Genomic DNA, 57,671 nt, shown 5'->3' on the forward strand with positions numbered 1-57,671 from the left:
TTGGCTAAAATTTAACACGGAAAAGAGGCTTCGTTAAAATCCTGCTCTAATACATTATTTTGGCCTTTTATACATCAAAAAGTTTTGGTATAAAATGTTTCGGCAAGAGAAAAATTAATAAAATATTTACTGCGGGTAGAGTAGAATTAGGAATTTTAATTGTTCCGGCCCTTCAAAAGTAAAATTAACCTTTAGAAGTAGTAAAAATATTTATATTAAATTGGCAACTTTTGCTTCCGTTTTTACTTGGTAAAGTACCTCAATAAAAAGATTAACCGGCGCATAAATGACTTGCAAAGCTACTTAACCTTATTGTACCAAGTAAATAGATTACGGTAAATCCTCGAATCGAATATCCAATAAGTCAAATTTTTTAAAATCGCGATAGTCAAAATGCCACCATTCTTCGGAGTATACCTCAAAGCCATGCTTGGTCATAACTTGTTTTAACTTTTCCCGGTTCTTAATAGCCAAAGCGGGTAAATTAGAGTAGTTAACGTGCGCTTTTTTAGTAAAAGCATCGTAAGCGGTAGGCATTTGTAACTCCTGACCTGTTTTTAAGTTTACCAGGGTTAAGTCTACGGTGCAGCCCCGGTTATGCCGCGATCCTTCCCAAGGTTTGGCTAAGTAAACGGTGTCTTGTACTTTCTCGAAAAAATAAACGGTAGCCCGATAAGGCCGGTAAGCGTCAAAAATTTTTAAGCCTAAGCCTTGTTGGTTTAATTCGGTTTGTACCTTTTTTAAAGCTTGCGCAACCGGCCGGCGTAAAAAGGCCTTAGCCGAAGTATAAACAGGTTCCCCGATAAAATTATTAGCGGTAGCATAACGAATGTCTAATTGAATGTTCGGGATGATGGTAGCTAAATCTACTAATTGCAGGCTGCTATCTGTGGATACTTGTTTTTGGTAATGGGTTGGGTCATTAATAACTTTCAGACCGTATTTATTCCCTTTAAGTTCTTGCGCCCATGCTGACCAAGATAGAAGTACCTGTACGCCTAGCAGGAATAAATTACGGGAAAGTGAGGAACGCATATTTAGAAATAAATAAGAGAGTTAAGCTTTATTAAAAAACAATGCATAAAATAGAAATTATAGAATTAGCTGCATCCGGCATGGCTATAAAAGTAAAGTGCTACAAAGGAATTGGTGCATCATGCCTTATTTTTTAGCGTAGTATTTCTGAAAAAAAATTAGTAACCCGAGCAAGGTGACAAAACTTACCGAGGTAGCAGTAGTTACATAGCCCATGGTAGTAAATTGATTAATAGCTAAACCCAGATGAATAGCTAACACAACCAGCGCGAATAAAAAAATCATTTGATGAATTTTCATGTAACTTCCTTTAAATGCTTAATATTTAAATGTAAAACGCTTTAGATCGGGTAGATGTTTTTTAGTCCGCTTTAATTCGTGCTGATATACTACCTGGCCCAGGTTTATTAAGAAGGGATAGCAGATAGTTTCGTACTCGTATTTATCGTCGTTATAAATGTTGTCATCGTTTCCTAATACAATCGCACTAAGTAAAAACTCCACTTTATTTTCAAAATCTACGATGTAGGCATTGTCAATCATAAAACCGTAGGCATTCCCGATTTTATTAAAAATCCGAATGTGCGAAGGCATGGTTTTCTGGCGGTTACCAAACATAAAAAACTTAGCGTAGGTATCGTAATAAGTAGTGGTATCATAACGGGGAAAATCACTTTCGCCTGGTTTCATAGACATATACTTTAATACAAAATCATAATCATCCGGGTTTAAATGAAAACGTTGCTGCGCCGGAACTACTTCCGGGAAAATAACGGATTTTAAAACCTGGTGCAGCGTTTCTAAACTTATATAATTCCGGTCCGAAAAATCCATAGGTTGCTTTATTAGCTGATTATTTGCGTTGTAATAACCAATTCCTAGGTGGGTTTCTTTTAAAGTATTCGGATAAGTACGGGCATTAAACACGAGTGGCTGTTGGTACAGAATGTTGTCGCCTTGGTAAAAAGTAATGGGGTTGGTATAGCGGGTAGTTTCGCCGGCATCGCCTACTGATAAACGGTGCAACAATCGCACCTGGTTGTATCCTTTTTGGTGTAACCCCTCATTAAGCTGCTCCTGGCCTAAAAACTCGTACAAACGATTATAAGCATCATTGTCGCTTACCAGCAATATTTTTTTAATATAATGCGCAATAGTAGGTATTTTATTCGGAGCCGTGGAGTCTGCAACAACCGCCGTTTGTTTGGTATAAGCGCTGTCTATCCGGAGGGGGGTATTTTTATCTAAGCCGGCAATGCGCAGGTTATTTAATTTTTCTAAAGCTAATAAAGCGCCGGGTAATTTAACCGTACTAGCCGGGTAAAAGTATTCGTATGGGTTCAGGCGGTACGTATACGTTTTAAAATGCGGCCAGTTCTGCGCATCGCGGTTTATTTGGGTATAGATAATCTGAACGCGGTATTTGGCCGGATTGGTTAAGATAGTTTTAAAATACTCCGGATGTTTTTTGAGCAACTTAGGCAGCATCTTGTTTTTAAATAATTGCGCCTGAGCAGAAGATACCTTACCTAATGAGAATACACCCATGTTGATTATAATAACTAAAATTAGTTGCATGCGCTTAATTAACGGAGGTATACACATAGAGCGTTAGACTACTCATTTAAAATTAAGAGGGTAAGATAAAAATTTTAGCTGCAACAAATAAGGTAGAGATTAATAATTCTGACTAGCCTAATCTGCTTTGTAAGTTTTTGTTATAAATTACTGCACAAAAACTGCTTTTGTAACAAAGTTCTTATGGAAAAGAATAATCCTACTATTACCCGGGCCTGGTGTATTTACGATTGGGCCAACTCTGTTTATTCATTGGTAATAATTTCCACTATTTTTCCTATTTACTACGGAGCCGTATCGAAAGGGCCGGATGGCAGCAGTATGGTTGACTTTCTGGGCTGGCACCTAGATTCGTCGGTGCTTTTTTCGTATTGCATTTCGTTTTCTTATTTACTGGTGGCGTGTAGCAGCCCTATTCTAACTGCCATTGCCGATTATAGTGGGCACAAAAAATTATTTATGCGGTTATTTTGCTATTTGGGCTCTATTTCCTGCGTTTTATTATTCTTCTTTACCAAAGAAACTTTTACTACTTCGGTTATTTTATTTGTGCTGGCGGCCATGGGCTACAACGGCAGCATTGTATTTTACAATTCGTACCTGCCCGATATTGCTACCGAAGACCAATTTGATAAACTAAGTGCCCGGGGTTTTTCATTGGGTTACATTGGCAGTGTGCTGTTGTTAGTGTTTAATTTAGCCCTGGTTTTAAAACCGGCTTTTTTTGGCATTGATCCGCAGCATACTAGCTTGCCGCCGCGCATTTCATTTCTGCTTACCGGATTATGGTGGTTTGGCTTTGCTCAATACACTTTTTGGAAATTACCTAAGCGCCAGATTCCTGGCAAAAGAGAAGGTTCGTGGCTGTTTAACGGTTTCCGGGAACTAAAGAAAGTTTGGCAGCAAGTAAAAAAACTTTATTTGCTGAAGCGCTTTTTACTTGCTTTCTTTTTTTACAATATGGGCGTGCAAACGGTAATGTACGTAGCCACTGTTTTCGGCGATAAAGAATTAAAATTAAATTCAGATGCCTTAATTCAGACTATTCTGGTTTTGCAGTTGATCGCTATTCCGGGTGCTTATGGCTTTGCTCGGCTTTCGAAAGCCTACGGTAATTTCATGGCCTTAGCGGTAGCGGTTCTTATTTGGGTGGGCGTTTGCGTGGGAGCTTATTTTACTTACACCGAAAATCAGTTTTACCTTTTAGCGGCGTGTGTAGGTGTAGTAATGGGCGGAATTCAGTCACTTTCCCGGTCCACGTACAGCAAATTAATTCCAGCAGATACCCGCGATACCACTTCTTTTTTCAGTTTTTACGATGTTACGGATAAAATGGCGATTGTACTGGGCACCTTAGCCTACGGCAGTATTGCTCAAGTTACCGGTTCGATGCGCAATAGTGTACTGGCGCTAATGGGATTTTTCTTTTTAGGCTTGATTTTTTTAGTAACGATTAAAGGGAAACGAGCCGGAGTAAGTAAAGTTGCTGCTTGAGGTGAGTTGTATTTCTGTACTTATAATTAAAATTTGACTTTTTGCTATTGAAGTTGATTCCCTTATATAAATGTTTAGATTTTCTTTTTAGCCAGATAAAAGTGTAAGTAAGTATACTAGGCAGGATAAAACAGAAACTAGATAATTAAAAGATAAAGCACATACGTGCTACTTTTTCCGATATACTTCTTCCCCGTTTACGAACGTACTCACTACTTGCGTTCCTCGGATTTCTGGAGCGGGAATGAGCATAATGTCTTTATTAAGAATTACAAAATCGGCCGATTTCCCCGGTTCAATGCTGCCCCGGTTTTTTTCTTCAAAATTTGCGTAAGCGGCCCAAAGGGTAGTACCTCGTAAAGCTTGTTCCCGGCTTAAAGCATTATTCATCTGAAATCCCTGAGCGGGATAGTTCTTGGCATCTTGCCGGGCAACCGCCGAATGAAAGCCAAACAAAGGATTGATATGCTCCACCGGAAAATCGCTGCCTAAGGCAATAGTGCCATTTTGAGCCAGTAAATCTTTGTAAGCGTATGCATGCGGCAAGCGCTCTGCTCCCAAACGTTCCCCGGCCCAATACATATCCGAAGTAGCGTGGGTAGGTTGCACCGAAGGAATAATGCTGAATCGCCCAAATTTAACTACATCCCTCGGATTTACTACCTGCGCGTGTTCGATGCGCCACCGGCGGTTGTTTTTACTTTTTAGTACTTCGCCGTAAATATCGGTTAGCAATCGATTTGCTGAATCGCCAATGGCGTGGGTATTCATCTGAAAACCATGCTGGTAAATATCAGCGGCAAGTTTACGGTAATCTGCCGGTCTCCGAAGTAAAAATCCAGTCTCCTTTGGACGGTCATGGTAAGGATATAACAAGCAAGCCCCGCGGGAACCTAATGCTCCATCAGCGTACACTTTAAAACTACTTACATCTAAACGACTGGTATGGTACGGTCCGTTTTTAAAATAGTATTGCTGATTTACAACTGATGGGCTTAACATGGCATATAGCCGAATTTTTAACTTTTCGGCTTGCTGCAAGGAATCGTATAAATCAATAATCGGTTTTTCTAAACCAGCGTCTACCACGGTGGTAAGACCCACGGCGAAGCAGTTTTGTTGGGCTTGTAGTAAAGCGGCCACTTTTTCGGTCTGGGAAGGCTTCGGAATTTTAGAGCTGACCAACTCTACCGCATTATCCACCAAAATACCCGTTAAGTAATTATTTTTTTGTTCGATAATGCCGCCATTTATTTTGGTCTGGTTACTAATAACGGCTAAATTCAATGCTTTTTTATTGACCAGAGCCGCATGGCCGTCAATCCGTTCAATAAACACCGGTACATCCGGAAATAAAATATTTAAAGTGTCTTGGGTCGGAAAGTTTTTGTTTGGCCAGTCGTTTTGATCCCAACCCCGGCCTAATAGCCAAGCTGCATTCGGATATTTTTGCCGGTGCTCTACCAATTTTTTTACTACCTCGGCGAATGAAGTAGTACCCACTAAATCAGCTTGCTGTAAATTTAAAGCGTAACCAAAGAAATGAGCGTGGGCGTCGATAAAGCCAGGATAAACGGGTCGACCGTGAGCATCGGTTTCCTGTTGGGCGGTGTACTTCCCGCGAATGGCGTCCGTGGAACCTACCTCAACGAATTTTCCGTCCTTTACGGCAAAAGCCTGGGCTTCATCAAAATTTTGGTTAACGGTATAAACCCGGGCATTGTAAATAATTAAGTCAACTTTTGTTTTTGACTGGCAAAATAGAAGTACAAAAGAAAGCGCCGTTAAAACAGAAACTCTTATAGCTGAAATAAACTCTTTATTCATAACGTAAATGTTTCACCGATTCACCGGAATCCCGAAGCTCGACCATAGCGTCGATGCCAATGCTTAAATGTTTTTCCACGAAATTAGTAGTAACTTTTAAATCGCTTTCCGCAGTTTTTACCCCTTCCGGTGTCATGGGGTTATCTGATACTAATAAGAGCGCCCCGTGCGGAATATCGTTCATAAAACCCACCACAAAAATGGTGGCTGTTTCCATATCAATGCCCATTACTCGTACCGAACGCAGGTATTCTTTAAAATCTTCGTCGTGTTCCCACACGCGGCGGTTGGTGGTATAAACAGTGCCCGTCCAGTAATCCATTTCGTGTTTTTTAATCATCGAGGAAACCGAGCGTTGCAACCGGAAAGAGGGAAGAGCCGGTATTTCAGGCGGCAGGTAATCGTCGGAAGTACCTTCCCCGCGAATGGCCGCAATGGGCAAAATCAAATCGCCTAATTTAACTTTTTCTTTAATGCCGCCGCATTTTCCTAAAAATAAAGCGGCTTTTGGCCGTACCGCCGATAATAAATCCATAACGGTAGCCGCCATAGGGCTGCCCATCCCAAAATTGATGATAGTAATATTATTAGCCGTGGCGGTTTGCATGGGCTTGTTCATTCCCCGGATTTCGCAGTTAAACCGTTCCGAGAACATAGCCACGTAATTAATAAAATTAGTTAATAATATATATTCACCGAATTCGTTGAGGGCCATACCGGTGTACCGGGGTAGCCAGTTTCGAACAATATCTTCTTTCGATTTCATAGTTGATAGTTGTAAGTTGCAGGTTGCAAGTTACAGGTTATTCCGGTTGCAAAGTTAAAAGGTTGTACAGTTGGAAGGTTAGAAAGTTGTAAGGTTAAAAAGTTTGAAGAATGCTTTATAAGAACTAGATTGGGGTTTAAAATTGGGAAATGATAGTTGGTAAATGGTAAATGAAAAATGGAGACGCTGAACTTACCGGCTTTTCCGGTTAAGGTGAAACAAGCCGAGAACAAATTCTGGATTTTTGATGGTATACGCCGGAAATACTTGGTTCTTACGCCGGAAGAGTGGGTTAGGCAGCATTTTATTCATTACTTGGTGCAGTATTTACATTATCCAAAAGGGCTAATTTCCCCCGAACGCGGCATCACGTATAATTCTTTAGCGAAACGCACGGATATATGCGTGTACAATACGGCTGGTCAAGTGTGTATGTTAGTTGAATGCAAGGCTTCTTCGGTTAAAATTTCGGAAGTTACTATTCATCAGGCTACCACTTACAATCAAAATGTTCGGGCAAAGTACATTGTGCTTACCAACGGCCTGGAACATTATTGCTGGCAGGTTGATTTTGAAAAAGCAACGACAATTTCCCTGGCAGGCATTCCGTATTATCCAAATTTGTAAGTAGAAAAAGAGTAGACATTTAATTAAAAGTTGATTATAGAGTATATTCATAATTCTAAAATCAACCTTCTAACTTTCCAATCTTTCAACTTTTCCACCCAAACCTACGGCGCGGGTGCTGCTTTACCCGGGTGTAGCCAATAATATAAATTGTTGTCGAGCATGGCGTTCCGGAAGTACTGCACGTATGCTTCTAGTTCGCGGCCATAAATTTTCTTAATACTTTCTGGTTCTTTCTTCAACTTTGTATAACCATGCGTCTTATATCGGAATAAGTGCGCCTTTCCGTTCGGGTGAAGCTCGGTTATGTAATCGTTCCGGATGAATGAATAAATACCATCAATAAAAATTAAGGCTTTACCCGGAGAATTTGTATCGAAAACAGAGGTACCGAAGGGGAGTAATTTATCCGTTGGCACATTTAGATAATCTACCAGGGTGGGCAATATATCGGCGTGCTGGGTAATTTTATGCGGGTTAGCGTTCGTAAACTTTTTACCCGGCCGGAAAAATAATAAGGGTACTTTATGATAACCCAGCCGGTTTTTATAAGTTTTCTGATACACCTGTTGGGTATGGTCGGCGGTGAGTACGAATAAAGTATTAGCGTACCAAGGTTGTTGAGCAGCTGTTTTAAAAAATTGGCGTAAAGCAAAATCAGTGTACGCAATAGTTGGATGAATCTTTAATTTGCCTTTGGGGAATTTATTTTTGTAAGTAGTTGGTAGCGTGTAAGGATGGTGGGCGCTTAAAGTAAAAACTCCGGTTAAAAACGGTTGGGGTTGTTGGTTTAATTGTTGCGCCACGTATTGCAGATAAGGCTCGTCGAAGATTCCCCAATTTCCATCAAAATCCTTTTCTAAGCGCTCCTTGGGATATTCGTCGAGCCCATAATAATGAGTAAAACCGGCCAGTTTGGCAAAAGCATTAAAACTCATGGTACCGTTAGCCCCACCGTGGTAAAAGGAAGTATAATATCCTTGCGGTTGCAGCACATTACCAATCCCGTAAATCTCGTTTCCCTGGTAAGCCGAGGCCATAAACGGATTATCCATGAGCGAAGGTAAACCCGACAGGATAGAAGGCAGTGCTTCAATGGAACGCCGACCATTAGCATAATTTTCCCTTAAAAACAATCCTTGCGTGGCCAATGAATCAAAGAAGGGGGTATAACCCTGGCCGCCGTTTTCAATGCCGGTATATTCGGAGCCAAAACTTTCCAGGATGATAATAACAACATTGTCCCGGATGGGTTCTCCTTCCACCGACAAAACTTTATGCGGATCAAACCGCAGCGTTTGCAATAAATCCTGCTTTGTTTTAAAATAGCGCGCGCGCTCAATGGTTCTTTTATTTAAACTGCGCACAAAGGTGAAGGTGCTATTTAAAATCAGATTACCCAACACGGGCGGTTCATAGCCAAATGCAGTACTTACCCGAATAGGTTTGTATTGAATACCTCCCCGAATAAAAATAACAGTTAGAAGAATTAATAAAGCAACTTGCCAGACTTTACGACGATCTTTTTGCGGTTGGTACGAGAAGTTTTTAGGGTAAAGAAAATAAAGCGCCATAACCAGAAATCCTAAAACGAGCAAAATATACCAGTAATTCTGAGTAAGCTGATTCGCTTGTGCCAAAATATCCTGCGTGATGGTGGCAACTTCGTTAGTAGAGCGCCGACCAATAAACTTAAAATACTCGGTATCAACTAAGTTTAGTAAGATAAAGGGAGTGTTAACAATAAAATACAAGCCTTTCAAAAACTGCTGGTAGCCTTTCCGGTGCAAAAATGTGGGTGGAGCTAACGAAAAAAATATAAACGGAATGTTAATAACCAGGATAGCCGAAAAATCAAAGCGTAAGCCATAATAAAAAGCTGCAGCTAACTGATTCACCGGAATTTCGCTAAAAGTAGAACTATTAGCTAAATAAAAAGCTACTCGCAGCAATTGGTAGACTACCAGCAGCAAGAACAGCCGTTTTATAATAATTTTGAAAAAAGGATCAAACATTTAAGATGGATAGCTTGCAAAATAAAGCCTTTCCAACGGAGCTGGAAAGGCTTTATAAAAAAATAAAATTATCAGATATTTATTATACAGATTCTAACAGCGCATCGGTACTGCTTAAAGTTAAATTCCAGGCATCGGCCACACCTTTATACACCACTTCTCCGTTTACAACGTTTAATCCCCGGCGCAGCTCATCGTTTTCGGCACAGGCCTTTTGCCAACCTTTATTAGCCAGTTGTACAGCATAAGGTAAAGTAGCATTGGTTAAGGCCAGCGTAGAAGTGTAAGGTACCGCGCCCGGCATGTTAGCCACGCAATAATGAACTACATCATCAATAATATAAGTTGGATTTTCGTGCGTGGTAGGTTGGCAGGTTTCAATGCAACCGCCTTGGTCCACGGCAACGTCCACCAGAACTGTACCCGGTTTCATTTCTTTTAACATGTCGCGGGTGATCAGGTGAGGAGCTTTGGCTCCGGGAATTAATACGGCCCCAATAATTAAGTCAGCGGTTTTAATTGCTTCGCGTATATTGTATTCGTTGGAGTATTGCGTAATTACGTTGGCCGGCATAAAGTCCGAAAGTTCGCGTAAACGGGTCAGGTTAATATCCATAATCGTTACCTGAGCGCCTAAACCGGCCGCAATTTTGGCGGCCTGCGTACCCACAATGCCCCCACCTAAAATTAATACGTGCGCTGGCTTTACCCCAGGCACACCACCCAATAAGATACCACGACCTTTCAAAGGTTTTTCTAAGTATTTCGCCCCTTCCTGGGGCGCCATCCGGCCGGCAACTTCACTCATCGGAATCAATAAAGGCAGAGAACGGTCTTTCCGCTCCACCGTTTCGTAAGCCAGGCAGATAGCTTTGCGGGCTATCATGGCGTGGGTCAATTCTTCGGAAGAAGCAAAATGAAAATAAGTAAAAATTAATTGCCCTTCCTTAATTAAATTATATTCTGGGGTAATGGGCTCTTTTACCTTAATAATCATATCCGCGATAGCATATACTTCTTCGATGGAAGGCAAAATTTGAGCCCCGGCTTTCTGGTATTCAGCATCCGTAAAGCCGCTGCCCGTGCCGGCGCCACTTTGCACGTAAACAGTATGTTGGTGTTTTCGTAGCTCGGTTACACCGGCCGGAGTAAGTGCTACCCGGTTTTCGTTATTTTTGATTTCTTTCGGAACGCCTATTATCATGAGATTTATAAGTAGTTTATAGATGAAAACACACTGGTCAAATACAGTTCCAAAATTAATAAAACTTATCTGATAGCGTGTAGCTAAGGCATACTTTACTCAATAATATACCAGGAAAGCTTTATCATAAAGGCAATAGAGAAAAAATAATAACCGATTAAGTAATTTAAATGAGAAAATAAATAAAATAAAAAAAGGCAGCGATAATATCACTGCCATTAGTCAAAATAAAACTATGAAAAAACTATTTAAACGGAACAGCAGCGCTGCTCTCTTTTATGATGCTTATAGTATTTAAACTCTCCACTACTTTAGCCTTTAAAGTTAAAGTAGTTTCAGAGGATACAATATCGTTTGTTATAAAACTTACTCTCTCTGTTTGTTCTCCTAACAGCCGCTGGGTATAAGTTAGTTCCAAATTTTCTTCTTTTCCTGGAGCAATTTCTGACGTCGGAATTCTATAATTAATACAGTTACAAGGTGATTTTAGCCCTTGTATGATAAGCGGCTGTTTACCAGTGTTTTTAATAATAAAAGTAGCATTTGCTTTTTGCCCTAATTCAAGTTTGCCAAAATCATGGTTATTTTTAGCCAGAAACAGCCGCGGCGAATTAACTTTCTGGGCCGGCGTGTAAGTGGTTCTGACCGCAACCGAACCCGCTTCGGCAACAGTTCCTTGAATAAAAAGCGCTTGGGTAGGAGGAGCGGCATTGCTCGTTACCGTAATACTTTTATGAAAAGCCCCCGGACGCCCGGCACTGTTGTATACGGCTTTAACCATGCCGCTTTTACCCGGTAAAATAGGCTCTTTCGTCCAGTCCGGGGTAGTACATCCGCAGGAAGGCTGTACGTTAGAGATTACCACCGGCTGATTTCCGGTATTTTTAAACTTAAATTGGTAAGTAGCCTGCCCGCCTTCGGCAATAATGCCGAATTCATGGGTTTCTTTTTCAAACTTTAAAATGCCCTGCGCCCAGGAGAAATTTTGTATAAATAAAAGGCAAATGCCAAATAATAGTAACCTTATCACTTTCATATAGATACCTTAATACTGTATAAGTAAGATAAAAGAATAATTACAAATATAGCATTTTTCCTAAAAAAACATAAGTACGGATTTTAGCGTTTAACCAGAACCTTATAGTGAGTGCCAGAGTTTACACATTTGAAATACGCCTAAATTTTCCGTAATTTTGAATTGATAATTAAAATTCCCCCCTTAACTGGAACTATGATGCAACCTGTTGCCCTGGTACAAAAGCAAGCTCTCAACCGAGAGGAAATTCTTCGCGATTACCGTTTGGCTTACGAAAGCCGGCAAGCAAGTCTCACCGGCCGAAAAGAAGTATTCATGGGGAAGGCAAAATTTGGCATATTCGGGGACGGCAAAGAAGTAGCGCAGTTGGCCATGGCGAAGTATTTTCGTAAGGGCGACTTCCGTTCGGGCTATTACCGCGATCAAACTTTTATGTTTGCCATCGGCGAACTTACCTTACAGCAGTATTTTGCGCAATTATACGCTCATGCCGACGCAGAAGCAGAGCCGGCCACAGCAGGCCGCTGCATGAATGGTCATTTCAGTACCCGTTCTCTGGACGAAGATGGCAACTGGAAAAACCTGATGGAGATAAAAAACTCCAGTGCCGATATTTCTCCTACGGCCGCTCAAATGCCCCGTTTATTAGGTTTGGCCTATGCTTCTAAATTATACCGGCATAACCCGGAATTACACGAGTTTACTAATTTTTCTGCTCGGGGCAACGAAGTAGCTTTTGGTACCATTGGCAACGCCTCTACGGCTGAAGGTTTGTTTTTTGAAACCATTAACGCCGCGGGTGTTTTGCAGGTCCCTATGTTGGTTTCCGTCTGGGACGATGGTTATGGCATCTCCGTTCCCAACGAATACCAGATTACAAAAAGCAATATTTCGAAGGTGCTGGCAGGTTTTCAACGGGAAAACCCCGAGGAGCCCGGTTATGAGATTTTTACGGCGAAAGGCTGGGATTATGAGGGACTCTGTAATTTGTATGCGTATGCGGTAGCATTGTGCCGGGAACAACATGTGCCGGTATTAATCCATGTGGACGAAATGACCCAACCGCAAGGTCATTCCACTTCTGGTTCGCACGAACGATATAAATCAAAAGAACGCCTGGCTTGGGAAGAAGAAAATGATTGCCTCAAGTGCATGCGCGAATGGATTTTGGCCAACGAATACGCTACCACCGATATGCTCGATCACCTGGAAGCGGAAGGCAGAGAAACCGTACGACAAGCACGGTTGGCGGCTTGGAATGACTATATTGGCGGGGTAAAAGCGGACCACAACGAAGCATTAGCCTTACTGGAGCGAGTAGCCTTGGAAACAGATAATTCGCACGCGAACCAGATTTCCAGCATTGCGGAAGAACTGCGTAAAAACACTATACCCAATCGTTATGATGCGATAAAAGGTGTTAAAAAAGCCTTGCGTTATCTTCGTCAGGAGCGTTCTACGGGTAAACGGAATCTTTTGGGTTGGCTGGAACGGGTTATTGGTGAAAATGCAGAGCGCTACAATTCCTATTTAATAAGTCAATCGGAAGATTCGCCGTTGCTGGTAGAAGAAATAAAACCCGAATACGACGAGAACAGCCCCTTAGTAGATGCCCGGGAAGTATTGCGTGCTTGTTTTGCGGCCGCTCTTACCCGGGAACCGCGGTTATTTGCTATCGGCGAAGACGTTGGTAAAATAGGAGATGTGAACCAGGCTTTCGCTGGCCTTCAGGAAAAATTTGGCGAGTTGCGGGTAACCGATACTGGAATCCGGGAAAGTACGATTGTAGGGCAAGGAATTGGCGCAGCGCTGCGCGGATTACGACCCATTGCTGAAATACAGTACCTGGATTATTTGATTTACGCCCTTCAAACCTTATCCGATGATTTGGCCTGCCTACATTACCGGACAAAAGGTGGTCAGAAAGCACCGGTTATTATCCGGACCCGTGGTCACCGGTTAGAAGGAGTGTGGCATTCCGGTTCGCAAATCGGCATGGTGCTGAGTACCTTACGGGGCATGCATGTATTAGTACCCCGCAACATGACCCAAGCTGCTGGTTTTTATAATACTTTATTAAAATCAGACGATCCGGCTATACTAATAGAATGTTTAAACGGCTATCGCTTAAAAGAACGAATGCCGAGCAATATCGGTGAATTAACGGTTCCGTTGGGGTTACCGGAAATTTTACGGCAAGGGGAGCATATTACCGTTGTTACCTATGGTTCTATGTGCCGGGTAGTAATGGAAGCGGCGCAACAATTAGCCGAATTTAATATTTCGGTAGAAGTTATTGATGTGCAAACGTTACTGCCTTTTGACCTTACTAATGTAATCTTAGAATCGGTTAAGAAGACGAACAAAATAATTTTTGCGGATGAAGATGTGCCCGGAGGAGGCACCGGTTTTATGATGCAGCAGGTAATAGATGGTCAAGGTGCTTACCAGTGGTTAGATGCGCAACCTCGGTGTGTTTCGGCCCAGGATCATCGTCCTTCTTACTCCTCGGATGGGGATTACTTTTCTAAACCAAACGTGGAAGATATTTTTGATGCGGTGTACGAAATGATGCACGAGGCAGATCCGGCAAATTATCCGGCTATTTATTAAACATTTTAAGAATACCGTCCTTAGTTCTGGAACAAAAACTTAGGACGGTATTCTTTTCATGGCCAAGGCAACATCGGTAATAATAGGTGGTATTTGGATAAATAAATCCTGATCTTGTTTTTTCTCTAACTCTAATTCTTTTATTTTCTGACCTTTTTGCGTATCCCAGAAATAAACCCGATACTGACCAATTGCTAAGCCAGGAACAGTTACCGAAAAAGTTAAAGGTGTAGCTGACTTATCTAATACTTTTAATTTATTCAATTTAGCCAATTTGTCTTGCCGCAGCAGCCATACAATAGCTTGTTGATCATCGCCGCAGGCAAAACCAACAAAGGCGGGAGAAGAAATTTGGATTTCTTCATTCAGGTTTTTTCGATTAAACTGCGCCCAGTTAATATAACCAAGAAAGTTAGTAAGATTCTGTTGCGCTACCCGCATACCCGGAGTAAGTACGTGCGGGTGGCGGTTCGGCCAGCGCATGCCACCTCCCGCTGCTCCCGAAGCAAAATGTGCCCATTGAATGTGGCGAAAATATTCATCATCAAACGGCTCGGGTAAAGTCCGGTGTAAATCTTTGAAGGCATGAATGGGGCCGTGTTCGCTGTCAAAAAAAGGTTTGGGCTGTTGTAAATGTTGCAAAGCTTCCCGCACCAAGGCACCGGTACAAATAGCTGAAGCTACGGTATCTTTAGGATGATTAATAGTTTTGGCGTCGTAAAAATGGGTAGTGGCAAAGTCGAGTTGCGGGTGCCGGAAAATAACATCCGCTACGGCGGGATGCTCGTGTAAAACCGGCCCAAACAACGAAACGGTTTGTAAATGGGCGCGGCCGTACAAGCGCATTTCTACTTCCCGTAAATGCGTACTTATCTCACTTACAAATTGGTAAAATACATCCGTATTATTTTCGGCATGCGCCGGATGGATCTCATTCCATAAATCCCAGGCAAACAAAGCCCCACTACCGCCCCAGCGTTCTGCGGCAAAACTCAGGCGGTTTTTAATGGTCCGTAAAGTATCCGGGCACAACAACCATTGCGAACGCCGGGCACAAGGTCCGCCATTCAATTTATTGTAGGGGTGGTGTTTCCACCGGATCCACATCCAGAAGGTATCATACGGCGTAAGTAAAAGGCGTAACCCGTATTTTTCACAAAGAGCAAATAAATCATCCCAGAGTTTAACCATGTTCGGCTGAAACTTGCCGGCGGGTCTTTCAAAATACCGGTTTTCCGTTTGCGCATATTCCAGCATAAACCGCAAACAAGTAACTCCGTGTTCCGCCAGATAAGCTAAATGATTTTCTACGGCCGTCATATTTTTCCGGCGAAATAAACCAGCAAATTCCGGCCAGGTAATGGCATCGTTTTGTCCGATAGGAGTCCAGTTTTCGCCGTTTTCCGTTATAAAATAAGGCGCATCCGGCGCTACTTGAATCCAAGGTAGCGTTACCGGTTCTTCCGTTGAACTGGCTTGTACTTCTAATTCCAGCATCCTACTAATTTTTGAACAAAAGTTTATAGCCCAGTTCCCAAAAACCTAGATTCTGGAAACGGGTTTGCATTAAAAAATTTTTTGGGTAAAAAGGCGCAGAAAAAACCAATACATTCAAAAGGAACTACTCCTGAATAAACTGGTTAGGGTGTTTTTAGGGTAGCAAGTAAAAGAAGTATACTAATTTTACTATCAGGAAGTTAAAGTCCGGTTCTTATTGGATACTTTAGCTTGTACTGCTTCTTCCCAATTCTGGCCGGTTGCCGATAAATATTCCGACTTATTCCAGGTATGACTGCTTTTCGTATTAGATATGTCTGGTTCGCATAGGTATATTTCATGAGCAGGCCGCTCGCTTATTTTTAAACCGCAGGAGCGCAACATAGCTTCCACGCCGGCGTGGTTGGGAGCCCACCAGTTGGTTATATCACCCGCTAATCGCTGCTCGATAAAGGCCATTTTGGGCCACCCGTCTTGCCGCATTTTATCCCGGTCATTAAAATCTAAATCCGGAGGAACTTCTGCTACTTCTTCGCCAGGCATGGTGAGCGTTTGAAAAATCATTAACCGGTTTAATTTCTGGGAGAGAATATCCAAGGATAAAAGTGGGTACCGCAAATGATATAGTACTCCCATATACCAAATCAAATCAAACCTTTGTTCTAACCGGGCTACATCGTACACCTGCAATTGCCGGAATTCTATTTGGTTATCTAAACCAAATTGCTGCGCCACCCAAACGGCTTGCTTTAGATAATGCGGATCTATATCAATAGCGAGTACCTGGGCGCCGCGTTTTGCCAGTTCCAAGGTATAATATCCCGCATTGCAGCCCACATCCAGTACCTTCCAACCACTTAAATCAGTTGGAATAAAAGGGGCAATATCTTTCCATTTAAAAGCCGGGAAATCTCCTAAAGTGTGGTTAGGTGCCGTTTGGGTACCATCGGGTAAATGAATGTTATGAAACCAAGGTCCTAGTTGATCAATCTCCTGCTGTAATGTAGCCATGTATCTATTTGTTGAATGTAACCTTCCTTCACTTAAAGTGGAAGGCAATTTATAGGGAAGTTTAAAGTATAAAAGCTTTGAAACTAGTTTGTTATTACCTTTCTTCTAAATGACCACTGGCTTTAGCTAGTGGTTTGTATTCCCGAACGTATTGCTCTACTTCCAAGGCCCGATGGGCGGCGGTATGCTGATTTAGCACTTTTTGCCGAGCTCGCTCGCCGATGGCTTTTCGTTCGGTTTCCGAAATTTCCCGCAAAAAACGTAAGGTATCCTGAGCGGAATAAGAAACTAAGATTTCCGAATCAAAATCAAAAACAGAGTCTAAACCATCCCAGTAATCACTAATTATTGGGGTACCACAGGCAGCAGCTTCGAACAAGCGTACACTGGGCGAAAAGCCAGCTTTAATCATATCGGCCCGGGTTATATTTTGAGTAAAGCGCTGGCGGTTATAAAATTCCCGGTGCTCCGCTGGTGGTAGATGATGGATATATTGGGTATTCTCAGGCCACTGGATGGATAGGGGATATTGCGGACCAGCCACCACAAACTTACCTTCCGGCCATTGGCGGGCAGCATCCAACATTAACTTTTCCAGAGGTGGTTGCCGGTCGTCGCTGTAGGTTCCTAAATAACCTAAATCCCAATTCATTTCCTGTGGTTCCGGAAAGTATAAGTCCGGATCGAAAGAGCAGTATAGCGGTCTGGCTTTCGGCGAACCGTATTTTTGTTCGAGTAACTCCAGAGTTGGGCCACCGGTAAAAGACAAATATAAATCGTATTGCGGAATTAAATTAGGGTGCAGGTATTCGTAATCTTCCCGCTCCAGTTTGGCTAAAGTTACCGGAGTGTCAATATCGTAAAAAGCTTTCATGCCTTGCGCCGTATTCATTACCCATTGCCCAATCAAAACTCCTTCCGGAACATACGAACCCACCATCACCAAATCGGCCTCGCGTACCTGCTCGGTAAAACAGGCTTGTAAATCATCCCGGGAAATATAAAGCTGCGTATCGCAGTAACCCGGGTTTGGTAAATCCCGGCTGGAGGCGTACCAGGGCACGTCGCGTTCCAGGAACAAAATTTCATGGCCCCGGGCTGCTAATTCCCGCACCAATCCCCGGAAAGTAGTAGCGTGGCCGTTACCCCAGGAAGAAGTAATCGATAAACCCAGGATAACTATGTTCATGGATTCTTGCTTCATACCAACTCGCCGGCTTTTCTGGCAATTTTACTGTGCAGTAATTTTTCTAACTGGTCGGCCCGGTGGTTATATGTATGAGCTGCTAACACTTTGTTGTAAGCCGCCTTCCCGATAGCCGTGGCTTTTTCTTCCGTTAACCCGGCCATAATTTTACCCACTTCGTCGCCGTTTTTTGCTACTAAAATTTCGGTATCCGGCTCAAAGAAAAAATCAATGCCTTCCCAATAATCCGTAATGATACAGGCCGCTGCTCCAGCGGCTTCGAATACCCGGGTGGCCGGGGAAAAACCATAACGGGCCATACTTTCCCGACTAATATTTAATACCGCTTTCGGGGTGCAGTTAAACGCATTATGGTCTTGGGTAAATACATGGCCGATATATTTTACATTTGAGCTCATGGGTTTGTCGCCCCAACCGCTGCCACCAATAATAAAGGTATTCTGGGGAAGTTTGGCCGCGACTTCTAAAAAGAAATGTTCTACGCGGGCTTCCCGGTCCGGTAAGCGGTTACCCAAGAAAGCTAAATCGCAGGCAAATTTTGGATTGGGCTCTACCGGAAAATGCGTAGCGGTATCTAAAGCATTATAAACAGGAACGCATTGCTTAACGCCCAAGGCTTCATAAGCTTGAATGACCGGTTCGCCGCCGCCGTAAGTCAGTACCATATCGTACTGGGGAATGTGAGCCCGGAAGGCATCATCCGGATTGTTTTGGACGCGGTCTAAGGTAGCAGGCGCATCTACATCCCAGAAAATTACCATCCGCTCCGGGGTTTGCAATTTCAGCACTTCGGCTTCTAATAATCCATCAAATACACCCACGCCGCTTGCTTTTACCACAATATCCGCTTCCGTTGCTTGTTCCAGCATTTTAAAAACGGCCTCTTCGGTAGCGGCATACACCACAACTTTGGCCCAATCCGGGTCGGGAATATCGCGGTTTTCCTGCCGCTGATAAGCATCGGGTTCATAAAAAGTTACCTGGTGACCACGTTGGTGTAAAGCCCGCACAATGCCGCGGTAATACGTAGCTGCTCCATTCCAGTATGCTGAAACCAAACTGGAGCCAAAAAAAGCAATTTTTAATTTTTTGTTATTTTGCATAAACTGTTTCTTCGTTCTTATTCCCGTAAATTTTTGTAGCGGCAATGCCCAATTCTGCGCACACTTTTTCCAGTTCGTTCACCCGGTGGGCACAGGTATGGCGTTGTTGTATGGTATTTAAACCCTTGTTTACTAGTTCCGTTGCTTGGTTTTTATCCGTAAGTATGGTTTGCAAATGTTTCTTCATTTCTTCGCCGTTTTGAGCTACCAGAAAGTCCTCACCCGGAGTAAATAAATGTTCGGCATCTTCCCAGGGAGCCGTAATTAAGGGTATACCACAGCTCAAAGCTTCAAACGGACGGATAGTAGGAATGCCGGGTAAAGCTTCTACGTAAGGGCGGCGGGGTACGTGTACGGTTACTTTATATTTGGCAAATTCTTCGGGAGCTTTGTAATTTGGTAACCAGCCGCCGTATTCAATTCCTGCTTCTGCTAATGATTTTAGGGCGTGTTCGGGGTAGCGGACCCCGTATATTTTTGCTTTCAAACCCAGTTCTTTCACCGGATTAATTAAAAACTCGTGCAGCTCGGCGGTACGTTCTTCATCGCCCCAATTACCAATCCAAACCAGGTCGCCTTCTAGTTCTGTTTTAGTATGTGGATAGAAAACGGAGGTATCGGCTGCTTCGTGCCAGGTCCAGGCTTTTTGGGTCCATTGTTCCTGCAGGTAAATATTCCGGATAACTTCTCCAAAGGCCAGCACCCCATCGTAGTTGGTTAAATCATAAGCGGCCATGCTTTTCTTTTCGGTTACGGCCCGATGGTGCGTATCGTGAAAAAGCAATTTATAATGGTTGCGGGTGCGATGTTGCCCTATTTGCCGGACTAGTTCGTGCTCGTTCCACTCGTGTACCAATACCAAATCAGCATCCCTTAGCACAAAATCTAAATTAAGGGAAGGAGGAGCGTAAAAATTAGTTTTTAATCCGGGGTAATATTGTTGAAGCTCTTTTAATTTTTCCTGGCCATATTCCGAAACAAGATTTTGCAAACTCCAGCCATTTTCGGGTTCAAAAACTTCTACCTGATGTCCCCGTACTTTCAGTTCCTGCACAATGCCGCGTAAAAAATGAGCGTTGCCGTGGTTCCAGTCGGAAAGCAGGGAATGGTAAAAAAGCACTATTTTCATTATTAGATTAAATTAAAGTTCCTGTCTTAATGATTTTAAATAGTTACTGTTGCCGCGAGAAGTTGCTGGTATACCTGTTCATACTCAAACGCCATTTGTTTAGCACTAAACTGCAAGCCAACTTTTATCGCCCGGAAGCTGAAAATGTTACGAATAAATTCATCTGAAATCAGCTTGGTAAGGGTTGCTTTTAGTTGAGCTGCATTTTCCGGGTTTACGTAAGTAGCCGCGTGTTGCCAGATTTCTTTCTGACTCGGAATCTCTCCTAAAACCAAGGCACAACCGGATAACCCGGCTTCTAAGGCGGATAAACCAAAAGGTTCGTACCTGGCCGGCAAAGCAAAAATAGAAGCCCGGCTCAAGTAATCTGCAATTTGCTCCTGATTCAAGTAGCCCAAAAACTGGACATTCGGCAAATCAAGAATTTCTCCGGTTGCCGGGTGCCGGGCATCGCCGGCTACTAACACGGGCCAACTCAGTTCCGGTGCTATTTCCGTTAATAGCTTGATGTTTTTAGCCTCATCCCAAATCCTACCCATACTAAAAATAAAAGGCTCTTTGGAACTGTACCGGAACAAACTTATATCTCGACCGTTATGAATAACTAAATGGTTCTGAAAAGGACCGTACAGAGTTTCAGCTTCTTCGAGCATGGCCAGGGTAGGCGCCACGACTAAATTGGCAGCCTGTAAACTTTGCGTGACCCGCTTCTGGTATTCTTGCCAAGTATCCGGTGTTTTTTCTTTTTTTACTGCCTGCCACCAGGAAGGAACACAAGAATGTACTACCACTATTATAGGTTTTCCCCAGTCCAAATGCGCGTGAACCAGGTTATTCAGGTGAATAAGATCGGGCTGAAATTCCTGTTTTATTTGCATTAGCCAATTCGCAGCAGCATCTACTTCTTCCCAGGGATTATCCATCCACTCTAGTTTAAAAGTGCTCTCGTAGAGTTGTACATTTGAAAGAGAATTAATTTCCTGGTATTGATTAGCGGTAAGGGAAGCGCCCATAATAGCCAGGGCTACTTCGGCTCTTTCTGGCTCTAAAGCCCGAATTAATTCAATAGCGTACGTCCAGACTCCGCCCAGAGTATCTGCCGTCATTAAAATTTTTAGTGGTTTTGCTTCCTGGGGCATGAATTATTTTCCGTACATTTTATCCAGTACTTCGGCCACTTTTATAAATTCTTCGGCTTCGGCGTGGTATTTTTCGCCGGCAGCCAGGCGGTTGGCCCACACAACACCCGCTCTGCCCGACCAATCGTCGGGTGGGGAACAAAGAACTTCGGTTCGGGTACCGTAGTAACGCTCGGCGACAAAGTCATAAAACGAACCATTTCTATTTTTAAATGCAACACCCCCGTTAGTGCCGTAAAAATTGGCGCTAATAATAGCTTCCTGGCCAGCGGGTAAGTTCCAGGAACAAGTTAATTGTACATGGGGCCCGGTTTTTAAATTTATACTGGCAGTAGCATAATCTTCTACCTCTTCTTCTAAGGAGATAATACGTTTTCCTTTACTGAACAAACTACTGTTGACACTTGCTACGGCCGGAAAATTTAAACACCACATGGCTAAATCTACTAGGTGTACCCCTAAATCAATAACACAACCACCCCCCGATAATTTGGGGTCGTAGAACCAGGGTTTATCCGGCCCGTAGGCATTATGAAATACTAGTTCTACGCCATAAATCTCGCCCAGTTCTCCGGATTGAATGACCCGGTGCACTGCCTGCATGGCTTGCGTGTTGCGGTAAGATAAATCAACCCCTAATAACTTATCAGCAGCCCGGGCCGCTTCCACTACTTTTTGGATTTCTTTGCGATTGCGGCCTAATGGTTTTTGGCAGAAAACCGCTTTTCCGGCCTTCAAAGCCGTTATGGTTTGTTCGGCGTGTAAGGCGCTGGGGGTAGCAATTACAATTCCATCCACTTCTTCGGTCAGCATGTCGTCGAGAGATGCTACAGCTTGAGCATTTAGCGCAGTTTTTAATGCTTCTTCGGAGTTGGCTGGTACAGTATCGGAAACATACGTGATTTCAGCAACTTGGTGTTTAGCTATTGCTTCCAGTCGGTTGCGGCCGATCCAACCTACGCCTAAAAAACCTAGCTTAGGTATAGTAGAGTTTGGCTGAAGGGGAAAGATTGTATTTTTATCTAAAAGCGAATCTTGTTGCATGTTTTTACTATTATTGCTTTTCAAAAGCACTTGCCTTGATTAATGGCTAAAAGACATTCTTCCCGGAAAAATTTGCAGTAGTAAATATAGTCAACCACACCGGCCAGAAGCCGGACGATGCAAAAACACGAGCGAAGACGCTCGCGGTAGCTTCTAGAAGGCGGATTAAATCTTATTGCTAAAATCTAATCAGTGCTTTCATAAAGCCATCGGGCCGGTCTTGCAGCATCTGAAAAGCTTCGGCTATATTTTCAAAGGCAAAGGTATGGGTGTATAAAGCTTGCGGATTTATTTGTTGAGCTAGTACGGCTTTCACGGCTTCCTGCATGCCTCGCAGGTAAATTTTAGGGTCGCGTTCGTGGGCATTGATTACGTCGAGACCTCGCCAATTCCAAAGCTGCACATTCACCGAACGCATACCATCCTGATGGTAGCCAGCAATTATTAACTTACCACGTTCGGCCGTTAATTCACCGGACAGATTCAAAGGCCATTCTTTCCCGGTGCACTCAATCACGCGCGGGCAAAATACACCTCCTGTTAAGTCTTTTACCTTTTCAATTATTTGCCAGTGATTATCCAGTTTAACAATTTCATCGGCGCCGCATTCCCGAGCAACTTTCAGAGAATAATCCCGTTGCGAAAGAGCAATTACCCGGGCACCCGCATTTTTAGCCAATTGAATCAATAAGGCTCCTAAAAAGCCAATACCAATTATAGCAACGGTTTGCCCAGGCTGAATATCGGAACGTTTAAAAATATTAATGGCACAACCTAAAGGCTCGCCGGGAAAAGGTAAGTCATTAAAAGCAGTAGGAAGTTTTACCAAAGATTCTGCCTCGGCTAAGTCGTACTCGGCGTAGGCATTATACGTTATGGCTGCCACACGCTCACCCACTTTAATGGTGGTTACCTCTTCGCCAATAGCATCTACCATTCCCCAACCTTCGTGCCCGGGATTACCGGCGGCAATTGGGTAGGAGAACCACTCGCGACCTTGCCAAACCGGAATATTAGAGGCACATAGGCCACAACCTTGCATTTTAATGCGCACCTGGGTTGGTCCGGGTTCTGGTAAGTTAACATCGGTAATTTCTACCTTTTGGGGTGTAACAATAACGGCTGCCCGCATAGTAGAAACTTTATTCTGGGTTAAAGTAGGTAAGTCAACTAATTCTGAATTCATTAAGCAATGGCAACTTTAGAAACTTCATTTTTTTCCTGGATGGAGAAATCGACCGGTAATTCGATACCGCGGGTTTCGCACAGCCATTTATACAACTTCAAAACTCCTTCTTGTACCGAATTTTTCGGACACCAGCCGGTGGCTTTTTTGAATTTCCGGATATCCGATACGTAATAATGCTGGTCGCCGGGCCGCCAATCACCGAATTGCAGCGGTATTTTCTGGCCTTGGAAATCCCCGATAATTTCTAATAATTCTAACAAGCTGGTGGTATTTTCGGGACCACCGCCAATATTAAAGGCTTGGCCGGAAATTTTCGGCATGTGTTGCTGGGCTAGTAGAAAGGCATCCACTAAATCTTCTACAAACAAAACATCGCGCACTTGCTTACCGTCGCCGTAAATGCTGATGGGTTTGTTTTCAATGGCTCGGATGGCAAAGTGAGCTACCCAGCCCTGGTCTTCGTTGCCGTATTGGTGCGGACCATAAATGCAACTCATCCGAAAAACTACGGCCGGTAAGTTGTACGTACGGGCATAATCAATAACATATTGATCGGCGGCTCCTTTGGAACAACCGTAGGGACTATGAAAATCTAAAGGACGGGCTTCCCCGATACCGTGCTTTAGGATGGATTTATCCGAAGGATTATAACGGGAACCATCGGCAATAAACAATAAGTCTTCGAGGCCACCGTATACTTTATTCGTGGAAGTAAATACCAAAGGAGGCGGATTATCCTGGGCCCGGATAGCTTCCAGGATATTTACTATGCCGCGGGCATTAATTTCAAAATCGTTAATGGGTAAATCCAGCGAAGTGGTTACGGCTACCTGGGCGGCAAAATGAAAAACCTGGTCGGCATTTTTCATGAGCCTTTTAACCGTAAGCAAATCGCGAATATCGGCCACGTGAATTTCCAACCGCTCTTCGTAATTATCGTGCAGCCATTGTAAATTTCTTTCTACCCCGGTACGCGATAAATTATCCAGGATTAAAACCCGTTTGCCTTCCTGGAGTAAGCGTTTAGCTAAGTTGGTACCCACAAAACCGGCGCCTCCGGTAATTAATGAATATTTTTCGGCCGGATTAAAGCTGGTTTTGCGTTTGATGCAAGTAAGTTTGTTTAAACCGTTACTCCCATTTTCCGCCCACAAGCGGTACAATAGTTTAGGACTACCATCCGCTCTTTTCAAACCGAAAAAATATTCCCGTTCATCCACGTGAAAACCACTTATAGAAGTAGCTTCTATATCCAGATCGTGGAGGCAGTTCCAATAAACTTTAGCAGCACTAGTATTTAAAATATTCCGGAACTCCTGTAATTGTTGGAATTCGTCGTGTTGCCACGTAGAAAAACCAGCGGCCGTTATCCAGATTTGGGCAACTGAATTATTTTGATTTAATACAGTTTTTACTTTGGCAATATTTTCTTCCCAGCCTTCCCCGTTTAAATCAAACACCCCCGGAAAACCGTGAATGCCCACCGCATCTATATAATGCATTACCCCACGATCGAACAGCAGTTGCAGCCAGTTAGGATCAATGGGCCGCATACCACCTAATACTGTTTTTTTGCCGAGTTGATGTGCCAATTGGGCGGCAGCACTTACCATTTGAGTAAACGCTTGCCAGTTATGGTCTAAAGTATAATCGTATTGCAGGGTATTATTAGGCTCGTCCCAGAGTTCTACCCATTCAAAGTGCTCACCTAAATCTTGAATGAATGTAGCCAAGAAATCGGCAAAATCTTTCGGATTAGTTAAAGGGGCAGAAGTACGCGGCGTAACTCCTAAAGCCGGGGGAGTTGCGTGCAAACAAGGCAAAACGTTTACTTCTTTGGCTAAACGGGGGAGCAGCCATTGGTACCATTCTTGACTTGCCGGGGTAGAATAATCATTCCAGGAAATACCGGTACGCAACTCGGTTACTCCTAATTCTTTCAAATCTGCCAGGGCTTTTTCAACCCGCGCCTGTTCACCGGGGCGGAACCATTCCACTAACCCGATTAAGGGTTGAAATTTATTCTCAGTATTTTTAGATAGTATATCCATTAACATCTATTCTTCCGTTTTAATTAGAATAATTGCGGTGACCAGATTTATACCGTTAAGCCCCGGGCAGCTAATTCCGCGCTCGCTTCGTTTACCCGGTCGTGGGCAATTTGTCCTTCGAGCCACTCCGCCAATTCTAATAAACCACTGTTGAATTCTACCTGCGGATAAAAACCTAATACCTCTTTCGCTAAGGAAATATCAGAATAACAATGCCGAATATCGCCTACCCGGTACTTGCCGGTAATTTGGGCTTTCAGCTGATCTTTGCCTAAAACCTGGGCCAAGCGGGCCGCAATTTCTGAAATGGCATAATTATTACCGCTTCCCACGTTAAATACTTTACCGTCGGCTTCCGGAGTTTCTAAGGCTAATCGGCAAGCCAAAGCCACATCCCGCACGTGCACAAAATCGCGTTGCTGCTGACCATCCTCAAAAATCATGGGGGGATTATCGTTCAGGAACCGGGACGCAAAAATGGCTAAAACCCCAGTATAAGGGTTAGATAAAGCCTGGCGGGTACCGTACACATTAAAGAAGCGCATGGCTACCGTTGGTATATTATAAGCACGACCCACAATTAAACTCATGCGTTCCTGGTCGTATTTAGACAAGGCATACACCGAAGAAAGGCAAGGAGTTTTCGTTTCGGGAGTTGGTATGGGAGTTAATTCTTCGCCGTTTTCGTTCAGCACTTCCCATTGGCCATTTTTCAATTGTTCCAGCGGACGCTCCATCGCAGTTACTAATTCGCCGGCCGCATTTCTATACATCCCTTCGCCGTAAATACTCATGCTCGAAGCTACAATAAGTTTTTCGACTGGCTTTTGGGATAAGCATTCGAGTAAAACAGCCGTGCCCGTATTGTTTACATCGGTATATTCCCGGATTTCGTACATGCTTTGGCCCACGCCAACCATTGCCGCGAGGTGAAATACAGCACTCACGCCTTCCAAGGCTTCCAGTACTACTTTCTTGTCCCGCACATCCCCGACCATTAATTCAACTTCCGGATTTAAATACTCGGGGCGTTGGCAATCTTTGCCGTGAACTTGCTCCGAAAGATTATCCAATGCTCTTACTTCGTACCCAAAATTTAATAATTCATCGGCTAGGTGCGATCCGATAAAACCGGCACCTCCTGTAATTAATACTTTCTTCGTCATAGGTTATGGTTGGTATTTTATAGATTTTAAATTTTAGAGCATTGTTTTAATTATTCCGGAACAGAGGGGAATTTTCCCGGCAAGTATTAAACTGTATCCTACTTAAAAGCCGTACTGCCGTCTTGCTACCACCACTTGAACGGCTAGATTTAATTAAACTCAATCCCCTAAAACGCACTGTTTTAACTTTAAACATCGGGGATTTTCGAGATTTTTTTGCAAAAGAAAAACGGCTGCCGGCTTTAATACCGGGTTTAAAAATTCTTTTACTGATTAAGGTATGTGAGATAAAATTCTTCAATAAGCTAATGGTATAGTTATATTCCTTTATTCGGATTTATTGTCCTAAAACGTATTATAAAATAAATGGTTTGTAGATGATGCTGCTGTTTATAACCTTTATTTTAAGGCAAGTAGTAAAATTAAATTAATAATTATTTCTAAATACTATACAAAAGCCGTTAGTAAGTACTTACTAACGGCTTTATTTTCAAGGTTAAGAATTAAATGAATAATATAGAAATCCGTATTAATCCTATTTGTTTATCCGTATTTATTTGGCAACTTTTTAAGAAAGTTAAATAGAAAACTTTACTTACAATTTATTCAATTAATACTTAAAATTCATAATGCAATTGGAAAATGGTCGCCATAAACGGCCTTTATTAGGTTGCTATTAAATCATTACCAAATATTATAAATTACAATAGTATTACATGGCTTCCATTAAGTCCTGGTAATAGTCTAAGCCTAAATGCGTGATTAAATCTTCGCCCATCATGTGACGCAAAGTATTTTGCAGTTTAATTAATTGCTTGAAAATATCGTGTTCCGGACGCAGGTCCGGAAGAGTTTGCGGCGATTTAAAGTAAAAAGATAACCATTCCTGAATGCCCGACATACCCGCTCTTTTCGCCAAGTCGCTGAATAAAGCTAAATCTAATACAATAGGAGCGGCCAGAATGGAATCACGGCACAAGAAGTTTATCTTGATTTGCATGGCGTAACCCAGCCAGCCAAAAATATCAATGTTATCCCAGCTTTCTTTATTGTCGCCGTGCGGCGGATAATAATTGATTCGTACTTTATGGTAAATTTCGCCGTATAGTTCCGGGTTAATATCGGGCTGCAGAATATCTTCCAGAACGCTTAATTTAGAAACTTCTTTGGTTTTAAAATTATCCGGATGATCTAAAACATAGCCATCACGGTTACCTAAAATATTAGACGAAAACCAGCCTTTAATGCCTAAAGCGCGGGCTTGCAAACCGGGAGCCAGAATGGTTTTCATTAAAGTTTGGCCGGTTTTAAAATCCTTGCCGCCAATGGGAGTTTCGGTTTGTTTGGCTAACTGAATTAGGGCCGGAATATCACAAGTTAAATTAGGGGCTCCGTTCATGAAAGGTACTCCCAATTTAATTGCGGCGTACGCGTAAATCATGGAAGGAGCAATGGCCGGGTGATTGTTCCGTAAACCTTCTTCAAAATTCTCAATGGTTTCGTGTACCGCTGAAGGCTCCAGGTAAATTTCGGTGGAACCGCACCATACAATAACTACGCGCGAACAATCATTGGCTTCTTTAAAGTTTTCAATGTCGTCCATTACCATTTTAGCCAGTTCCGCTTTGGTGGCCGCTTGTTTAATATGATCTCCATCCAGGTTAGAAATGTACGCCCGGTCAAAAACCGCTTTCATGGGCTGGATGGCTTCCAGTTCCGATTTTACGGCGTGTAAAAGCATAGGCTCCAGTACTTTGGCATTCATGGCGGCCTCAAATACATTATCGCTGTACACGTCCCAACCACCAAAAACAATGTCGTTCAGGTCGGCCAATGGTACAAAATCTTTGATTTTGGGGAAACGGTTTTCCGTTCTTTTCCCTAACCGGATGTTGCCCATCTGGGTTAAGGAACCAACGGGCTGAGCCAGATTTTTTTTCACGGCTTCTACTCCCGCAATAAGGGTGGTGGCTACCGCACCTAAACCCGGAGTTAGTATACCAAGCTTTCCTGTTGCTTTCTCTATGGTATTATGCATGTGTTATGATTTTATAATAATGATAATCTTATATAATTTTTCGCCCAAATCCGGACAAAATAGGTAAATTATTTATTGACCGGTCGATTTAGCCGGAATAATTTCAAGTACCTAATTCCAGAATGACAACTTTCTGCTTTCAAACTTATCGCTTACAACTGCATTGAGTAGAAAAAGTTTTACCGGCTGTAATCCAACTCAGATTGATTCCTGCCTGTTTTACTTATTGCCAATCAAGTCTTGTAAACTTTGCCATTCCGGAAAGTACTTTTAAGAAACGCCAAGATAAAAGCAAAAAAGAAAAAATGACGGAGCCGGGTATTTTCCGTAGTAAGCCTTTTAATTAGGTATGCTACAGGTGATATTTTGCTCGCCTAAATAAAATTAATAATTGTGTTTAAAAAAAGCCTGCTGCCATTTTTAACTTTCTTCCTTACCGCCGCAGTTTAGAGGCAAATAACCGATGGTATATCCGGACGCTAACTTTAACCGGCGTTACTATTACGGCTCATAAAGAAAAATTAGTAAAGCAAACGGCCTTGCTTATTAATCCGCTTCTTATGGGTAGTTTATTTTCTTACGGCAATTCCTACTTAACAGATTTATTAGCCCGCACCCCTGCCATAACTAGGTGGAGCCCGGGAGTTGCCATTGCCAAGCCCGTTATCCGGGGATTGTACGGGAATCGGATTGTGGTGTTGCTATCGGGTTTAAAATTTGATAAACAGTTATGGCAGGAAGAGCACGGATTGGGTTTGTCTGATCTGGGTTTGGTAATCAAGTGTCCGTGAAGGTAACTATTCAATAAGAATTATAATGCACTACTTGAAAAAAGAAAAACCTTCAGGCTTATTGGCTCAATAATTTTTTGAAAATTTAAGTTCCGGAAGCAGAAAGTAGATGGAGGTAAATTTAGAAAATTAGATTTTAATCTCACCGGTATCATTCAAAAGTAAAATCCGGGCAGTTTCCTCGAAAATCTGGATAATACTCACCGAAGCCGGACTAATTTCAAGGCGTTGGAACATATCCAGGTGGATGCCGGCATAATACGCTACGGCGGCTTTAATTAAATCCGAATGACTTACAACGGCAATAGTTTGCTGCGGGTGCTGCCAACATAATTTCTGAAGGCCATTGATGACGCGGGCTTGGGCTTCCAACATTAACTCGCCCCCCGGAATGCGAGCCACACTGCGAAAAGAATTAAAAAGTTGAAATTGCTTTTGTTGTTGAAGTTCAGAAAAGGCAGCGTTGGTCCATTCGCCAAAGTTTAATTCAATAAAATCCTCGTTGATAATTGGGGTAAGTTGAAGTAAATCGGCTAAAGGTTCGGCGGTTTGAATGGCTCGTTCCAAAGAACTACTATAGATAGCTGTAATAGGTAAATTGGAGAGCCGCTGCGCCAGTTTTTGAGCTTGGTTAAGGCCTTCCTCGTTTAAGAATACGCCCGGGGCTCGACCGGAAAGATGTTTCCCGACGGCATTGGTAGTAGCGTGACGAATCAATAAAATAGTAGTCATGAATGCAAATTTATTTTTTAATGAGCTTTTCTTTTCGGAATACCTGCCTTTCTTTACAAAAGAAAATACTTTAATTTACCGGTACGCACCTGTTTTTTGAAATTCATGCTTGTAACGATATGGTGAGGCGGGCCGTTTCTATTCCATTTGTAAAAGTAAAATTTCACAGATACCCCAAAGTGCCCGAAGTAGTTTCACCTTAATTCACCAAAACTTATAAATACCTGATTATGGACGGACTAGCTGATAAGTAAAGAGATTAAATAGGTAAGTCAGATAAGAGGATAAATTTCTTTTTCATACTTTAGGTTAAAACAACATAACCTAAAGTAGGTTTATGGCGTTGGCAGTTTTCGACCTTGTACAAAATTTATTAATGTTTAAACCGGTAATCGGAAGGCAGCTTTTTGCCTCCTTTAACCGAGTATTAATTATAAAACTAAATAAACTTATTCAGCATACCTTGGAACACGCTACGAATACACCTGTTTTAAAAGTTGGGGTTTTAACCTTTCATCGTTGTATTAATTACGGTAGTTATTGGCAGGCTCGTTGTTTGGCCGAAGGATTACAAGCCCGCGGGCACGACGTAGAAATTCTGGATCATGATTCGCACCGGGTAAACTTGCTGGAATGGACCTGCGCCTTTCAACCGGTTTTACCTACCTCAGTGCCGAAATCAGATTACCCGCTGTACCGCGAGAAAATTCTTAAATTCTTCCGGATTTTTGATTCGCTGCCGCTTTCGCAACGGTTTCCACTAGAAAATCCGGCCCAAATGGAAGAATACGATGTGGTAGTAGTGGGCAGCGATGAAGTCTGGAATTTATCGCATCCCTGGTTTGGGGGTTGCTCTTTGTTCTACGGCGATGGGGTTCGGGCGAAGCGGTTGGTTTCGTATGCGGCAAGTTTTGGTAATTACGATGCTACCTGGGGGCTGGAACCTGCCTGGGCCGAAAAGTTGCGTAATTTTGATAAAATATCTGTACGCGATGCTAACTCGCAAGCGATCATAAAAAATTCTCTCGGGTTTGAGCCGGAAATGGTTTTGGATCCCTGTTTGCAGTTCCCGGTTTATCCGGAAGAAAAATTCCCGGACCAAGTGCAAAAGCCTTACGTGGCAGTTTACGGGCACAACTTCACCGCGTCTTTCATTCGCGAAATTCAAGCTTGGGCCAAGAAAAAAGACCTGCCTCTCCTTAGTTTTGGTTACCGGAACGATTGGGCGGATGAACAATGGCTAACGGCCGATCCGCACGATTTTGCTCACTTTATGGCTAAAGCCGAAGCGGTTGCCACTAACTTTTTCCACGGTTGTGTTTTTGCTTTGCGCAACGCTAAACCTTTTGTTTGCGAAACTACTCCTTACCGGCGGTACAAATTGCAAGGGCTTATGGCCAAAATAGGCGGGGAACAACATCTAATTCCGGAAGGAACTCCGGCCGCGGTATACGATGCTCGATTAAGCGAACCTCTGAATCCGGAAATTTTAAATAAAATGAATCAATTACGTCAAACTTCTAACGCCTACCTCGACCGGGCCTTAGGTACTAAACAATTACAATTGGCATGAGTAAGCTGCTAAGCCCGAAAGATATTGTGCACTCTGGTTTGTGTATTGGCTGCGGCAGTTGTGTCGCGCAAGCCAATAAGCCTGACGCCCAGATGAATTTTGATGATTACGGACAATTAAAACCGCAAGGATCGCCCGCCTGGTTTAACCAAAAATCTTTAAGCTTTACCCAGACTTGCCCGTTCTCGCCGGGCGCCCGGAACGAAGATTACCTGGCCAATAATCTTTACCCCAGTGCCCCGCAGCAAGATGTTGCGATTGGCCGCTTTCAAACGGCCTACGTGGGCCACGTGGGAGAAGAAGATTTTCGTTTACAAGGCAGTTCGGGTGGGATGGTAACCTGGGTGGCCACGGAATTATTACGGAAAGGATTAATTGACGGGGTAGCCCACGTAATTGCTACCGAAGACCCGCAAACCGAAGGGCGTTATTTTAAATACCGCATTGCCCGCACCGAAGCCGAAGTCCGCGCCGGCGCCAAATCGAGGTATTACCCGATAGAATTATCTGCCATTCTCAAAACCATTCGTGAAGTTCCCGGCCATTACGCCGTAGTGGGCATTCCGTGTTTTATTAAGGCGGTGCAGCTTTTACGCCGGGAAGATCCGGTCATTCGGGAGCGCATCCGGTTTACACTAGGTTTGTTCTGTGGCCACATGAAAAGTGCCCGATTTGTGGAGAGTTTTGCCTGGCAAATGCAGGTTCCTACCAACCAGATAGAAAAGGTGGAGTATCGCCTTAAAGACCCGAACCGGCCGGCCAATTGGTATAATGCCCAGCTTACTTTACGCGACGGACAAGTAGTAAACCGGGATTGGTGGCATTTAGCCGATGGCGATTGGGGAGCCGGTTTTTATATGAACTCGGCCTGTAACTTCTGCGACGACGTAGTAGCCGAAACTGCCGACATAGCCTTTGGTGATGCTTGGGTAGAGCCTTATTCGTCGGATGGAAAAGGAACAAACGTGGTAGTAGTACGTTCGCCTTTAATGCAAAACTTAGTCGAAAATGCCATCCAGGAGGGTAGGTTACAATTAGAAACCGTTGATGCCGCCTTTGTGCACCAAACCCAAGCAGCCGGCTTTCGCCAGCGCCGGGAAGGCCTCGCCTACCGGCTTACCTGGAACCGCCCCGGAGTACAGCCGCGCAAGCGGGTAAGCCCCGATTCTAAGACCCCTACCCGGCACCGTAAATTTATTTACCGGGTGCGTTATTATATTTCCGCCTGGAGCAACCGGGTTTTTAAATTAGCCCGGCAAATACAAAAGCCACCGCTCTATTATAGTTGGGCGCGTTTGGCGGCGGCTATTTATCACGGACTGGCTTATCACCAAGGTAAAATGGCTGAAATGCGCAAGCGTTACAGTGAACTAAAAGGATAAAGAAGCGGAGAAGTTTATTCTCCGCTTCTTTATTTCTGACATATGCCTATTCAGGTTATAATTAATGTTTCTCATTAATAAATATAATAAGTAACATTTAGCCTTAATTTCTAATCAGGTAAAGCATAGATAAGTGGTTTAGTTAGCCGAGTCTAAGTTTTTAAATACAAATTTGGTCAAACAGAAAGCAAGGGAAATTGTTATACATAAAATTTGTTTCCCATATTGTTGAAATAGAAAAGCTCTTGCTAATGGTGGGAGCTTTTTATTTTCCGTTATAATTTATATAAAAACTCTTCTTAGATAATACTAGATTAAATATAAAAAGACGTATTCCTACGAATATTGCTTTTTTGTCTTTGGAGCCTTTTCAAGTCTCCAGTTGGCGATGCTATCTTATTTGAGAAGTACCCTGTTTGCCTCGTGGCCGGCGGGCCTCGTTTGGCTCTTCCGGGCGGGTAGGAACGTGCGCAGCACGCCCCTACACATCGGAATGCCTGCGGGACCGAAACCTTGGAAGGCCCTCCACAGCCAAACTGACGTCAATTGCTCGTAGTTGAAGCCTTACTGTAAACTTGCACCATAAACATATGAGTAAATACGTCCTATTTTTTCAAAATGGTATAAATGTATTATTCATTAAGAAGGAGAAGCTGAACCTTTAGCAAGAGCTTTATGAAATAGGCTCTTTACTTTCCAAACCCTAACTATCTTATCCTGAATGTAATCTTTTTCACCTCCATAAATCATTAATCTAAAAGTATTCTTTTTCGGTAAAAACTGGTTTATATAGTTAAACGAGTATATCAGTTGGTTTGGCTTGTAAGAAGTCAGGTTTGTCTAATTTGGGGCATATAGGCGAAGGATTAGCCTGATTTTAGATAAAGAGTATATATAAATATATAAATCTAATGGAAGCAAAATTTTACTCTAATTTAAAAGAAGAACAATACCAAACCTTATCGCAGCAATTAAGCGTTTTAGCCGAGAGTTTAACAAATAAGCAACCACTGCCAAATTTGCCGAATTCAAATGAGTTTAGCCAAATTTCCCGGGAAGTGCTGCAATTTTTAAAGCAGCTGGTTTAAGAAACCCAGCTTTATCTATTTTTATTTAAGCGGAATAATTTGTTTCTATTACTATCTAGGAATCAAAAATATTTCCCGAGTGTCAGAGCAGCAATAGCCTCCCCAATCGAATAATTTATTTTTCTAAATTTAAACGCTTAATTCCTCTTTTATGAATCCGTTAGCTGTACTTGCAATCTCAATTGGTGGTTTTATCATTTCTACTACCTGGTTGCTGCTCGCTTTAAAGTACCAGAAAGTCGCCGAAAAAAGAAGCCACTAAAATCTGGGCTCTTAAAAGGGTTATCCCAACTCGAGTTTTTCCGGACATAATTTTTCTTTCTGTTCGCTAAACAACTGATTGGTTCCTGGTTTTGGCAAGTCCTTGTTAAAAGCTTCATCATCCTACCGTATTGCCAGTGAATTTGAGTTATGATTATAGCTGTATTTTTCTAAATTATTTTTTAGAAGAACATAATCATATAACAGGTGAAAGTACCTAGACCTCGTTTCTAATCCCTAATTCATAATTTTTTAATTTGCCGAAGCACTAGAAGCGGACATTTTCTTAAATTACGCGGATACTTAAATCTGTTGGAGGCAGATGGCAGAGCACCACTTATTTGCCTGCCTCTAACCGCAACCACTTGCCATGCAGAAAGTTTCCCTATTCTTCTTCCGGACCGGCCTTTGGTCTGGCCCTTTTGCTGCTTGTTTGTTCAGTTTGTTTTTGCTGCCGGTACTTTTAAAGGCGGAAAACGCTGTGCGTCCGGGGCAATTTACGGTAGAACCTCCCACCTTGCTGAATCTGGGGTTTGATTGGTCCATTATAGGCGATGATAACCGAAATGCCACGGTTCGGGTAACTTATCGAAAAACCGGCACCCATACCTGGTTAGAAGCACTGCCGCTGCTCCGGATAGGAGGGGAGCGCGTTATCCGGGAAACGGAATTCCTGGATTATACGGTACCCCACGGGTTTGCCGGTAGCATTCTGGATCTGGAACCCGGTACCGAATATGAATGCCGCTTCACCATGACCGACCCTGATGGTGTGCAAGGAGAAGCTACCCAAGTGGTAAAAGTAAGAACTCGGACCGAGCCCAAAGCGGCTACCAACGGACGATTATTGCACGTGTACCCCGTCGATTGGAAAGGTCCCAAACAAGAACCCTCTTTTATGGGATTGAAAGCTGCCTATTATGGTTCCGGCTTAGGCGACTGGTCGGTGGTGAGTGAACGCAAAGTGCAACCCGGCGATATTATTTTGGTGCACGCCGGCTTGTATAAAGCCGACCGGTTAAATTACGTGGAGCCGCATGGAATTCCGTTTGATGGAACCTACGTGTTAACCGCCAAAGGAACCGCCGATAAACCCATCGTCATACGGGGAGCGGGGGATGGGGCGGCTATTTTCGACGGAGCGGGCGCGCACCGCCTCTTCGACGTAATGGCCACTGCTCACCATATTTTTGAAAATTTAACCATTCGGAATACCGACGTGGCGTTTGCCGCGGGCCAGAAAGAAGTACTGGGCGCTACCGATCTTACCGTGCGGAATTGCCGGATAGAAGACGTAGGGATTGCTCTCACCACCGAATATGCCGGTTCCAAAAACTTTTACATTGCCGATAATAGTATTCTGGGGCGCGACGATCGGCATTATTTGGTCGGTTGGGCCAATCCGGGTTTGTACGCTCCAACGCCGCTAAAAAGTTATTTTGCGATTAAAGTGTATGGTGCTGGTCACGTTATTTGCCACAACGCCGTTGCCTACTTCCACGATGCTATTACGGTTTCCACCTACGGTACGCCCGATCCGGTGCAAAAAGCCGTGGCCATTGATATTTACAATAATGATATTCACCTGATGGTGGATGATTTTATTGAAGCCGACGGGGGAGTTCATAATATCCGGGTGATGCGCAACCGGGGAGTAAACGCGGCGCAATGCGGGCTAAGCGCCCAACCTATTTTTGGTGGCCCGGCTTATTTTATCCGGAATGTACTGTATCATATTCCTACGGGCTGTGCGCTTAAATTTATGTCCAAACCTGCCGGGCTGATTGTTTACCATAACACCTTCATTTCGGAAAATGTAAATCCCCAGACTTTCTCGAACGCCCATTTCCGGAATAATTTGTTTCTGGGAACCGATGCGCCGCAAAGGCCGATTGTTATTTTCCCGAACGCAACGGCTTATTCTACTTCTGATTACAACGGCTACCGATCTAACCGTAACAGCCCCGACTCTTACCGCTGGGTGTCGCCCACGCAGGAACAACTCCGCAACTATACCCTGACCATAAAGGATGCCCAATCTTTTTCCAACCTTACCAGCCTAACCAAAGTGAGCGGTCTGGAAGCGCACGGCGTGGAACTGGATTATTCTATCTTTCAAAATTTAAGAATGCCCGATGCCACCAAACCACACGGTATTTACCACGCTACTGATTTTTCTTTTCAGCTTAAACCAAAAAGCAAAGCAGTGGACGCCGGTCTGAAACTACCGAATGTAAATACTAATTATAAAGGCAAAGCACCCGATTTAGGAGCGATAGAGGTTGGCGAGCCCGCCCCGGTATACGGGCCCCGAAACAACCAGGACCACCCATTCTATCGCTAATACTAATTTGATTTGCGGGAATGCCTAATTAAATTAAAAATTAGAAATTATGAATTAGAAATGAGAATTAAACCTTTTCTTCATTTGGTTGCTCATGAAGGCTTGTTTTAAATCTATTTTGGTCGAACACTTGTGCCTCTCCAAATTTCTTTTCTCACTGGAAACCTTATTTTTAATCCTAAATTTTTAATTTTTAATTAGATGCAGCACTAAAGTTCTTTCGCTTAATTAATAACGTTGCGTAAAGGTTTATTTTCCAGGATAAGACGACAAGCCTGAGCACTTCTTACTCTAATTTCGGCAAGTCCTTCTTCGGAGTAAAAGGCCGCATGTGGATTAAGAATCAACCTATGATGAGCCGGGTGTTGCGGATTCTGCCAAGCCTGAGTAAGAGCATTATTAAGAGGAGGTTCCTGTTCCAATACATCCAGGGCCACGCCGGCTAATTGGCCACTGGCTAAGGCCTCCGGAATTAGGCTGGTATCCACCACTGCTCCGCGGGCGGTATTGATCAGGTAAGAACCAGGCCGCATATACGCCAACGTACGGTTATTAATTAAATGATGCGTTTCTTCGGTTAAAGGGCAGTGCAAACTTACTACTTGGGCGTTCTGCAGCAAATCGGGCAACGTTTCTGCCCGTTTAATACCCAGAGCTTTGTCGTAACCATCCGGTTTATAAGGATCATAAAAACGCACCTCCATGCCAAAACTCTTGGCGCGTAAGGCCAGAGCCGTACCAATTCGCCCCAGACCTACAATCCCCAAAGTACAAGTACGCAAGCGGGTGAGAGGCTGCACCTGGGTATAACTCCACTCCCCTAAGCCGGCACGCAAGCGGGAATTTAAAAAATGCACTCCGCACATTAGCGAAAGCAACATGCCCATGGCCGTATCCGCCACATCTTCGGAACCGTAATCCGGAATGTTTACCACCGGAATCCCGCGGGTACGGGCATACCGGTAATCTACATTGTCGATTCCAACCCCGGCCCGAACGATTAAACGGCAGTTTTTAAGCCGAGCAATGGTGTTTTTAGACATAGTGAGCAAATGATACAAAATAATTGCATCCGCTTCTTCCACTTTTCCTATTAAATCTTCTTCTGAAAATGCATTCAATGCCACAACATCGGCCAGAGCATTTAAAATTTTAGTTTCTGTTTCCAGAGAATCGCTCAGAAAGTCAGTAATAACTACCCGGTATTTTTTGCTCATTAAAAGAAAGACTTGGTAAAGAATGACTGGAAAGAGCTTTTAATTTAGAAAGATATAAGATAACCTTTTTCCAAAATATACAATTATTTATACTGGTTCTCTTTTATTAGCTTCCATAGAGTTAAACAAACCCGTTAGTTTTGCAAACAGTATTGCCCGAAACCCAGGTTCCTGTACTACATCACCCTCCTTCCTGTCCTCCTGAAAGGATCTAACTGGATAAGAGCAACTGCCAGAGCACTAGCAATAAAGTATTTTATTCCTTCTGGGAGGTAATAACCAGTTTTAGTTCGCTGCTGTTCTTCTTTTGTGCCGGTTAGTTCCTTCCAGGATGACTAGAAAGAAATTGCAGGGCTCGTTTCGGACAATACTGTTTGCAAAACCTACCGAGTGTAATCCTTCAACCTTATGGTAGCTAGTTCATGTTATTTGGTATTAATTCTTTCCTGAGGATTAACGGCGAAATACTTGGTTGGTGTTTAGTTTAAAATTATTAAGGTGGCAAAAACTTAAAAGCAAAAAGCTACCCCGTTGCATGCAGCGGGGTAGCTTTTTGCTTTTTTGAAAAAAGATATTAATTCATTTTTTCGGTAATGTATAGAATCAATTTATCATCGGCCATTTGGTGGGACGTGCTTTCGTTGGCGACGGTGTTTTTAAACTGGGCCGTATTGGCTAAAAAGTGAATAAATTGCTCCTGCGTAATACCGGTACCCGTAACATGTATTTCTTCGGCATTGGGCATGTGCGTAGTTATTTCTTTAAAAAATTTCTGCTGCAGCGATTGCTCGGCATTGTTGCTTGCATTTTCGTTGGAGTTGCTGCCTTGGCCCGTGTTTTTAGCCTCGCCCAGAATAACAAAGTCTCCCGTATCCACCGGATCTCTACCTACTATGGTGGCATGGGTAGAATCGAGCCACACGCCGAATTGTTTTTTGTTTTTTCCTGACATTTATTTTTGGTGTAAGTATTATAACTGTAACGTTGAAACAGCGGAAACAACCGGAATGTAAGGTTTTATTTATAATAACTGAAATAAGCTCAGAGGATGAGGTAAGTAATAAAACAAATTAGAAGATAAAACAATGAGAAAAGGATGAGGTACTTTAAGTTCCCCTCCTGTTTTAAGAGGGGCAGGGGTGGTAAAATTACTCTTAGTTAAATTACTCTTGGCTTATGTTCCGGTACTTCCCCCAATAATTAGTTTTAAGCTTCTATTTTGTTACATATATCTTATTTGTAAGCCACAACATAATTTATGTTAAGCCATACTGGTAGATAAAATTTGTCAAAAACCTACTAAAAATACCCATTTTTAAGTATAGCTGCTTATGGTAAAAAAGGTATATTTGGAGATAAACTTTTCCGAATGGCCAAACAGAATACCGCTACTACTACCAAACCCAAAGCCGACATAGATTTTGAAAATGAGTTGTGGAACGCCGCCAACGAGCTGCGCGGGGCCGTAGCCGAAAACCAGTATAAAGATTACGTCCTGTCCCTGCTGTTCGGGAAGCATTTATCCGAACGCTACGAAATCCGGAAAACAGAAATACAAATCTCCTTTCAGGACCCCGAAAGCGACTATTACAACATAGACGCCCAAGAACAAAGCTACGTGCTGGACGATGAACTGGAATACCAGGTAAAAAATGTGTACCGGTTGCCCTACGAAGCTACCTGGACCTACCTGCGCGAAAACGCCGAACAGGACGATATAAAAGTAAAGGTAGATAAAGCCTTTGTCACCATCAACGACATCCTGAGCGCCCGTAACCCCGATTTTGCCGGCGTGCTGGAACCTATTTTTGTCAAAAGCCAGTTAACGCCTACCCAGGTGGCAGGCCTGATTAATTTGTTTTCGCAGGATAAGTTCTCAGAGGTAAACAACCCCGAAAGCGATATTTACGGCCGGGTGTACGAATATTACATTGGCAAATTTGCCATGGCCGAAGGCTCCGGTGCCGGGCAGTTTTTTACGCCGGGCTCGGTGGTGCGCCTGCTCGTTGAAATGATTGAACCCCTGCGCGGCCGCATCCTGGATTTGGCTTGCGGCAGCGGCGGTATGTTTGTACAAAGCTTAAAATTCGGGCTGGCTCACGGCGGTAATAAAAACGATATTTCTATTTACGGCCAGGAACGCTACGAAGGCACCCTGCGCCTCTGCAAAATGAACTTGCTTTTGCGCAACCTCTCCTTTGAGGTAAAGCTCGGCGACTCGCTCTTGAACGACAGGTTCCCCGACCTGAAGGCCGATTACGCCCTCATGAACCCGCCGTTTAATATTTCTAACTGGCACCCCGAACTGCTGCCCGAAAACGACCCGCGTTTGTTTGGAGCCAAAGAACTGTTTACCACCCCCGGCAATGCCAACTACATGTGGTTCCAGACCATCTGGCACCATTTAAGCCCACGCGGTACAGGTGGTGTGGTAATGGCCAACGGTGCCATGACCTCCGGTAGTGCCGGCGAAAAAAACGTGCGCGAATACATGCTCCGCCACCACATGGTAGATTGCATTGTGCAAATGCCCGATAAATTATTCCTGACCACCGGCATACCCGCCTGCCTGTTTATATTAAGCAAAAACCGCGACGGCCGCGACGGCGAACACCGCCAACGCCAGCAGGAAGTATTGTTTATAGATGCCCGCAAACTGGGCCAGATGGCCAGCCGCCGCCTGCGCGTCTTCCACGACGAAGATATTTCCAAAGTAGCCGATACCTACCACCAGTGGCGCAACCGGGACGGCAACTATACAGATATAGATGGCTTCTGCAAAGCCGCTACCCTCCCGGAAATAGAAGCCAATAATTTTGTGCTTTCGCCAGGCCGTTACGTGGGTTCCGAAGCCGAAGAAACCGATGGCGTTCCTTTTGAAGAAAAGATGCAGTTGTTAACAGCGGAGTTAATAGCTCAATTTGAGGAAGGCGCAGCTTTGGAGAAGATGATACGAAAAAATCTGCAAGAGATTGGGTTTGGGGCTTAATACAGAATAGAGTAAACATTTAGATTATGTCAAAGATGAATGCAGATGTTGTTGGCAAGGTCAATAACACAAAATTGAGTGAGAAGAATGGGATTATGGCCTTGTTTGAGGCAATAAACAATTCCTTGCAAAGTATTGAAGATGCTGGAAGGGCTGATGGGGAGGTTTTAGTTGAACTACAAAGAGCTAAAGACTTATATGATGATGGAAAAGGAACATATTTACCTTTTCAAAATTTTTCAATAACGGATAATGGTATAGGATTTAATGAGGAAAATTATAATTCTTTTCTTAATGCTGATTCTACTTATAAAATTAACCGAGGAGGTAAAGGTGTTGGCAGATTCACTTGGCTTAAAGTTTTTCAATATGCAGAGGTTGATAGTATATTTAAAACAAAAGAATCAATTGTTCGAAGGCAATTTACTTTTTTAAACAATAAAGAAGCAATTGCTGATGAAAAGTTCTCTGCTGCTCCAAATAGTGAGCTAAGGACAATTATTCGATTGAAAAACGTTAGGCCAGAGTATGCTAGAAAATTACCAAGAACATTAGAAGCTATATGTGATGAAATAATTGAACATCTTGTAATAAAGCTAATCTCTCCTCATTGCCCAAAAATTATTGTAAGAGACACAAGGGCGGGCGAAACTTATGAGATTAATTTAAATAATAGGTTCAATCATGATTTTTTGCTTGACAAGGATGCAGATTCATTTACGATAAATAAAGTTGATTTCACTATTGCTTTGCTGAAAGTAAAAAATGATGAAAACAATTTTAATCATTCAATTTTATTGAGTTCTGATGAGAGAGTTGTTACTTCAACTAATTTAAATCAATTTATTCCCAATCTTAACTCTTCTTTAATAGAAATAGAAAACGGTCAAAGCTTTGTAATTAAAGCTCTTGTATCAAGTAGCTATCTGGATAATTCATCGAACCCTGAAAGAACAAAATTTGGATTACCGCAAACTAAAAAGTCAATAGATTCAATCCATGAAATAAGTATAGAAGATATTGAAACAGCCGCAGCGGAAAAGGTTGAGGAACACTTTGATAGCTATTTAGCTCTTTTAAGAGAAAAGAAAAAAAACACAATGCTTACGAGTATTCAAGAATTTTTCCCGCACTTTGCTCCTTTGTTGCAATACGAGAAAATAATTGATAAAATTTCGCCTAGCGTTGTTTCAGATAAAAACAAGTTAAATCTGGCTCTTTCAAAGGCCAAGTATGATATTTTACTCGATGCAAAAAAAGATGTTTTGTCTATTGAACGGACAATGGACTTAATTTCTAAAGAGAATGCAAGTGAAGAAACTATAAATTTATACAAGGAAAATTTTGAGAAAGTTGTAAACACATTATCGGATATAACGAAGTCGGAACTATCAGAATACGTTGTACATAGAAGAATCCTTATTGATATATTTGGTAAACTACTTTCAAAAAAAGACGATGGTACATATCATTGGGAAGAGGAAATTCATAATTTGATTTTCCCCAAAGGCCACACAAATGAGGACCTATTAGGAGCGCAGAACCTCTGGCTTGTTGATGAAAGACTTTCGTATCACAGATTTGTTGCATCGGACTTACCTTTCGAAAATAAAAAAGACTCTGGAAAACCTGATATATTAATTGGAAAATCAAATCAAGACTTTAATATACCACTTGCATATTCTGAAAAAAATCGACAGTCTGCTTACGATTCAATGGTAATTATTGAATTCAAGCGGCCAATGCGAAAAGGTTATGCTCAAGATAAAGACCCAATTGACCAAGTAAAGAATTATATAAGAACAATTCGTAATGGGACAGCTGAAGACCCAAACGGGAGGCCTATAGAAGTTTCGGCGAATTGCAGGTTCTTTGCCTATCTTATTTGTGATTTACCACCAAAATTAAAGAGTGATATAATTGAAATGCACGAATTTACGCCAATGATGGAAGGTGAAGGTTTGTTTGCTTCTCTGAAAAATCTTAACACTTATATGGAAGTTATATCATATAATAAAATCTTAAGTGATTCAAAGCAAAGAAATCGAGTATTATTTGAAAAACTTGGAATAGATTATAATGACTAATTGGCAACCCTACACCTTCTCCGATTTTGTTGAAATAAACCCAACCATCTCTCTTAAAGGAAAAGGCACATTCTCTTTTATTGAAATGAAGGATTTATACGATGGGCAGAGATATGTTTATCCTGCGCAAGAAAGGACTATTACGGGTGGAGCTCGATTTGGAGAAGGTGATACACTTTTTGCTCGCATAACACCCTGTTTAGAAAATGGAAAAATTTGCCAAGCTAAAGGATTAAAAAATGGTGTAGGTTTTGGCTCTACTGAATTTCTTGTTTTTCGTGAAAGGGAAAATGTATCAGATACTAATTTTATTTATTATTTATCTAGATGGGAAGAAGTACGCCGATATGCCGAATTACATTTAGTTGGCACATCCGGAAGGCAACGTGTTCCTAAAGATATTTTTGATAAGCTTGAATTAACCTTACCAGACTTAGAAACACAAAAAAAAATAGCCGAAATATTATCTGCCCTAGATTATAAAATAGAACTCAACCGCCGGATGAACCAAACACTGGAACAAATGGCACAAACACTTTTTCAGCAATATTTTGTAAATAATATTGATAATTTATCTGATGGATGGAGATTTGGTAAAATTGGCGAAATTCTAGAAGTAAAAGGAGGAACAACTCCCAGCACCAAACAAAGAGAATTTTGGGATGGAGAATTTCATTGGACTTCTCCAAAAGATTTATCTGGGTTAAGGTTTCCGGTACTTTTAGATACAGAGAAAAAACTAACACCGCAAGGATTAAAAAAAGTAAGTTCTGGGCTTCTTCCAATAGGAACCTTACTTTTATCATCAAGAGCGCCAATTGGATATTTAGCAATAACTCAAATTGCCGTTGCAATCAATCAGGGTTATATTGCCATTCTTTGTAATAAAGGATATTCTAATTTATTCATGTTAAATTGGTTAAAAGAAAACATGAATATAATAATTCAAAATGCTAACGGCTCAACCTTTTTGGAGATAAGTAAATCAGTTTTTAAAAATATTGATTTAAAAATTCCACCCGTTGAGCTTGTGAATAAGTTTGATAATTTGGTTAGGCCTTTGTTCGAAAAAATAGTTTTAAACGAAAAAGAAAATATAAAATTAACAGAAATAAGAGACTCCCTTCTCCCCAAACTCATGTCCGGGGAAATAGATGTAATGCAAACCAAAGCCGAAGAACTGTATGAGCCGGTACCTAGCTGAAAGCGATATTGAAACCGCAGCCATCGATTGGCTTAAAGAAAGCAAACAGTACCAATACCAGTACGGGCCGGATATTCCGCGGCCACTAAATAAAGCCGTGCTGGAAGATAAGTTCGGGCTATATTTAGCGCAACGCTACCGCCACGTGCCGGCCAAAGTGCTGGAAGAAGTAAAGCAGGAATTTTTGTTTAACCCCGGCGCCGATATTTACAGCCAAAACCACGCGTTTCATTTAAAGCTCAGCAAAGGCCTTAGCAAAACCTGGAAAAACGAAAAAGGCCAGCCCCAGTTCGAGCATTTCTACGCCCTTAACTACGAAGACGTCGCGCAAAACAGCTTCTTGGTCGTAAACCAGTTTACAGTACAAGGCAAAAATACCCGCCGCCCCGATTTAATCATTTTCATCAACGGCCTGCCCCTGGTGCTGTTCGAGTTTAAAAACCCTTTCGACCAGGACACCACCGTAGAAGCCGCTTTTAACCAGGTGCAGCATTACATCCAGGATATTCCGCGGGTATTCGAAACCAATGCCCTCACCATTATCAGCGATGGCTTTACCACGCTGCACGGCATGTTCAGCAGCGGCCTGGAGTGGTTTGCCGCCTGGAAAAGCACCAATGGCCGCGAAGTAGTAACCGACGATTTTGCCCTCGAAACCCTGATAAAAGGTTTACTGGTACCAGAGCGTTTGCTGGCCTACATCCGGTTTTATATTTTTCACGAACTGGATAAAGGCCAGCTCATAAAAAAAGGCGCCAAATACCATCAGTTTTTCGGCATCCAGTACGCCCTCGCCGAAACCAAGAAATCCATCCGTCCGCTCGGCGATGGCCGCATTGGCGTAATCTGGCATACCACCCGTTCGGGCAAAAGCATTACCATGGCTATTTATGCCGGTATTCTGCGCCAGCTACCCGAACTTAAAAACCCCACCATTGTGGTGCAGGTAGACCGCTTCGATTTAAACAAGCAGCTCTACGAAGATTTTGTAGGCGCCAAAGATTTGGTCGGCGATGTAGCCCTGGCCCAAACCACCGACGATTTACGCCAATTGCTTAGCGGCGAAGGTGGCGGCGTGGTGTTCAGTACCATCGAGAAGTTCCGGCTAAAAGATACCCTCGATGGTCTGCGGGAAGCCGAACACCCCATTCTGAGCCAGCGCGAAAATATTATCGTCATTGCCGATGAGTGCCACCGCACCCAGTACGGCTTAATAACCGGCTTTGCCAACAACCTGCGCAAAGCTTTGCCCCAGGCCTCGTTTATTGGTTTCACCGGCACCCCCGTCGATAGCAAAGACGCCGACACGGTAGCCGTTTTCGGGGAAATTATTCATACCTACGACATTAAACAAGCCACCGCCGATAAAGCTGTAGTGCCCATTTACTACGAGCCGCGCCTGGCTAAACTTCATCTGGGTAACGAGCAGATAGAAGAAGAAGCCGAAGAAATAACCACCGGCCTGGAAGAAAGCGATAAAAACAAAATAATGTGGGCGGCCATGGAAGATGCCGCCGGGGCCAAAGAACGCGTAGAAGCCATTGCCCGCGATATTCTAAGCCACTACCTGAACCGCACCGCCAACCTGCCCGGCAAAGCCATGGTGGTGTGCATGAGCCGCCGCAATTGCGTGAAAATGTACGATGCCCTCACGGCCCTGCCCAACTGCCCCGAAGTAGCCGTGATTATGACCACCAACATTGCCAAAGACCCGAAGGAGTGGAACCCACACGTGCGCACCAAGGAGGCCATGGAAGAAGTAAAAACCCGCTTCAAAAACCCCGATGATAATTTGCAAATTGTTATTGTGCGGGATATGTGGCTCACCGGCTTCGATAACCCCGCCCTGCACACGCTGTACGTCGATAAAGTCATGAGCGGCCACAACCTCATCCAGGCCGTAAACCGCGTCGCCACCGTTTTCCGCGATAAACCCAGCGGCCTGATAGTAGACTACATCGGCATCGGCGACAAACTCCGCGACGCTACCAAAAAATACACCGGTGGTGGTGGACAAGGGGCTGTTACCATTGATTTGGAAGAAGCCTTTGAACTGACCAAAGAAGTTATCCAGGACTTACAAAATCAATTACCAGAATATTTTTACCAAGCATTAGAAAAGTCCCCCTTCGGAGGGGGTAGGGGGAGGACAAATACTCCCGAAGAAATTACTACTTTGTCTACGGCAGCAGAACCGTTGGCCCATTATAATTCTTCCTTAGATTCTGGTAATACAGGTGCTAAAGGAGAAAATCCTCCACCAACCCCCTCCAAAGGGGGACGACCGACAGCACCAGCCTTTGCGGTTTTGAACGGCGAATCAATTTTGGAGCGGTTTGGGTGGAGTTATTATAGCTGGCCGTATTTAAAAGAAGGGGATAAATTTAAGTTAGTGATGCGCGCGGTTAATCTGCTGGTAGCCGATGAGGAAGTTTGTAAGGCGTTTTTGGTAAACGAGAAAAAGTTAAGCGAGCTGGTTCCAATTGTGAAAAATCATGCGGCCATTAGCGATATAGCTGTAGATATTCTGTTCTTTCAGCACGTAGGGGCGGCGGTTCGTAAAATTAAATACCCGCCAACCAACATCCGCAAAAAAGAAAGCCAGATAAAAGAACTTATTCACCGCAGCATCGAAAGCGAAGAAGTAATAGATGTTTTCCAGATGGCCGGCATCGACCGTTTTGATATTTCCATTATCAACGACGATTTCCTGGCTACCGCCAAAGAAGAGAAAAGCGGCAATGAACTAAAACTAGAACTGCTCCGGCAAATTTTAAACGACGAAATAAAAGTTCGATCGAGCAAGAACCTGGTTAAATATCGCAAGCTGAAAGACGAATTGGAGCGGATAATCCGGGATTACCACGACCACTTTTTTGATAGTTTAATTGCCCTGCAAAAAGTACGCGAGGTAGCCAAAGAAATGCAGGAAGAAGATCAACGCCGGAGACAATTAGGCTTAACCGAAGATGAAGAAGCTTTTTACGAAATTCTGGCCAAGCACCCCAACGCTGTTCAGGATTTTGATTTGATTAAAGAAGTGGTGAAAGAGGTAACCAAAGTTATCCAGAAAAACACCCAACAGCCGGATTGGTACAAAAAAACCGATACCAAAGCTCAGATCCAATTATCGGTAAAAAGCATCCTCCGCCGCAAAGGCATAACCGATGAACTCCAGGAAATTCTGGCTGAGATTATGGAGCAGGCGGAGTCGCGGTATAAAGAGTGGCGTTTTGAGGTGGCTTAAAAGCAATTAAACTCTATTTACTTCCTTATTTTATAACGGACAGCAGAAATAATTTAAGTACAAAAATTAAAGCAGCCATAATTACCTATTAATTCGCGCTACAATATCCGATACATTATCCATCTCACCTAGAGTATTAAAATAATGCGGGGAAAAGCGGATGGCCCAATCTACTCCTTTTTTGGTAAAATCAATGAGCGCGAAGTTTTTATAGCTCACGGTATAGACTACCTGGTTACTTTTGAGAGTGTTTACGATGGTCTCCAGGGCTACGCCGGGCAGCCGGAAAGTTACTAGATTACTTAAGCGCGAGCCTTTGTCCAGTAATTCCAGCCCTTGCTGCGCGGATAGGTTCTCCCGTAGTCTTTCCCGCAGAGTTTGGTTATACGCCGCAATGTTCGCTATTCCTATTTTATTGGCGTACCGTATTGCTTCGGTTAGCCCTGCCAGGGAACCCGAAATTTCCTGGTATTCAAATCTTTTACCGTTATCTTGAATTTGGTAGCCATCAAACGTAGTCCATTCGGCCCCGCGGCGGTCAATAAATAAGGGTTCCAAACCGGCTTGCAGTACCCGGTCCGAGACGTATAAAAACCCGGTGTTGCGCGGGCCTCGCAAAAATTTCCGGCCGGAAGCCGTTAAAAAATCACAACCAATTTCTTCGGGGTAAACCTCCATTTGCCCCACCGATTGGCAAGCGTCCAGCAAATACCAAATACCATAGTGCCGGCAAATTTTGCCCACTTCTTCTACCTGCTGCACCAGTCCGGAGTTGGTGGGAATATGCGTAATGGCTACCAAAGCGGGTTGGTGCTGTTGCACTAATTGCTCGAAGTGGTTAAGGTCAATATCGCCGTTTTCCAGATTATCTGCCCGCCAAATCTGCAAGCCCAATCTTTTCTGCAGTGCTAAAAAAGCAATTTGATTCGAAATATAATCGTCGTTGGTCGTAACGATGCAATTGTTACTTTTAAAAGGAATGGCAGATAAAGCTTTGGCAAAACTTTCGGTAGAACTGTTGGTATAAGCAATATTACGCGGTTGGCAGCGGAGTAATTGGGCTAATTCGGTATACAAATCCTGGATATCGTTGGTCCGCAATTGTTCCACCGCATAGCCGCCCAGTTGTTCTTCCTGGTTAAGGTAATCGCGCATTATTTGCACCACCGGCTGCGGCATGAGCGAGGCACCGGCGCTGTTCAGGTAAATCTTGTCGTGGCAACCAAGGGTATCCTGCCGGATACTATCGAGGTTTATTCCGGGTTGTTGCTCGGTGTATGTTGGGGAGGAGGAAGAAAGCATGGCCATAAACGAGTAAAATAAGATTCTGGTCGAATTTACTACTATCCGGTGGCTTAACAAGTGGAATTTTCTAATCGCCGCAAAGGAACAGCCGGAGAACTTCAGGAAATTTTGGCCGAAATTAGGAAGCAGGCCGAGTGGCGGTATCAAAAATGGTCGTTTTCGGTGGCTTTGAAAGTATACTATAAACCATTAAAACGTCTATCTAACTTATAGTCATTGTACCCGCCAATATTTATTGGGAAAACTTCCCTTTAAATCCGAAGTTTTGTTAGCCATACTTTATTCCCAAATTGTATATTTAAGTAAACAATAAATCAGGTTACTTCTAAACCCATACCAGTATGAAAGCCAGGATTTCCGTTTTTCGAGTATTGTTCCTTGGAATACTTATTAGCTTAACCGTAGCCTGGAAACCCTTACCTTCCCCTGGTGCAAAATCAGAGAAAAAGGCACCTGCCACGGGGCGGTTTTTATACGTGGCCGTGCCGGGCATCCGGGATTATTTGGGGTATGGCGGGCACGGAATTCTGGTTTTTGATATCGATAATAACCACCAATTTGTCAAGCGGATTAAAACCCAGGGATTACGGCCGAATGGCAAACCCATGAATGTAAAAGGAGTGGCCGTGAGTGTGCCGCTCAACAGCATTTACGTGAGTACTTTACAAACCCTGCAGCGAATAGACTTAACCACCGAAAAAGTTTTGTGGGAGAAATCCTACGAAGGGGGTGCCGACCGCATGGCTATTTCGCCGGATGGTAAAACCATGTACCTGCCTTCACTGGAAAATACTTTCTGGAATGTAGTGGATTGCGAAACGGGTAAGGTAATTAAGAAAATTCCGGTTGTGGCCCGGGCGCATAATACTATTTACGGTCCATCGGGTAAGTACGTGTACATGGGCGATATTGGCTCGCCTTTGCTGCACGTAGCCGATACCCGCAGCCATACCGTAGTAAAAAAAGTAGGCCCCTTTGGCAAGGGTATTCGTCCGTTTACGATTAACAGTGCTGAAACTTTGGTGTTTGCTACCGTAGATAGCTTATTAGGTTTTGAAGTAGGCGATCTGCAAACCGGGAAGCTGCTGGACCGCATTGAGGTAGAAGGTTGGACGAAAGGGCCAGTCCGGCGGCACGGCAACCCCAGCCACGGCATTGGTCTTACTCCCGACGAAAAAGAACTTTGGGTAGCCGATGGCCATAATATGCGAATGCACGTTTTTAGCGCCAGTAAACCTTATCAACAATTAACCACTATTCCCTTGCAAGATATGCCCGGCTGGGTAACTTTTAGTATGGACGGGAAATTCGCCTATCCTTCGAGCGGAGAAGTAATTGACGTAAAAACGCGCAAAATTCTAACCACCCTCCAAGACGAGTTTTATAACAACGTGGCAAGTGAGAAAATGGTAGAAGTACACTTGCTCGATCACAAAGCCGTAAAAGCCGGCGACCAGTTCGGTATCGGGCGAGCCTTGTAAAGGTTTTTTATTTATTTCAGAAAATTCAGAATTAGAATTTTGTTTTACTCTAAATAGCCGGGCTGATAGGTGAAAAGTTTAAAATATGTTAAATAACAAACTATTACCCTAATTTCCACCTTTTAAAAGAGCTATCTTGTAAATGGGATAGTATGAAAAGAGTACGTAACCAGTCAAAATTAATTAAAATTGTAATCCAAATAAATACTTGGTAGAGCACATGCTGGAAACGGTTAACGTACAACTGTATACTTACTACCTAATTAGCTAGGTTTAGCTGGAAGTTAAAATGGAAAACAAAGGATTGGTCTTTATTCCGGACATAAGTGGCTTTACCCGGTTTATTAACGAAACCGAACTGGAACACAGCCGGTTGATTATTCAGGAACTGCTCGAAATTCTGATAAACGCGAACCAGATCGGGCTGGAAATTTCGGAGATTGAAGGCGATGCTATTTTGTTTTACAAATTTGGTCCTTCCCCGGATATAAACGAATTGTACCGGCAGGTCGAAAACATGTTTTGTGCCTTTCACCGCCATTTGTTGGCCTACGACCACCGTAAATTTTGCCAGTGCCGGGCTTGTACCTCGGCCATAACGCTTTCCTTAAAAATAATAACCCATTACGGCGAATTTGCCAGCTACCAGGTAAAAATTTTAGTAAGTTAATTGGTAAAGATATTATTGTCGCGCATCAACTTTTAAAAAATGATATTGAGCAGCACGAATACTGGTTAATTACCAAAAACCTGGTGCCCGCTAGCTCGCCGGCAAGTTTAGGTAAAGAAATGCAATGGAACGAAAGCGTTAAAACCACCGAAAACGGGGAAATACCTTTTCACTATACCCAATTAAGTGGGTTAAAAGCGGCCATTGAACCGGAGCCCTTCGAGTCGCCCCAGCTCACAGAAAAAAGGAAAGTAATTTCCTTGTCGCGGGAGTACGCCTCAGATATTTTGCCTTTGTTTCACGCTGTCGGCGATTTTCATTACCGGAGCCATTGGCAGGAAGGCGTAAAAACCGTAGAAGAAATTAGTCATTTTCTGCCCCGCGTGGGCATGCGTTGCCGTTGCGTAATGCAAAACGGGGAAACTAGTATTTACACGACTAGCTACCGGTACCAGCCCGAAAGAATAGAATTTAGTGAAACCGACGAGAAGAAAAAAAGCTCCACTTGCTTTTTGCTGGAGAAAACCGGCCCTAATAAGACCAGGTTTACTCTAAATTTTTACCTGGAGCAAGATTTTTTAGCGGTTGTATTTTTTAAGCTCTTCCGGAAAAAGAAGCTGGAAGAAAATTTTCAGAAATCACTTACTAATTTGGAAGGTTTGGTAAAAGAAATCCGGGTAAACCCAGCAATTCCTTAATCCAATCAGGCAATTTTTTACTCTGCCACCGGGCCTAGGGTGAAGCGAAGATCAGAACGAACAGCAGGTAAAAAATAGAATTAGTTATTCTTATTCGGAGAAGAGCACCCGAGAAAAAGCCGGACTTTAATAAATGAACAGATGTTCGTTACTATCTAACTTCCTTAATCTAGTCATTAACTCAAATTTGAAGTACAGTACCGAACAATCTCGAAACTATCGGACTTCTCTTTCAGATGGGTGTCAATACCAAGAATAACAGCTTCTACCTGGTTTCCACTTTGATTTTCGAGAGAGTTCGCCAATGAATACTCCTCTACCGGTTGCATAATCTTCTTGTTTGGGGCAAGTAAAATTAAATAGTCAACGTATTTATTGATGGGAGAGAAATACTTAGTTGTAAAGGGGAAATGCTGATTTATACTGAGCCGGAATCGGGTGGCCTAAGTTTAAAAGTAATAAAGACCTTCATAACGTTTTTTCCGGTTCACCTTAACTAACTGCCAAAAAAGTCGGGCCTGCCAATGCCGGTATTGTAAAACGCGTTTTTTACTTCGTTCCAGGGGAATAATTTCGTGTAAATAAGAAAGGTGCCGGTGTAATTCTTTTTTACTTAAGCTATTCACTCTACCCGTACTAAAAATTGAATCTAATAAACCGGCCATTTTTTGTAAGACTTTTATAATGCCAAAGGTAGGATTTGCCAAAAATCGGGTAAATAGTAAAAACACCCATCCTGATCTGTAATTTTACTTATTTTAGTAGGGCCGGTTAATTATTTTTAATACAGTGGATAGAATGTTTGCCTTTTACCTTATCCTGCTTTCAAGCGCTAAATACGCTAAGGAAGAGCAGGTAATGACAGAGACAGAAATTATGCGGTTATTATTGAGTGTTACGGTAAATTAGTGTATATTAGTGTCTTATTTTACGGCTTACCCCTTACTCTTTCGTTTTAAACGAGTTTCTTAACGGCTTTCCGGGTAGTAATTACCGGGAATTTACTTTTTAAAGACGCCTCTTCCCGCTTAAAGTATTTAGTACGTTTTACTGTTTGCTTTTCCGTTTGCTACTAATTTATAAGTTTTAAAATTTGCTTCTGCCGGAGAAAGGTTACTCTGGCTTTGGCAATCTGTTAAAAGGCGAGGTAATTTCCTTTCAGCCGAATAAACTTCCCACCTGGACAGCAGCCTAAGTAATCTGCTGAAATTCATTCTGGGCTCACTTCTCTGAAGTCAGAATCGACCTCCTTGGCTCATCCTGCATTGCTTTCTAATTAAGTGCCTGCAAAAACATTTAAATGTAAATTGTTATGAAAAAGTATTTCTTTTTTCTGTTTTTAAGTATTGTACTTTTCTACCACCTACCCTTACTGGCTCAATCTCCTTGGCTGGTAACCGGAAACGCTACGGGCGGCGTTCGTCGTTTTGGTTCAACTACTCCGTTCGGGGTACTATTTATTACCAATGATCAGGAACGCGGGGTAATGACCGCCAATGGTTTATGGGGTTTTGGTACTTCAACGCCTAATGCTCGGGTAAATATAAACAGCACTGCCGGCCAGAATGCTCTGCGGGTAGATGTTAATAATTTAACCAAGCTTTTGGTGCATAGTGGCGGGGGAGTGGCTATCGGGGCTAATGTTGCACCACCCGCCAACGGCTTACATGTAAACGGATTAATGGGAGTTGGTACCAGTACCCCGGCTGCCAAACTCCACGTAACCGAAGGCTCGGATGTGGCGCTAAGTGGCGGTGGTTTTATAGTAGCCGGTTCCATTACCGCCAACAACGTGGCGCTGGATAACAACGAAATAATGGCGAGAAGTAATGGAGCTAGCGCCGACTTATTTTTAAATCAAAATGGGGGCAATCTAATTTATAACGGTACCAATGGAACGGGAAATATGGGCATTGGTAATACCCAGCCAGCAGGTCGGTTGCACATTACCGGTGGAACCGATGCCGCCCAGGGCGGAGGCGGATTTATTATTACCGGTGGCCTTACCGGTGAGAACATAGCCATTGATAATAACGAGATTATGGCCAGATTAAATGGAGTAGCTTCGCCGCTGTTTTTAAATCATAACGGGGGAAACGTAATTTTACAAGCCGGACCGAACTCAACGGCCGGAAAATTAGGCATTCATACGGATAACCCGGTGGTGGAAGCTCATTTGGTGCACGGTGTGGGAACAGGGTCCAACCATGGCTTACGACTGGCCAATTCGGGAGCCAATAATCAAAACTGGACTTTGTATGTTTCTAATGCCAACGGAAATTTAGATTTATACGCGAATAATGCTTTTTTAGGCCGATTTAACGATGCAACAGGGGCTTATTCTACGGTTTCGGATTTAAGATTTAAAAAAGACATTGAAAAGGCGGAGGCGGTATTGCCCAAAGTCTTACAGCTCGACGTGAAAAAATACCATTTCTTAAAGAATAAAGTTGAAGACCAAAAAAATTATGGTTTGATTGCGCAGGAAGTAGAAAAGATATTTCCAGAAGTCGTTTTTAAAGAGAAAGGAGATGATGGAGCGGAAACCTACACCATGGATTACAGTGCGTTCGGGGTATTAGCTATTAAAGCTATTCAGGAATTGCAGCAGACGGTAACGGCCCAGCAACAACAAAATATACTCTTGCAACAACAACTTACTACTTTCCAGGAACGATTTACGCAATTAGAAGCCGCTCTTAAAACAGGAAATAATTTTAATTTAAACAACAACGATTTACTTGGGGTTACTTTGGAGCAAAACCATCCTAATCCGGTAAATGAAATAACTACTTTCCGGTATACCATACCGGCCGGTACTTCGGCTCAAATTCAATTATTTGAAGTGGCTACGGGTAAGCTGATTAAAACTTTGCGCGCCCCTGAAAATGGTCAGGTACAACTGAATGGCTCCGATTTACTGGCGGGTACTTATATTTATACCCTTGTCGTAAACGGAAGAGTAGCTGCCGCCAAACAATTACTTTTATCTAAATAAGTATCACTAATACCATTGATTTTGTGCGTACTCTAAAATGCGTCTTTTTAAGGCCACTCCGTTAGAGTGGCTTTTTTTCTATCCGATTCTGTAAATCAAAATAAAGCTAATATAAATGAAAGAGCCATGCCGGGAAAAACTAGCCGCCTTAACGAAGTCGTTAAATGCAATAAAATTTAGTGTTCAAAATAAAATCGAATAAGTAAAGTTTGAGTACCCAGTGTTATACTCAAAATTAGTGCGGGCGAAATGATGCCGGAAGCGGGCTTGACTAGTAACCACGAGTAAAAGCCGGAGGCTGGAAGTCTAATTAAATTGTTACTGGTTGCGCCCGGGTACGTTCCATCGCCTGATTGTTATTGGCGCCATCGGCTAGGGAAAAGCTGGTTAAAAAAAAGATATATTTGTTTTATTTATATATATTATTTACTATATTATGGCTCGATAAATAAAGTTTGTTTTATGCCTAAGCCCGTTATTGCTTCTAAAACTATCTGGGTAGCCCTGTTAATGATGGCCCCACTTGCCCTCTTAATATTTCATTCTTGTAGTTAATGAGTTTACTTCCACGTAGCCTACTTTTCGGAAGGGTCAGTTGGGCAAGATTAAAATAGAATCTGTCTTTTTCCGGAAACTGGCTACAAGTTTAGTAAGATTAATTCCCGGTTTATGCGTACTAGCTTCGTATAGTTTAGGTACTCATTCGTAAGCAGAAGATGTCACGTAATACCTGTTCGGTGTATTTTCTCATTATAATAGCCTGAATATGGTTAAATAAGCTTTTTATATAAAGATTAGCTACTAATAGGTCTGTTTTAGAAATTTCGAAGATTTTCTTCTTCTATTTCTATTTTTTCAACCCAATTTACTTTTCTAAAACTTTCACCACTAACTTCGAGGGGTGTTGGGCATCGTGGTACAAGCGAACAGTGGATTTAATGTAATCTTCGGGTTTAGCCTGGTAAATATTAATAAACTGTTGTGGGTTGCGGTCGGAGAGCGGAAACCAGGAACTCTGGATTTGCACCATCATCCGGTGGCCCGGTTTAAAAGTATGCATAAGATCCGGCACCGTAAAACGGACCGGAGTGGGTTGATTAGGTATAAATGCTTCGGGTTTTTCGAAGCTGTTGCGGTAACGGCCCCGTAAAATTTCGGCTCGTACTAATTGCTGGTAGCCACTCATAACGGCTTTGCTGCCTTCGGCGGCAACCGCGTCGGATGTATCTTCCGGGTAAACGTCAATTATTTTCACCACAAAATCAACATCGGTGGTAGAAATACTGGCAATTAAATCGGCCAGCACGGGTCCGGCCAAAGTTACATCGGTCGTTAAAGGTTCCGAAACAAAAGAAACTACATCGGGCCGGGCAGCGGCAAATCGCTGGTCATCGAGCATGTAATCGGTGGTGCGTTGGCGGTGCGTACGGCTTTGATAAGGTACCGGATGCGCAGGATCAGAAACATACTCATCGAAAGAATTGGTAACCGTAGAAGCCGTGTTTCCTAATTTTCCTTCGGGCAGTAAATACAATACTTGTTCTTTAGCCGCCGGTGGCCAGGTGTTAAATTTCCGCCATTGATTAGTACCGGTTTCAAAAACGGTAGCTTCGGCTAATTTTGTGGCCGAGCCTTGTTCTTTTAAATGGTAATTGATGAAAGGTAAAAACAAACTATCGAGGTAAAATGCCCCAGTGGCACTACCAAAGGCAACATCGCCCAAAGATTTGGCCTCCTGCCACCAGCAACCATGGCACCAGGGACCCATGACTAATTTATTATTTGTTTTCGGATTTTGTTTTTCGATTTGCTCGTAGGTTTTAAGCGCCCCGTATAAATCTTCCGCATCGAACCAGCCCCCAACGGTTAAAATGGCCGGTTTTAAATTGCGGGCGTGCGACAAAGGATTCCGGCTTTTCCAGTATTCATCGTAATCCGGGTGGGCCAGAATATCGTTCCAAAACGGAATGCTGTCTTTAAAAAATCCGGTATTGGCTAGTTTGGGGGTTTTTATGGTATGCAGGAAGTAATCGTAATTGTCCTGGTTTTTGCTTTGCGTTACGCCAAAAGTCCGGGTGGCTGGTTTATCGGGGGTATGCTGATCAAAGCGGGGTAAGAAATCAAAGAAATCCATCCAGAAAAAAGCGCCTTTGTGGTGCACGTCGTCGCCAATAAACCAATCGGTAACGGGTGCTTGCGGCGAAACTGCTTTTAAAGCCGGGTGATTGCTAATAGCGGCGGCCGTACTGTAAAAACCCGGGTACGATACCCCGTGAATTCCCACCCGACCGTTATTGTTCTTGACATTTTTAACTAGCCAGTCGATAGCGTCGTAGGTGTCGGTGCTTTCGTCGGGTTGCTTTTGTTTTTTCTTATCGGGGTTATTTACCAATGGGCGTTCGTGCGAAAATTTCCCTTCCGAGTGCCACCTGCCCCGTACATCCTGCTCTACCAGAATAAAACCTTCGCGGGCTAATTGGGCAAAAGAAGCATTGGTATACAGCCGATTATGCAGGTGGGTCGCGTTGTACGGGGTACGGGTCATCAGGAAAGGATACTTTTTTGGCTTACCCGCATCCTTCGGAACGAACATTTCGGTGTAAAGCTTTACCCCGTCCCGCATAGGAATCATTGCTTGGCGAAACTGGTAATGCTCTGCCAGATACAAACTGTCTTGTTTCTGCTGGGGCGTTAATTTAACCGGAGCAGTACTTTGAGCCAAGGTATTTAAATTAGAAGCAATTAGGAGCAGAATAAATAGAAGGCGACTAAAATTCATAAACGGCAGGATAGATTTATTTACCCGGGCAATATACCAGAAATGAATCAGGAAAA

39 protein-coding genes and 1 pseudogene (1 of these 40 cut by a window edge) are annotated in these 57,671 nt (G+C 43.1%); 15 read left to right on the top strand and 25 right to left on the bottom strand.

Going from position 1 to position 57,671, the window contains the following annotated elements; translation table 11 throughout:
• Window positions 1-330: 330 nt before the first annotated feature.
• The 3 genes from AHMF7605_RS27515 to AHMF7605_RS27520 form a co-directional block, all read right to left on the bottom strand.
• Complete coding sequence (locus tag AHMF7605_RS27515; RefSeq protein WP_106933137.1) at window positions 331-1,035, bottom strand: M15 family metallopeptidase; 705 nt, start codon at window positions 1,033-1,035, stop codon at window positions 331-333.
• A 126-nt stretch (window positions 1,036-1,161) separates the two neighbouring features.
• Window positions 1,162-1,335 (bottom strand): hypothetical protein, encoded by a 174-nt coding sequence (locus tag AHMF7605_RS30010; RefSeq protein ID WP_158267636.1) that lies wholly within the window; start codon window positions 1,333-1,335, stop codon window positions 1,162-1,164.
• Between the two features lie 18 nt (window positions 1,336-1,353).
• On the bottom strand, window positions 1,354-2,613 hold the full coding sequence (locus AHMF7605_RS27520) for a serine hydrolase (protein ID WP_106933643.1): 1,260 nt from the start codon (window positions 2,611-2,613) through the stop codon (window positions 1,354-1,356).
• A gap of 183 nt (window positions 2,614-2,796) precedes the next feature.
• Here AHMF7605_RS27520 and AHMF7605_RS27525 point away from each other — a divergent pair, with 183 nt between their 5' ends.
• A complete protein-coding gene (locus AHMF7605_RS27525) occupies window positions 2,797-4,107 on the top strand; it encodes an MFS transporter (RefSeq protein ID WP_106933138.1) in 1,311 nt (436 codons plus the stop codon).
• Between the two features lie 168 nt (window positions 4,108-4,275).
• Here AHMF7605_RS27525 and AHMF7605_RS27530 read toward each other — a convergent pair whose 3' ends face one another.
• Window positions 4,276-5,934 (bottom strand): amidohydrolase, encoded by a 1,659-nt coding sequence (locus AHMF7605_RS27530; RefSeq protein ID WP_106933139.1) that lies wholly within the window; start codon window positions 5,932-5,934, stop codon window positions 4,276-4,278.
• On the bottom strand, window positions 5,927-6,700 hold the full coding sequence (locus AHMF7605_RS27535) for an AMP nucleosidase (protein WP_106933140.1): 774 nt from the start codon (window positions 6,698-6,700) through the stop codon (window positions 5,927-5,929). Before AHMF7605_RS27535 ends, AHMF7605_RS27530 begins: the two co-directional genes overlap by 8 nt.
• 177 nt (window positions 6,701-6,877) lie before the next feature.
• Here AHMF7605_RS27535 and AHMF7605_RS27540 point away from each other — a divergent pair, with 177 nt between their 5' ends.
• Window positions 6,878-7,327 (top strand): type I restriction enzyme HsdR N-terminal domain-containing protein, encoded by a 450-nt coding sequence (locus tag AHMF7605_RS27540; protein WP_106933141.1) that lies wholly within the window; start codon window positions 6,878-6,880, stop codon window positions 7,325-7,327.
• Between the two features lie 104 nt (window positions 7,328-7,431).
• On the opposite strand, the gene AHMF7605_RS27545 is transcribed toward AHMF7605_RS27540, so the two are convergent.
• The 3 genes from AHMF7605_RS27545 to AHMF7605_RS27555 form a co-directional block, all read right to left on the bottom strand.
• Window positions 7,432-9,342, bottom strand: a complete 1,911-nt coding sequence (locus AHMF7605_RS27545) for an LTA synthase family protein (protein ID WP_106933142.1) — start codon at window positions 9,340-9,342, stop codon at window positions 7,432-7,434.
• An 82-nt stretch (window positions 9,343-9,424) separates the two neighbouring features.
• On the bottom strand, window positions 9,425-10,546 hold the full coding sequence (gene ald / locus AHMF7605_RS27550; protein WP_106933143.1) for an alanine dehydrogenase: 1,122 nt from the start codon (window positions 10,544-10,546) through the stop codon (window positions 9,425-9,427).
• Between the two features lie 244 nt (window positions 10,547-10,790).
• Window positions 10,791-11,582 (bottom strand): DUF1573 domain-containing protein, encoded by a 792-nt coding sequence (locus AHMF7605_RS27555; RefSeq protein ID WP_106933144.1) that lies wholly within the window; start codon window positions 11,580-11,582, stop codon window positions 10,791-10,793.
• 198 nt (window positions 11,583-11,780) lie between these two features.
• Here AHMF7605_RS27555 and AHMF7605_RS27560 point away from each other — a divergent pair, with 198 nt between their 5' ends.
• Window positions 11,781-14,195 carry an alpha-ketoacid dehydrogenase subunit alpha/beta gene (locus tag AHMF7605_RS27560; RefSeq protein ID WP_106933644.1) on the top strand — a complete coding sequence of 805 codons (2,415 nt, stop codon included), beginning with the start codon at window positions 11,781-11,783 and terminating at the stop codon, window positions 14,193-14,195.
• Window positions 14,196-14,234: 39 nt separating this feature from the next.
• Here the strand turns inward: AHMF7605_RS27560 and AHMF7605_RS27565 are convergent, their stop codons facing one another.
• From AHMF7605_RS27565 to AHMF7605_RS27620, 11 genes are all read right to left on the bottom strand, one after another.
• Window positions 14,235-15,692, bottom strand: a complete 1,458-nt coding sequence (locus tag AHMF7605_RS27565; protein WP_199200317.1) for a glycoside hydrolase 5 family protein — start codon at window positions 15,690-15,692, stop codon at window positions 14,235-14,237.
• Between the two features lie 192 nt (window positions 15,693-15,884).
• Entirely contained in the window at window positions 15,885-16,703 is an 819-nt protein-coding gene (locus tag AHMF7605_RS27570; protein ID WP_106933145.1) for a TIGR04290 family methyltransferase, read from the bottom strand.
• 94 nt (window positions 16,704-16,797) lie between these two features.
• Window positions 16,798-17,892 (bottom strand): CgeB family protein, encoded by a 1,095-nt coding sequence (locus AHMF7605_RS27575; protein ID WP_106933645.1) that lies wholly within the window; start codon window positions 17,890-17,892, stop codon window positions 16,798-16,800.
• Between the two features lie 11 nt (window positions 17,893-17,903).
• Window positions 17,904-19,013, bottom strand: coding sequence for a CgeB family protein (locus AHMF7605_RS27580; protein WP_106933146.1), 1,110 nt, complete (start codon window positions 19,011-19,013; stop codon window positions 17,904-17,906).
• A complete protein-coding gene (locus AHMF7605_RS27585) occupies window positions 19,003-20,142 on the bottom strand; it encodes a CgeB family protein (RefSeq protein WP_106933147.1) in 1,140 nt (379 codons plus the stop codon). Before AHMF7605_RS27585 ends, AHMF7605_RS27580 begins: the two co-directional genes overlap by 11 nt.
• Window positions 20,143-20,177: 35 nt before the next feature.
• A complete protein-coding gene (locus AHMF7605_RS27590) occupies window positions 20,178-21,248 on the bottom strand; it encodes a glycosyltransferase family 4 protein (protein ID WP_106933646.1) in 1,071 nt (356 codons plus the stop codon).
• Window positions 21,249-21,284: 36 nt separating this feature from the next.
• Window positions 21,285-22,349 carry a Gfo/Idh/MocA family protein gene (locus AHMF7605_RS27595; RefSeq protein ID WP_233219277.1) on the bottom strand — a complete coding sequence of 355 codons (1,065 nt, stop codon included), beginning with the start codon at window positions 22,347-22,349 and terminating at the stop codon, window positions 21,285-21,287.
• Between the two features lie 154 nt (window positions 22,350-22,503).
• Window positions 22,504-23,511 carry an MDR/zinc-dependent alcohol dehydrogenase-like family protein gene (locus AHMF7605_RS27600; protein WP_199200318.1) on the bottom strand — a complete coding sequence of 336 codons (1,008 nt, stop codon included), beginning with the start codon at window positions 23,509-23,511 and terminating at the stop codon, window positions 22,504-22,506.
• Window positions 23,511-25,565 carry a GDP-mannose 4,6-dehydratase gene (locus tag AHMF7605_RS27605; RefSeq protein ID WP_106933648.1) on the bottom strand — a complete coding sequence of 685 codons (2,055 nt, stop codon included), beginning with the start codon at window positions 25,563-25,565 and terminating at the stop codon, window positions 23,511-23,513. Before AHMF7605_RS27605 ends, AHMF7605_RS27600 begins: the two co-directional genes overlap by 1 nt.
• Before the next feature lie 47 nt (window positions 25,566-25,612).
• Complete coding sequence (locus AHMF7605_RS27610; protein ID WP_106933149.1) at window positions 25,613-26,731, bottom strand: NAD-dependent epimerase/dehydratase family protein; 1,119 nt, start codon at window positions 26,729-26,731, stop codon at window positions 25,613-25,615.
• 712 nt (window positions 26,732-27,443) lie between these two features.
• On the bottom strand, window positions 27,444-28,769 hold the full coding sequence (locus AHMF7605_RS27620; RefSeq protein ID WP_106933151.1) for an inositol-3-phosphate synthase: 1,326 nt from the start codon (window positions 28,767-28,769) through the stop codon (window positions 27,444-27,446).
• Window positions 28,770-29,329: 560 nt separating this feature from the next.
• Here AHMF7605_RS27620 and AHMF7605_RS27625 point away from each other — a divergent pair.
• Complete coding sequence (locus AHMF7605_RS27625) at window positions 29,330-29,560, top strand: hypothetical protein (RefSeq protein WP_106933152.1); 231 nt, start codon at window positions 29,330-29,332, stop codon at window positions 29,558-29,560.
• 129 nt (window positions 29,561-29,689) lie between these two features.
• Here the strand turns inward: AHMF7605_RS27625 and AHMF7605_RS27630 are convergent, their stop codons facing one another.
• Window positions 29,690-30,292: a histidine phosphatase family protein gene (locus tag AHMF7605_RS27630; RefSeq protein WP_106933153.1), complete on the bottom strand. Its 603-nt coding sequence runs from the start codon at window positions 30,290-30,292 to the stop codon at window positions 29,690-29,692.
• A 376-nt stretch (window positions 30,293-30,668) separates the two neighbouring features.
• Between AHMF7605_RS27630 and AHMF7605_RS27635 the strand changes: the two genes are divergently transcribed.
• The 4 genes from AHMF7605_RS27635 to AHMF7605_RS27645 all read left to right on the top strand — a co-directional run bounded on the left by AHMF7605_RS27635 (window position 30,669) and on the right by AHMF7605_RS27645 (window position 36,940).
• A complete protein-coding gene (locus AHMF7605_RS27635) occupies window positions 30,669-31,865 on the top strand; it encodes a polysaccharide pyruvyl transferase family protein (RefSeq protein ID WP_106933649.1) in 1,197 nt (398 codons plus the stop codon).
• A complete protein-coding gene (locus AHMF7605_RS27640; protein ID WP_106933154.1) occupies window positions 31,862-33,247 on the top strand; it encodes a Coenzyme F420 hydrogenase/dehydrogenase, beta subunit C-terminal domain in 1,386 nt (461 codons plus the stop codon). The genes AHMF7605_RS27635 and AHMF7605_RS27640 overlap by 4 nt, the downstream gene beginning before the upstream one ends.
• Before the next feature lie 911 nt (window positions 33,248-34,158).
• Entirely contained in the window at window positions 34,159-34,335 is a 177-nt protein-coding gene (locus AHMF7605_RS30015; protein WP_158267637.1) for a hypothetical protein, read from the top strand.
• 631 nt (window positions 34,336-34,966) lie between these two features.
• Window positions 34,967-36,940, top strand: coding sequence for a right-handed parallel beta-helix repeat-containing protein (locus AHMF7605_RS27645; RefSeq protein ID WP_106933155.1), 1,974 nt, complete (start codon window positions 34,967-34,969; stop codon window positions 36,938-36,940).
• A gap of 224 nt (window positions 36,941-37,164) precedes the next feature.
• Here AHMF7605_RS27645 and AHMF7605_RS27650 read toward each other — a convergent pair whose 3' ends face one another.
• A complete protein-coding gene (locus AHMF7605_RS27650) occupies window positions 37,165-38,157 on the bottom strand; it encodes a C-terminal binding protein (RefSeq protein ID WP_106933156.1) in 993 nt (330 codons plus the stop codon).
• 574 nt (window positions 38,158-38,731) lie between these two features.
• Complete coding sequence (locus tag AHMF7605_RS27655) at window positions 38,732-39,109, bottom strand: hypothetical protein (protein WP_106933157.1); 378 nt, start codon at window positions 39,107-39,109, stop codon at window positions 38,732-38,734.
• A 417-nt stretch (window positions 39,110-39,526) separates the two neighbouring features.
• Here AHMF7605_RS27655 and AHMF7605_RS27660 point away from each other — a divergent pair, with 417 nt between their 5' ends.
• The 4 genes from AHMF7605_RS27660 to AHMF7605_RS30700 are packed head-to-tail and all read left to right on the top strand — an operon-like array spanning window position 39,527 to window position 47,684.
• Window positions 39,527-41,146, top strand: coding sequence for a type I restriction-modification system subunit M (locus AHMF7605_RS27660; protein ID WP_106933158.1), 1,620 nt, complete (start codon window positions 39,527-39,529; stop codon window positions 41,144-41,146).
• A gap of 26 nt (window positions 41,147-41,172) precedes the next feature.
• Window positions 41,173-43,233, top strand: a complete 2,061-nt coding sequence (locus AHMF7605_RS27665) for an ATP-binding protein (RefSeq protein WP_106933159.1) — start codon at window positions 41,173-41,175, stop codon at window positions 43,231-43,233.
• Window positions 43,226-44,437, top strand: a complete 1,212-nt coding sequence (locus AHMF7605_RS27670) for a restriction endonuclease subunit S (protein WP_106933160.1) — start codon at window positions 43,226-43,228, stop codon at window positions 44,435-44,437. The genes AHMF7605_RS27665 and AHMF7605_RS27670 overlap by 8 nt, the downstream gene beginning before the upstream one ends.
• A complete protein-coding gene (locus tag AHMF7605_RS30700) occupies window positions 44,418-47,684 on the top strand; it encodes a type I restriction endonuclease subunit R (RefSeq protein WP_233219278.1) in 3,267 nt (1,088 codons plus the stop codon). Before AHMF7605_RS27670 ends, AHMF7605_RS30700 begins: the two co-directional genes overlap by 20 nt.
• Window positions 47,685-47,765: 81 nt before the next feature.
• On the opposite strand, the gene AHMF7605_RS27680 is transcribed toward AHMF7605_RS30700, so the two are convergent.
• Window positions 47,766-48,992 carry an aminotransferase class V-fold PLP-dependent enzyme gene (locus AHMF7605_RS27680; protein WP_233219279.1) on the bottom strand — a complete coding sequence of 409 codons (1,227 nt, stop codon included), beginning with the start codon at window positions 48,990-48,992 and terminating at the stop codon, window positions 47,766-47,768.
• A gap of 338 nt (window positions 48,993-49,330) precedes the next feature.
• Between AHMF7605_RS27680 and AHMF7605_RS27685 the strand changes: the two genes are divergently transcribed.
• Together AHMF7605_RS27685 and AHMF7605_RS27690 are read left to right on the top strand one after the other, a co-directional pair.
• On the top strand, window positions 49,331-50,470 hold the full coding sequence (locus AHMF7605_RS27685; protein WP_106933161.1) for a YncE family protein: 1,140 nt from the start codon (window positions 49,331-49,333) through the stop codon (window positions 50,468-50,470).
• 289 nt (window positions 50,471-50,759) lie between these two features.
• Window positions 50,760-51,838, top strand: a pseudogene (locus tag AHMF7605_RS27690) (DUF2652 domain-containing protein).
• A gap of 449 nt (window positions 51,839-52,287) precedes the next feature.
• On the opposite strand, the gene AHMF7605_RS27695 reads toward AHMF7605_RS27690, so the two are convergent.
• Entirely contained in the window at window positions 52,288-52,545 is a 258-nt protein-coding gene (locus AHMF7605_RS27695) for a hypothetical protein (protein WP_146153688.1), read from the bottom strand.
• A 605-nt stretch (window positions 52,546-53,150) separates the two neighbouring features.
• On the opposite strand from AHMF7605_RS27695, the gene AHMF7605_RS27700 reads away from it, so the two are divergent.
• Entirely contained in the window at window positions 53,151-54,836 is a 1,686-nt protein-coding gene (locus AHMF7605_RS27700; RefSeq protein WP_106933163.1) for a tail fiber domain-containing protein, read from the top strand.
• A gap of 865 nt (window positions 54,837-55,701) precedes the next feature.
• Here the strand turns inward: AHMF7605_RS27700 and AHMF7605_RS27705 are convergent.
• On the bottom strand, window positions 55,702-57,671 hold the 3' portion of the coding sequence (locus AHMF7605_RS27705) for a CocE/NonD family hydrolase (protein WP_199200319.1). 13 nt of this gene lie beyond the right edge of the window; only the last 1,970 of its 1,983 coding nucleotides appear in the window; its start codon lies off the right edge, out of view; it ends in the stop codon at window positions 55,702-55,704.

Origin of the sequence: Adhaeribacter arboris (assembly GCF_003023845.1) — a bacterium.
GTDB classification, from domain to species: Bacteria; Bacteroidota; Bacteroidia; order Cytophagales; family Hymenobacteraceae; genus Adhaeribacter; species Adhaeribacter arboris.

What these genes read in the sequence shown, in the direction of transcription:
- AHMF7605_RS27515 (WP_106933137.1), bottom strand. Translation starts at nt 1,035, where the DNA reads ATGCGTTCCTCACTTTCCCGTAATTTATTCCTGCTAGGCGTACAGGTA.
- AHMF7605_RS30010 (WP_158267636.1), bottom strand. Translation starts at nt 1,335, where the DNA reads ATGAAAATTCATCAAATGATTTTTTTATTCGCGCTGGTTGTGTTAGCT.
- AHMF7605_RS27520 (WP_106933643.1), bottom strand. Translation starts at nt 2,613, where the DNA reads ATGCAACTAATTTTAGTTATTATAATCAACATGGGTGTATTCTCATTA.
- AHMF7605_RS27525 (WP_106933138.1), top strand. Translation starts at nt 2,797, where the DNA reads ATGGAAAAGAATAATCCTACTATTACCCGGGCCTGGTGTATTTACGAT.
- AHMF7605_RS27530 (WP_106933139.1), bottom strand. Translation starts at nt 5,934, where the DNA reads ATGAATAAAGAGTTTATTTCAGCTATAAGAGTTTCTGTTTTAACGGCG.
- AHMF7605_RS27535 (WP_106933140.1), bottom strand. Translation starts at nt 6,700, where the DNA reads ATGAAATCGAAAGAAGATATTGTTCGAAACTGGCTACCCCGGTACACC.
- AHMF7605_RS27540 (WP_106933141.1), top strand. Translation starts at nt 6,878, where the DNA reads ATGGAGACGCTGAACTTACCGGCTTTTCCGGTTAAGGTGAAACAAGCC.
- AHMF7605_RS27545 (WP_106933142.1), bottom strand. Translation starts at nt 9,342, where the DNA reads ATGTTTGATCCTTTTTTCAAAATTATTATAAAACGGCTGTTCTTGCTG.
- ald (WP_106933143.1), bottom strand. Translation starts at nt 10,546, where the DNA reads ATGATAATAGGCGTTCCGAAAGAAATCAAAAATAACGAAAACCGGGTA.
- AHMF7605_RS27555 (WP_106933144.1), bottom strand. Translation starts at nt 11,582, where the DNA reads ATGAAAGTGATAAGGTTACTATTATTTGGCATTTGCCTTTTATTTATA.
- AHMF7605_RS27560 (WP_106933644.1), top strand. Translation starts at nt 11,781, where the DNA reads ATGCAACCTGTTGCCCTGGTACAAAAGCAAGCTCTCAACCGAGAGGAA.
- AHMF7605_RS27565 (WP_199200317.1), bottom strand. Translation starts at nt 15,692, where the DNA reads ATGCTGGAATTAGAAGTACAAGCCAGTTCAACGGAAGAACCGGTAACG.
- AHMF7605_RS27570 (WP_106933145.1), bottom strand. Translation starts at nt 16,703, where the DNA reads ATGGCTACATTACAGCAGGAGATTGATCAACTAGGACCTTGGTTTCAT.
- AHMF7605_RS27575 (WP_106933645.1), bottom strand. Translation starts at nt 17,892, where the DNA reads ATGAACATAGTTATCCTGGGTTTATCGATTACTTCTTCCTGGGGTAAC.
- AHMF7605_RS27580 (WP_106933146.1), bottom strand. Translation starts at nt 19,013, where the DNA reads ATGCAAAATAACAAAAAATTAAAAATTGCTTTTTTTGGCTCCAGTTTG.
- AHMF7605_RS27585 (WP_106933147.1), bottom strand. Translation starts at nt 20,142, where the DNA reads ATGAAAATAGTGCTTTTTTACCATTCCCTGCTTTCCGACTGGAACCAC.
- AHMF7605_RS27590 (WP_106933646.1), bottom strand. Translation starts at nt 21,248, where the DNA reads ATGACGGCAGATACTCTGGGCGGAGTCTGGACGTACGCTATTGAATTA.
- AHMF7605_RS27600 (WP_199200318.1), bottom strand. Translation starts at nt 23,511, where the DNA reads ATGAATTCAGAATTAGTTGACTTACCTACTTTAACCCAGAATAAAGTT.
- AHMF7605_RS27605 (WP_106933648.1), bottom strand. Translation starts at nt 25,565, where the DNA reads ATGGATATACTATCTAAAAATACTGAGAATAAATTTCAACCCTTAATC.
- AHMF7605_RS27610 (WP_106933149.1), bottom strand. Translation starts at nt 26,731, where the DNA reads ATGACGAAGAAAGTATTAATTACAGGAGGTGCCGGTTTTATCGGATCG.
- AHMF7605_RS27620 (WP_106933151.1), bottom strand. Translation starts at nt 28,769, where the DNA reads ATGCATAATACCATAGAGAAAGCAACAGGAAAGCTTGGTATACTAACT.
- AHMF7605_RS27625 (WP_106933152.1), top strand. Translation starts at nt 29,330, where the DNA reads ATGGGTAGTTTATTTTCTTACGGCAATTCCTACTTAACAGATTTATTA.
- AHMF7605_RS27630 (WP_106933153.1), bottom strand. Translation starts at nt 30,292, where the DNA reads ATGACTACTATTTTATTGATTCGTCACGCTACTACCAATGCCGTCGGG.
- AHMF7605_RS27635 (WP_106933649.1), top strand. Translation starts at nt 30,669, where the DNA reads ATGTTTAAACCGGTAATCGGAAGGCAGCTTTTTGCCTCCTTTAACCGA.
- AHMF7605_RS27640 (WP_106933154.1), top strand. Translation starts at nt 31,862, where the DNA reads ATGAGTAAGCTGCTAAGCCCGAAAGATATTGTGCACTCTGGTTTGTGT.
- AHMF7605_RS30015 (WP_158267637.1), top strand. Translation starts at nt 34,159, where the DNA reads ATGGAAGCAAAATTTTACTCTAATTTAAAAGAAGAACAATACCAAACC.
- AHMF7605_RS27645 (WP_106933155.1), top strand. Translation starts at nt 34,967, where the DNA reads ATGCAGAAAGTTTCCCTATTCTTCTTCCGGACCGGCCTTTGGTCTGGC.
- AHMF7605_RS27650 (WP_106933156.1), bottom strand. Translation starts at nt 38,157, where the DNA reads ATGAGCAAAAAATACCGGGTAGTTATTACTGACTTTCTGAGCGATTCT.
- AHMF7605_RS27655 (WP_106933157.1), bottom strand. Translation starts at nt 39,109, where the DNA reads ATGTCAGGAAAAAACAAAAAACAATTCGGCGTGTGGCTCGATTCTACC.
- AHMF7605_RS27660 (WP_106933158.1), top strand. Translation starts at nt 39,527, where the DNA reads ATGGCCAAACAGAATACCGCTACTACTACCAAACCCAAAGCCGACATA.
- AHMF7605_RS27665 (WP_106933159.1), top strand. Translation starts at nt 41,173, where the DNA reads ATGTCAAAGATGAATGCAGATGTTGTTGGCAAGGTCAATAACACAAAA.
- AHMF7605_RS27670 (WP_106933160.1), top strand. Translation starts at nt 43,226, where the DNA reads ATGACTAATTGGCAACCCTACACCTTCTCCGATTTTGTTGAAATAAAC.
- AHMF7605_RS30700 (WP_233219278.1), top strand. Translation starts at nt 44,418, where the DNA reads ATGAGCCGGTACCTAGCTGAAAGCGATATTGAAACCGCAGCCATCGAT.
- AHMF7605_RS27680 (WP_233219279.1), bottom strand. Translation starts at nt 48,992, where the DNA reads ATGGCCATGCTTTCTTCCTCCTCCCCAACATACACCGAGCAACAACCC.
- AHMF7605_RS27685 (WP_106933161.1), top strand. Translation starts at nt 49,331, where the DNA reads ATGAAAGCCAGGATTTCCGTTTTTCGAGTATTGTTCCTTGGAATACTT.
- AHMF7605_RS27700 (WP_106933163.1), top strand. Translation starts at nt 53,151, where the DNA reads ATGAAAAAGTATTTCTTTTTTCTGTTTTTAAGTATTGTACTTTTCTAC.